Source organism: Bacteroidota bacterium, assembly GCA_026391695.1.
Taxonomy (GTDB): Bacteria; Bacteroidota; Bacteroidia; order Bacteroidales; family JAGONC01; genus JAPLDP01.
In genome coordinates, this window is sequence record JAPLDP010000037.1 from 1 (window position 1) to 57,671 (window position 57,671).

Below are 57,671 nucleotides of genomic sequence, written 5' to 3' on the forward strand. Positions count from 1 at the left end.
AGTGGATCTGGGAACAACAAGCACATCTGACAACTGCGGTGTGGCAACTGTTTCAAACAACGCCCCTGCCACTTTCCCTGTTGGAACAACTATTGTCATATGGACTGTTACTGATATATATGGCAACACTGCTCAGTGCACTCAACAGGTCGTGGTTGCCGATGAGGAAGATCCTTCCATTACCTGTCCGGCAAACATCAGCACCACTGCTGATGACGGTGAGTGCTTTGCAACAGTGTATCTGGGAACAACAAGCACATCTGACAACTGCGGTGTGGCAACTATTTCAAACAACGCCCCTGCCACTTTCCCTGTTGGAACAACCATTGTCATATGGACTGTTACCGATATATATGGGAACACTGCCCAGTGTACACAACAGATCGTGGTTGCCGATGAGGAAGATCCTTCCATTACCTGTCCGGCAAATATCAACACCACTACTGATAACGGTGAGTGCTTTGCAACAGTGGATCTGGGAACAACAAGCACATCTGACAACTGCGGTGTGGCAACTGTTTCAAACAACGCCCCTGCCACTTTCCCTGTTGGAACAACCATTGTCATATGGACTGTTACCGATATATATGGCAATACAGCCCAGTGCGAACAACAGGTCGTGATTGCCGATGAGGAATATCCTTCCATAACCTGTCCGGCAAATATCAACACTACTACTGATGACGGTGAGTGCTTAGCAACTGTAGATCTGGGAACGCCAAGCACATCTGACAACTGCGGTGTGGCAATTGTTTCAAACAACGCCCCTGCCACTTTCCCTGTTGGAACAACCATTGTCATATGGACTGTTACCGATATATATGGCAATACAGCCCAGTGCGAACAACAGGTCGTGGTTGCCGATGAGGAAGATCCTTCCATTACCTGTCCGGCAAACATCAGCATCACTAATGATGACGGAGAGTGCTTTGCAACAGTGGATCTGGGAACACCAGGCACATCCGACAACTGCGGTGTGGCAACTGTTTCAAACAACGCCCCTCCCACTTTCCCTGTTGGAATAACCATTGTCATATGGACTGTTACCGATATATATGGGAACAGTAACACATGTGAAATGACTGTGACCGTGACCGATGCAACTGAGCCATCAATTATCTGTCCTGAAAATATCCTTTTCATCACTGAAAAAGGAATATGTGAAGCAGATATCATTATTGATGAACCTGAAGTGAGCGACAACTGTGGAATTCTCACTTATGTTAACAGTTATAATGGCACCTCCAATGCATCCGGCACTTATCCTGTCGGTATAACAAATGTTATTTGGACTGTTACAGATATTAACTCCAATGCCAGTACATGCATAACTAACATATCCGTGATATCACCACCATTAGCCAATGATGATGTTGCAAGCACTCCGCAAAACACAGCATCTGATAATATTAATATCATAGATAATGATTTCGATTGCCTGAATTCATTAAATACGTCAACGCTCATTATTACCCGTCAGCCTTTAAATGGAAGTGTAATTGTGAATAATGCCACCGGAGCGATAACCTACACACCATTTATTGACTTTACCGGAGATGATGATTTTGATTACAAAGTATGTAATTTTAGTGGGCTCTGCGATACGGCGACGGTTTATATAAATATAACCCTAATAAACCATCCACCTGTGGCTGAAAATCTAATAGACTCAACGCTGGTTAATGTACCAAAGATAATTGATCTCAATGGTCATGTTTCAGACCCTGACGGCAATTCTCTTACCCTGAGTATTTGTAGTGAGCCGGCAAACGGTATCGTCACTATAAATGATGGTCTATTAGTCACCTACACGCCCTACCTGGATTATGAAGGATGGGATTCTATTTGCTATACCGTATGCGACAATGGCATTCCACAATTATGTGATGATGCATATATCTATATATATGTCCCTACAGGTCGAGAAGACTCAATCATAATTTATAATACCATAACACCAAATGGTGATGGATACAATGACTTCTTTTATATTGAAGGAATCGACCAGTATCCTGCAAATGAACTGTTGATCTTCAACCAATGGGGTGATCAGATCAGATCATTTAGGAATTATAACAATTCTGATGTACGTTGGGATGGAACAAATAAAAATGGAGGATTTTTGCCTGCCGGTACCTATTATTATATCCTCAAGTTGGAAAAAATTCAGCAGGTTTACAATGGCTGGGTCTATATACATCATTAATTATTGACTGAAAAACATAAAAAATAGTAACATAGAAAAAAATCATATGAGAAAGTTATTGATCTTCATTCTGTTGCTCTTAGGCTGTCAAGCTTTGGCACAGCATGATCCTCTTTACAGCCAGTATATGTTCAATCCTATTGTCATTAATCCTGGTTATTCGGGTAGCAGAGAAGTATTGACTGCAACGGTGGATAACCGCTATCAATGGGTGGGTATGGCCGGCGCTCCACGTACACTGACATTAAGCGTCCATTCGCCACTTCGAAATGAAAGCATCGCTGTCGGTGGTTATATTTATAGCTACAAATTGGGACCAAGCCAGGAATTTGGAGTTGTTGGTAACTATGTCTACAGGCTTACAGTTGGAAAGGCCAAATTATCATTGGGACTTCAGGTTGGGCTGACTCAACTCAATATTGACTGGGATAAAATATCCGTCAATGATGTAAATGACCCAATTTACCTGAACCGTCCCAACAGCAGACCCAGACCTGATGCAAACTTTGGCATTTATTACTACACCTCTAATTTCTATGTCGGACTATCATCGCGACACTTATTTGAGAATATAATCTCCCCTGTTTCATCTGATGAGATTGTTTATGCTAACCTGACCAGACATTTTTACCTGACAAGTGGCTATGCACTTGAAATCAATGATAATCTGGTCTTTAAACCCTCAACACTCATCAAGTACGCCCCTAATGCTCCGGTAAATGTTGACCTTAATGTGAGTTTATTGATGAAGAAGACTATTGAATTGGGTATTTCATACCGAAATCTGGTCAATGCCATAGTATTTATGGCACAATTGCACCTGGCACAGGGGCTTCGGATTGGGTATTCTTATGATGCGACATTAAGTGAGTTGAAAAACTATTCCAATGGTTCGCATGAGATAATGATCAGCTATGATTTCAGATTATTTAAATCAATAGAACTGACACCCAGATATTTCTGAGTCACCTTTTATCAAAAAGCGAGGAGTGAAGAGCGAAATATTTCGTTCGTCATTCGCTCTTCGCTATTCGTTTTTTATTTATGTAACTTTTCTCAATTATCAGATTTACCGTATATTTGTACAATATGCACAGCATATGAATGATAAACTCAGCTATTGGACCGATATTTCTGAATATGACCTTGAAACCGCAAAGGCCATGCTCGTTAGTAAGCGGTTCCTTTATGTCGGCTTTATGTGTCACCAGGCTATTGAAAAACTATTAAAAGCTTATTATGTTTCGGTGAAAGATGAAATGCCCCCATATTCGCATAACCTGACTTATCTCACCGAGAAATCTTCTTTATTATCACAGCTATCCGAAGATCAAAAATCATTTATCGATGAACTCGAGCCTTTGAATATAGAAGCCAGGTATCCTGAATATAAAGAACGCCTGTTACAGCATCTATCACATAAAAAGTGCAAAGAAATCATCAGTAAAACTGAATTGCTGAATACATGGATCAGACAGAAGTTATTGAAAAAGTAAAGCGATATGCCGAATTGGTAAGCGGTCATTTTGCCATCGAAAAGGTGGTTCTATACGGCTCACATGCCAGAGGGATGGCAGGGATCGACAGCGATATTGACGTGGCTATCGTCGTCAGGAAAATGGAAAAAGGTTTTTTTGAAGTCGAGCCTCTGTTATGGCGGTTGCGCCGCGAAATAGATTCCCTGATCGAGCCTGTTCTGGTTGAAGAAGATAATGATCCGGCAGGTTTCCTTAACGAAATACTAAAAACAGGTATCATTATTTATAATTCTGCAGTCTAAGGAGTATATATTACAAATCCCAAATTTCAAATATATCTCTTGTCCCCACGGCACCGACGTGAAGAGCGAAAAGCGAAGAGCGAAATATACCGTTCGCCATTCGCTCCTCGCTAATCGCTCCTCCAATCCGTTCGCCATTCGCTCCTCGCTAATCGCTCCTCATATTGGTAATTCAGAATTTAAGGATTCTGACAATCTGCACATTCTCTTTACTTCTGACTTTCAAGTAATAAAAGCCTCTTTTCAAAGCACTAAGGTTATTAATAGATTCAATATTCAGACCTGAATGAGCAACAAGAGATTTTTTAAATAACTGTCGGCCTGATACTTCAAATATTTCGATGATAATCTGGTCAGGTAATGTCAGATAAAACCTGATGAAGAAATCCTGCGTAAAAGGATTAGGTGTTACACTGATATTAAATAAATCTTCAAGTTTAAATTTGTCAGATATATTAAGAAAATTATTTGCGTCAGCATAATCCGGTATACCATATCCAATATAATAATCAGGATTTGAATATCTACTGCTGTTCGTTCGGATAGCATGAATGATATCCATGTTACCCGATGCAGGGTGTGCCTGCCAGAGACATGCCGTGATGCCGGCTATGATTGGCGAAGAAAACGACGTTCCGTTTCCCTGCCATGTTCCACCAAGGGGTGAGGCAATGACAGTGCCGGAGCCAACAGCAACAATATCAGGCTTTATTCTGTCATCATAAGTAGGGCCAATTGAACTGAATGATGCCCAGTTTCCGCTGCCATCGACCGCACCTATACTCAGCACACTGTCACCATCCGCCGGTGCTCCGACATATAACCATGATCCATTTGCATAATTACCCGCACTATTGCATACAATTAATCCTTTGCTGACAGCCAGGTCTGCTCCGAGTGTCACGGGACATGTCTGACCATCCATGTCCTCATAGGTATGATTTGCTATAGGATTATCAAATGTTGTATAACCTAATGACGAATTAAGAATATCTGCACCAACGCTATCGGCAAATTCGGCTCCTTCAATCCAGTAATATTCTTCAAGAAGATATTCTGCTGTAGCATCTTCAGTTCTAATCAGGTAATAACTTGCACCAGGAGCTGTGCCGACTATTTCACCTGGCAGATTACCACCCATCACCGACAGGACCATCATACCATGCTGGCTGATAGTTGTATCGTACACATTACCACCATGTTCCACAAAATTCCGGACACCAAGTATGCAATCGTGTGCCCAGAGTGTGTCAAATACCGGTAACATGTCGACACGCCAAAAACCAGCATCAAGTACGGCGATGATCTTTCCTGCTCCTGTAAATCCCATATTATGCAAAGGAATTCCATTGATCATGTTTATCTGGTTCCATGATGCGCCATAGTCAAATGAATCAGCAACATTATTTAACTCCAATATTTTTTTACCTGGTTGCTGTAAAAAAGACTCACCTGAAAAAAATGGCTTTATATTAAGATCAGGTTCTCCTGAAACAAAAACATTGATTCCCTTTCGCATATATCCTGCATCAACCACCTCTCTTACACAAGCTAACTGACTGATGTCATCAATGGATACATTTTCACTGATTTCAATAATGACCAGGTTTAACCAGTGTGAGGTAACCAGAATCTCAGCTCCAAGACTTTGCAGTGTATTAAGATACTTAGGATTAACAGGTAAATCATCCTCTCTGATGGTAATGCCTTGCCTTTGTCTTCTTTCAATAGCACGGGGAGATAAAAAAGCTTCAGGAAACTGTATACTAAAAGGTGAATTGTTCTTATCAGTGAATTTTATCAAAAAAGTCGATTTCCCATTTTGGGAATATAAATTGGGTACCGATACGATCAGTAAAAGGAACAGCAGGATATATTTCCGGGTCATCATAATTATGCCTATTTTAGGTTAGAATTCGTGATCTGAATTACCCCGTGCTTTAGCTCGGGGTCAAAAAACAACACAAAACCGGGCTTTAGCACAAAACCTTGTATATGATATGGTATATTTGATGCCTTTGTTACGGGCTAAAGCCCAGGTTTTTTTAGCTGCCTGAAACCCTGGCCTGAAGTCCGGGGTAATTCAAATCAGGAATTCTAACCTTAGGTACGCATTTTTGCGATGACCCAAAATTATATTATTTTAGTAAAATAATGCTAAAAATAAATCTATGCGGATAGACCTGCTGACAATTTTTCCGGAAATGTTCGAGAGTCCTTTCAATTATTCAATAATTAAGAGAGCTCAGGAGAAAGGGATTTCCGAGATACAGATCACCGACATCAGGGATTATGCTACCGGTAAGCACAAAAATGTAGATGATTATCCATATGGCGGCGGTTCGGGAATGGTCATGATGATTGAACCCATTGCCAGGTGTATTGAGGAATTAAAATCAAAACGAAATTATGACGACATAATTTATCTGACGCCTGACGGGGAGTTGTTAAATCAAAGGATAGCTAATCATCTTTCGACATTTAACAACATTATCATACTCTGTGGACATTATAAAGGTATTGATCAGCGCATCAGGGACTACTATATAACGAAAGAAATATCAATTGGAAACTATGTTTTATCTGGTGGCGAAATAGCCGCTTTTGTATTATGCGATGCCATTATCAGATTGATTCCCGGTGTTCTTGGCGATGAAACCTCTGCCCTTTCCGATTCCTTTCAGGATGATATTCTTTCTCCTCCGGTCTATACCCGACCTTATGACTATAAGGGACTCAGAGTACCTGATGTATTGCTATCAGGGAATGACAAGGAAATTGCCAATTGGAGATATGAAAAGGCACTTGAACGGACCAAACAACACCGACCTGATATGCTTAACGACGAAAATCTACAATAAAATCAACTTTTATTTGATAACAAGTTGATGTTTATAAATCATCACTTAAAAATCTTTCATCATAATTGCATAAATTAAAAATAATCATCTATATTTGCACTCCTTTTTGGAGAAAGCACATTTAAAATAGCCGCAGCAATGGGAAAGCACGAGTTGTTAAAATATATTGAAAGTCAGATTCCGGTTAAACAATTTCCGGATTTTAAGGCCGGGGATACCATAACCGTTCAGTATAAGATCATTGAGGGAAATAAGGAACGTTTTCAAAGTTTCCAGGGTGTTGTCCTGCAAAGATCTGGAAGTGGACCCACGGAAACTTTCACAGTCAGGAAAATTTCAGGTAATGTTGGTGTGGAAAGAATTTTTCCGGTCTCTTCACCCTTTCTTGAAGAGATCGTTGTTAATAAAAAAGGTGTGGTGCGCCGTGCCCGCATTTTTTATCTCCGTGAACGCAGGGGAAAGAGTTCCAGAATACGTGAACAACGGCAATAGCTTTTAATCACCAAGTGTGGCAACCATGACGGCTTTTATAGTATGTAACCGATTTTCAGCCTGATCAAAAACAACAGAAGCAGGCGATTCAAATACATCGTCTGTCACCTCCATTGCTGAAATGCCATATTGCTTCTCGATTTCCTTTCCAATTTTAGTATCCGTATTGTGGAATGCAGGAAGACAATGCATGAATTTTACATTTGGATTACCCGATTTATCCAGAACGGATTTATTGATCTGATAAGGTAACATTTCTTTAATTCTTTGAGCCCATAACTCCTTTGCTTCACCCATTGAAAGCCAAACGTCGGTATAGAGAAAATCAACACCCTTTACTGCTTTGGAAACATCCTCGGTAATCGTGATTTTTGCACCGGTATCTTTTGCTATTTCTTTGCTTTTCTTAACCAGTTCCTGATGTGGGTGACATGACCGGGGTGCGGCAGCACGAAAATCCATGCCCATTTTTGCTGCAGCTACCATCAACGAATTGCCCATATTATTCCTGGCATCACCAAGATAGGCAAAAGCAATTTTATTTAATGGTTTGCTACAATGCTCCATCATAGTCATCATATCAGCAAGTGCCTGTGTTGGATGAAATTCATCAGTAAGCCCATTCCACACAGGCACACCCGAATATTTTGCCAGTTCTTCGACAATAGCCTGCCCAAAGCCACGGTATTCAATGCCATCATATAATCGCCCAAGAACACGGGCAGTATCTTTCATGGTCTCTTTATGGCCTATCTGGGTTCCTGCCGGATCGAGATAAGTTACATGAGCACCTTGATCGTATGCGGCGACTTCAAATGCACAACGAGTCCGCGTAGATGTCTTTTCAAAGATCAACGCAATGTTTTTACCTTTTAGCTTTTGTTGTTCCGTACCGGCATATTTTGCCTGTTTAAGATCAATAGCGAGATTTAGTAAAAACATAATCTCCTGCGATGTGAAATCCAATTCCTTTAAAAAGCTGCGATTTTTTAAATTAAATGGCATAAATTTTTTATTTAATAATTAAGAATCATATATCGACTCATTAATATTCCCTAATCAGTCCCCTCTCTTTTCAAAATCACCTCGTTCCTCGCTCCTCGTTTTTCGTTCCTCGCTCTTCGCTCCTTGCTCTTCGCTCTTCGTTTTTCGCTTCTCGCTTCTCGCTCTTCGCTCCTCGCTCCTCCTAAACCATGCTAATCCTCGTCCCACCATCATCCACCCCCAGCAGTGTCGATTTTGTAATGATGGTATCCTGACCGCTATGTTCAACGAAATAAATAGCAGCCCGGATTTTAGGCGCCATACTTCCTTCAGGGAAATGACCTTCATCCAGATATCGTTTAGCTTCAGCAATCGACATACGATCAATGGTCTTTTCCTGTGGGGTATTAAAATTCAAACATACCTTGGGTACATCGGTAAGGATAAAAAAACGGTAGGCGCGTATCTGTGCCGCCAGCAATGCTGATGCAAGATCTTTATCAATTACCGAATCGATACCCTGAAGCCGATTTTCCGATATATAAAATGCCGGTATTCCACCACCGCCAACAGCGATTACAATCTGTCCCTCCCGGGCTATACGTTCGATGGTTTTGGTATTCCATATAACAAGCGGCTTTGGTGAAGCGACCACCCGTCTGTAACCTCTTCCCTGCGGATCTTTTGAAAAATGGGCACCAGTCAGCTCGGTAATTTTCTCCGATTCAACCTTAGAATAAAACGGACCTATAGGCTTGGTCGGATTTGTAAATGCCAGATCATCCTTATTAACAAGTACTTGTGTCACAATTGTTATGACATCTCTGTCAATATCATGAATTTTAAGGACATTCCTTAACTGCTGCTCAATTACATATCCGATAAATCCCTGCGAATAGGCCACGCATATATCAAGTGGCATTTCAGGTATACTGTACATTTTAAATCCTGCGGCGTTGGCCTCCATAATATTACCAACCTGTGGCCCATTCCCATGTGTGATCACAAGGTCATATCCCCTCTCTATCAGCTTCATTAAACGTTCGCACGTTTCGAATGCATTTGCCTCCTGCTCGTTAATGGTGCCTTTCTGATTTCCCGTAATCAGGGCATTACCTCCGAATGCCACAACCCCAAGCTTCTTCATGTCTAATTAATTTGGCCTCACCCCCTTCACCCCCTCTCCTCCAGGAGAGGGGGTGAAGGGGGTGAGGTGGCTAGTTCATACCAATTTATTTATTTAGCAGACAAAACTATAAATATTTACGCTAAACCTTTCGATGATTGTCCATTTTTTTTAACTTACGTACTTTTGGGGTGCGGAAGGTAATATGAATTACCCCGGACTGAAGTCCGGGGTAATTTAAATCACGAATTCAAACCCCAGGTGCGCGTTATTGTGATGAAACTTTAATATCTTATATTTCAGCCATTGAACAACCAGCGGAAAGCATACATTTACGCCTTGACCGCAGTTTTATTCTGGTCAACGATCGGATCTGCTTTTAAGATTACATTAGGTTATATTGATTTCATTCAACTGGTTCTTTACTCATCCCTGATATCCGTTTTCATCCTGCTCGTTCTGGTCATAATCCAAAAAAAAATAATGTTATTAAAGCAATTATCTGTAAAGGATTTTTGGCGGTCGGCGGGCATGGGATTTTTAAATCCTTTTCTATTCTATTTAGTACTTATCAAAGCTTATGATATTCTGCTTGCACAGGAGGCGGTCGTATTGAACTATGTCTGGCCAATGACACTTGTACTTCTTTCAATACCTGTACTGAAACAAAAAATCACTCTTTCAAGTATTCTTGCCATCTTCATAAGTTTTTTCGGTGTCGTCATCATTACATTACAGGGAGATTTCACACATCTGCGGTTTACGAACCTGCTCGGTGTTATCCTTGCTTTAGGAAGCACGGTTATATGGGCATTCTTCTGGCTATTCAATATGAAAGATAAGAGAGAGGAAGTTACAAAGCTCCTCCTCAACTTTACGTTTGGATTTTTATATGTCCTGATTTTCGCTCTATTTTCAAAGGCAACTACTATGTCGGATATACGCGGATTACCTGGTGTGATATATATCGGCATATTTGAGATGGGAATAACCTACGTGATCTGGCTTAAAGCACTGCAATTGTCAAAAACCACTGCCAAAGTTTCAAACCTGATATTTATCTCACCCTTTTTATCGTTATTCTTTGTATCTGTTTTTGTTGGGGAAAAGATTATGTGGTATACCATAATAGGGCTTGGGTTTATTATCGGCGGCATTATTCTTCAGCGATTCGTAAAATAATAAATCAGTAACTTTCATTGCGTTGTCATTGTATTGAGGATAAGAAAGTTTATCATCCTGGTACCGCAACTATTCCTAACTTTGCATCTAATGGATAAAATGAGGATAGCTTTTCATACCTTCGGTTGCAAGCTGAATTTCTCCGAAACATCAACTATTGCCAGGGATTTACCACAAGATCAGTTTGAAATAGTTGACTTTCACGCCAATGCTGATATCTACATTATTCATTCCTGCGCAGTAACAGCCGCAGCAGAAAAAAAATGCAGACAAACTATCCGCCACATTAAAAGGATTCATCCCGCGGCATCGGTAATTGTTATTGGATGTTTTGCTCAACTAAGACCTGATGAATTAGCAGACATGGACGAAGTAGACCTCTTACTCGGTAGTGACAATAAATTCAAACTGAAGGAATTCCTTACTTCTGCACCGACTCTCAAGCATGGAGAAGTGCATATCAACGATATCATGCAAGTCAAAACTTTCACTCCTTCATATTCTCTGTCAGACAGGACCCGTTCGTTCCTGAAAATACAGGATGGATGTGACTATTTTTGCAGCTATTGTGCTATTCCTCTGGCCCGGGGACGCAGCAGAAGCGCGACAATTTCTGATACAGTCAAGATCACTGGACTAATTGCTGCTAATGATATAAAAGAGATCGTACTGACAGGGGTGAATATCGGTGATTTTGGCAAAAATCAGAACGAGACCTTTTACGGACTGCTCAAGGAACTTGATAAAACCGATGGAATTGAACGCATCAGAATATCCTCAATTGAACCTGATCTTCTTTCAAGCGAAATCATAAATTTCGTCGCCGGATCAGAAAAAATCATGCCCCATTTTCATATCCCATTACAATCAGGTTCAAACAGGATACTTAAAGCCATGCATCGAAAATATTCAAAGGAATTGTTTGCTGACAAGGTTAATGAAATAAAAAGTATCATGCCGGATTGCTGCATTGCAGCCGATGTGATCGTGGGTTTCCCGGGTGAAAGTGAAGAATATTACAGGGAAACATACAGTTTCATTGATTCGCTTGATATATCGTATGTACATGTATTTTCCTATTCAGAAAGACCCAATACATACTCCTCTAAGGTTGAGGGGAAAGTCCATCCATCAGTCATCAAAGACCGGAGTAAAAGACTCCATGAGCTATCTCAAAAGAAAAAAATGACCTTCTATGAAAATAACAGAAACCGGATATCCAAAGTTCTTTTTGAATCTGATCCAAATAAAAACCATCTTTTTGGTTTTACTGAAAATTATATCCACGTAAAAGCACCGTTCAAAACTGAATTAATCAATCAGATAATTACTTTAATATTAAATAAAATGGATGACGAAGGAAATTATCTGTTTAATTTTGAAAAATCATTATAGGAATCAAACATGTTTCCAAAACTAAGCGACCTCATTCAGTATCTGACAGGAGTCAATATAAAATTACCAATACAAACATATGGCTTTTTTGTTGCTTTAGGGTTTCTTACCGCAGCAACTATTATATGGAAGGAACTTAAAAGAAAAGAAAATGAAGGTATCCTTAAATCACAAAACAAGAAAGTTTGGAAAGGTAAACCGGCAACAACGCAGGAACTTCTGACATCGGCCTTGCTAGGATTTGTTGTGGGATGGAAGATAATTGGAATGATTACCAATTATTCATTCTTTGCCGATAATCCGCAGGAATTTATCCTGTCAGGTAAGGGTAGCATTATCGGGGGTATTGTAATAGCTGCTTTATCTGTTTATCTTAATTACCGTAAAAAACAAAAACAACGGCTTGAGAAACCTATTCAGGAAGAGGTTACTACTCATCCATACCAGTTGACCGGCAATATAGTCCTTGTAGCGGCCATCTTTGGGGTTCTTGGCTCAAAAATATTCGACATCTTTGAACATTTTGATGATTTGATAACGGATCCTATTGGGACTATATTTTCATTCAGCGGATTGACATTTTATGGGGGTCTTATCATAGCCGCATTTGCAGTTTCCATATATGCTGAAAGGAATGCCATTCGCTGGCCACATATTGCTGATGTAGTGGCTCCCGGTCTGATAATTGCCTATGCCATTGGTCGCATTGGTTGTCAGCTCTCCGGGGATGGATGCTGGGGAATTCCCAATCCCGATCCGCCGCCTTCCTGGCTGAGTTTCCTCCCCCACTGGATGTGGGCTTCCGGCTTTCCACATAATGTTGTTAACGAAGGCATCAGGATTCCCGATTGTAATGGAGCCCATTGTTATGTATTAAGCACTCCGGTATTTCCGACTTCATTTTACGAAACGGTCTTTTGTACCATTCTATTTTTGATTTTATGGTTCATGCGCAAAAGATTGAGAGTACCTGGCTTCTTATTCAGCATGTACCTCATCTTAAACGGCATAGAGCGATTATTCATCGAACAGATCAGAGTGAATATCAAGCATAGGTTTCTTGGAATAGAAGTTACACAGGCTGAAGTCATCGCAGTATGCCTGATATTATTAGGTATTATTGGATTAAAGTATTTCCAGTGGAAACAAAAAAGAAGCGTGACCTAGATGGACCTTGAAATAATTTGTAAGAAAGTCTGTGATATCTCACTTGATGTGGGAATTTTCATTCAGTCGGAACTCAATAAATTGAGGCAAGGTGATATTCAAACCAAAAGCTTCAATAATTTTGTCACATATGTGGATATGGCTTCTGAAAAAAAACTGACTGGAGAGCTCTTAAAAATTCTTCCTGAGGCAGGCTTTATTGTTGAAGAGAACACTATCAGCAAAAGAGGAAAACGTTTGCAATGGGTGATCGATCCTCTTGACGGAACGACGAACTATATCCATTCTCTGCCAATTTTTTCCATTAGCATTGCCCTGTTGGATGACAATGACACAATCCTTGGCGTGGTATATGAAATAAATTCCAGGGAATGTTTTTATGCTTGGAAAGGAAGTCAGGCTTTTATGAATAAAAAAACCATTCACGTCTCTCCTGCCCTCTCCCTTAAGGAATCTTTACTGGCAACTGGATTTCCATATTATGATTACGGAAAAATGGAAGCATACCTTCATCTTCTGAAATATTTGATGAAAAATTCTCATGGAATACGCCGTCTTGGTTCCGCTGCTGTCGATCTGTCATACGTTGCCTGTGGACGCTTTGAGGGTTTTTATGAATATGGTCTGAATCCATGGGATGTGGCTGCAGGCGCCTTTATTGTTCAAAGGGCAGGAGGACAAATATGTGATTTTAAAGGTGGCATGGATTATCTTTACGGTAAAGAGATCATTGCAACAAATGGTTTGATCCATAATGAAATGCTTAAAGCCATCGGTAATTATTTTAAATGAAAGAGCCCCAATCTAGTCAGGGGCTCGCAGATGAGCGGAAAACGGGGTTCGAACCCGCGACCCTCAGCTTGGGAAGCTGATGCTCTGCCAACTGAGCTACTTCCGCCTAATTTATATTTGACAATTGAAGATAATTTATTAATCTGTTACATACAGGTACAAAAATATAGAATTTTTAAAAATCAACCTGCGAAATAATTAATTGTTAATTATTCATCTTTAGTTCATTGATCAAATGGTCTTTAGAGCATCAACGTACAATTTCACGAATTCTCCCCTCCTTTTCTGTCTATACTGCATAATCCATCGTGGATGAGGCAGAGAATAAATATTGTTGAAAAGCGATAGATCTTCATTCAGGGTCTTCAGCACCTCAAGATTTCTTCCAGCTCCAAGGCAAAAGCAAATGTCAGTTGTTATGCCAAAATCCATCTGTTCCATAAAACACTTTCCGATAAAATCGTGCAGTTTTATAAGGAGTTCCTTACTATCATAATAATTATAATTCTTGCCATCTTTCAGAAAACCAAGAGGGCTTATAGCGCTTATATAAAATATGGAATAAAATTGCTCCGGGCCGCCAAATGCACTGATGACATCATAAATGAATACAGATGAGAGTTCCGGTTTTTTATTGAAGGTATTTGCGATACCGCATTGCTTTTCAAGCCGGATGGGATCAGTAAATGGAATACCGGTCACCCCTCCTCCAAATCTGCCCGGATTAATTCCAAGTATCATTATCCTTTTATTGTTATCATTAAAAAATCGTGAATAAAAGGAGTTAATGATCCGTTTGACTTCCATAGTTTTAAAAGGATTCATCACCTCAATGCCTTCAGGCAAGGAGAATTGTATATCCAGAGCAGAGTAAAAATTAACAATTTGTTCAGAAATTGTTGGCATATTCTTATTTATAGAGCAAATAGATGATAATTATCCGGCTTCTAAGTTATACTTTTTACTCATATCATGAAAATGCAATACCTTCGCTTTAACATTCCGCATCGAGTTGCGGGGAATTTAACCAAACCACCTCACCCCCTTCACCCCCTCTCCTGGAGGAGAGGGGGACGGGGGGTGAGGTCAATTGAACAGCCATGATACTAATTGCTGACAGCGGTGCCACTAAAACCGACTGGGCCATCATACATAATATAGATGAAATACGAACAGCTCAAACTATTGGATTCAATCCATATTTTATCAAATCAGAAGGTATTCTGGAAGAACTCGAAAAGAACCTGTATCCGTTTCTTGATAATAGTAAAGTAAACGCTGTTCATTTTTACGGTGCTGGATGTTCTACACCAAAAAATTGCGATATCGTTTCATCGGCACTTGAAGATTTTTTCAGGAACGCTGATATCCAGGTTGAGCATGATTTACTGGGCTCGGCAAGAGCATTATGCGGGCATAAGGAAGGTATTGCATGTATCCTTGGGACTGGATCCAATTCGTGTTATTATGATGGTAAAGAAATTAAGGAAAATGTCTCCTCCATGGGTTTTGTCTTAGCAGATGAAGGCAGCGGAGCTTATATGGGGAAACAATTAGTGAGGGATTATTTCCTTGAGGAAATGCCTGCAAATATTCGTGATAAATTTGAAAACAAATATCACCTGACCCTTGAGACAACATTGGATGCAGTATATAACAAGCCAAGGCCTAACAGGTTTCTTGCTTCTTTCGCATATTTCCTTTCGGAGAATATTCATGAACCATATATAACTGAACTCATTAAAAATGCTTTCAATAACTTTCTCAGATTCCAGGTTATGAAATATTCGCGTTATAAAGATCTCTCCTTAAATGCTGTCGGATCGATTGCCATTCAATTTAAAAAATTACTGAAGGAAGTAGCAGAAGAAAAGGGCATCAAGACAGGTAAAATCCTTCAAACGCCAATGGATGGTCTTGTTTGTTACCATTTATACCCCATGGATCCGTAACCTATTCTTAATATAGGTCACTATGGCATGGCATTCATGAGGACTGAACCACATGATGTCCTGATCTTTTTTAAACCAGGTCAGTTGTCGCTTGGCATAATGCCTTGAATCGGTTTTGATTTTCCCGATTGCCTTATCAAGTGCAATTCGTCCATCGAGATATTCAAATAACTCTTTATATCCGACTGTATTTAATGCATTCAAGTGCCTGTATGGCCATAACGAGCGGGCTTCATCAATCAGGCCATCTTCAATCATTTGATCTACACGCTGGTTGATGCGGGCGAAGAGCTCCTCACGCGGAAGATCAAGTCCGATTTTTACAGTAATATAATTCCGTGCTTTAGGTTTGCTTAAGCGTAACTCAGAAAATTTTTTACCTGTTGTCATGCAAACCTCCAAAGCTCGCATAAGACGTTTTGGATTATGTTTATCTACCACCGTAAAGTATTCAGGATCAAGAGTACTCAAATCCTTCTGTAAAGATGCAATGCCTTCCTTTTTCCATTTCTCTTGCAGATATTTTCTTAAATCGGGATCGGGATCAGGAAGTACATCAATCCCTTTACAGACAGCATCAATGTACAGCCCTGATCCACCAACAAGGACTACATACTTTTTGCTCGAATAAAGGGTTGTCAATAAATTAAGGACGTCGGTCTCGAATTTATAGACGTTGTAAGGATCCGTGACATTTAAATGTCCGATAAAATGATGTCTTACCTGTGCCAGCTGATCAAGTGATGGTGATGCAGTGCCTATTTTCAGCTCTTTATAAAACTGTCGGGAATCAGCAGAGATTATCTCGGTGTGGAATAAATTAGCCAGTTCGATAGATATTGTTGTTTTACCAATAGCCGTAGGTCCAATAATAACAATAAGGAATTTGAAAGGCTGTTGAGTAACCAGGTTTACCATTTAGTGGTTACACCTCCGGATCATAATAAGGTTGTTCGGTATCTTCACTCTCCATATCACCATTAAGCATATCTTCAAATTCCTTCAGGAGTTCACGTTCGTCAACATCCTCAGGAATGAAATCTTCCCGATTTATTTTAGGCGCAGTGAGAGATCCTTTACTTTTGACACAAACCGGATATTTAGTCTTGGCTTCAGCAGGGGAGATATGGATAAGTTCAATAAACAATGCACTCTGGTTGAGTATATCATACTCATACAGCAAACGCTGGTGAGGGTCATCAATATAATCCTTGAGGATTGCTTTATCCATCACTGATAATGGCACTCTGTATTCCTTTTCTTGTTCATCATCTACATTATCTCCAACATCAGTATCTCCTTCTTCCATATCTATCAGTGTGATCTCTTTTAATTTATTCCATTTGCGGTCACAGATAAAGAAAGAAGCAAGTTCAAGGCTGTTTATGCTGGCACTTTTCTTTATGGCAGTATGGAAATCCTTAAAAGTCTGGGTCGATTTAATCTCAATATCCCTGAGAAATTCATCGTTTTCATCACTTAGGAGCCTGAACCTGTAAGCATGCATAGGTCGTGTCAATTTATCCTCTTTTATATCAGCACAATAATAACAATCCTTTAATTAATAAGTGACCGGCAAATATATTAACTTTCATTAATCAAAGGAGGTGAATTTTTGTACTTCAAAAATAATTCTTTTCAAAAAGTCAAAATACCTGAAAGAAAAAAAAATTATCACAAATAGCTGATAGCGAAAGAGTGATGTCATTTTATATTGATTACAATCCAGATCTGTATATAAAGATAGTAAAAATTTTAATTATTTCATCTGTTTAAGGCCGATTTTTTGTCCTACCTCGAGCATCAGTCTGTAGGCATCTTCAAAAGTATTGCTTATAATGCCGTCCAGAATAGCTTCACGAATGGCGCTTTTAATGATACCTACTTCCTTTGAGGGATTCAAATTAAATGTTTCCATGATGATCTCTCCGCTGACCGGCGGCTGCCAATTTCTTATACGATCCTTTTCTTCCACTTCAACAAGTTTCTGCCTTACGAAGGCGAAATTATCAAGATATCGTGCTACTTTCTGCTGATTTTTAGAGGTTATGTCAGCTTCACAGAGCAACATCAGGTCATCGATCGCATCACCTGTATCAAACAACAGTCTTCTGACAGCCGAATCCGTCACACCCTCATCAGTAAGTACCTGAGGTCTCAGATGAAGGAGTACAAGTTTTTCGACATATTTCATCTTTTCATTCTGAGGTAATCTGAGCATTTTAAAGATTTGTTCCACCATCCTGGATCCGATGAAATCATGTCCATAAAATGTCCAACCGATCTCAGGATCGTACTTTTTAGTAAGTGGCTTTCCAATGTCATGCAACAGTGCGGCCCAGCGTAACCAGAGATTTTCAGTTTTAGGGGCCAATTTATCCAGCACTTCGAGCGAATGAAAAAAATTATCTTTATGTCCTTTCCCATCAATGAACTCAGTGCCTTTAAGAGCCACAAACTGAGGGAAGATAATGTCCAGAAGTCCGGTTTTAAATAATAAATTAAACCCTATAGAAGGTTGTACAGCAAGAATAATCTTGTTCAATTCATCTGTAATCCTTTCCATTGATACAATAGATATCCGTCTGTGGTTACGCTTAATGGCGTATAGTGTTTTATCCTCAATGTGGAAATTAAGTTGTGTGGAAAACCTTATGGCGCGCATCATTCGTAAAGGATCATCTGAAAAAGTGATGTCTGGGTCAAGAGGTGTGCGTATTATCCTGTTTTCTATGTCTTTCAGCCCATTAAAAGGATCGATAAGGGTGCCAATATTATTCCATTGCAGACTGATAGCCAAGGCATTAATCGAGAAATCACGGCGGTTCTGATCATCCTCAAGAGTGCCGGTTTCAACAACAGGTTTCCTGGATGACCAATTATAAGATTCTTTTCTGGCACCTACAAATTCTATGATCCACTCATCCTTCCTATCATGATATTTGATCATTGCAGTCCCGAAGTTACGATATACTGTCACACCTATGCTTTTTCCAAGTCGCGCTGCGACATGCTGAGCTAATTCAATACCACTGCCGACTGCCACAATATCAATGTCTTTTGAAGGACGATGCATAATCATATCACGGACATAACCACCGACAATGTATGCTGGAATATTCAATTCCTCAGCTGATTCAGCAATAATTTTAAAAATCCGGTTATTTAACAAATCATTCAAATATTCAATTTTATAGCAAAATTATTAAAAATCGACACTTTTTGCAGTTATAAAAAAATATGTAAATTTGAACTCAACTTCACAAAGGACTATCAAATCAACAAGTCAAATCTAATTTATTATGGCTAAAAGGACAATAGTTGCCCTCCCGGGTGATGGTATCGGAAAAACCGCACTGAATGAAGCTATCAGGGTGCTGGAAGCATCAGGATTTGATGCTGATTATGTTTACGGTGATATTGGATGGGAATTCTGGCGTAAAGAAGGAAATGCCCTACCAGACAGAACAATTGATTTACTTAGGAAACATAAAATCGGATTATTTGGAGCCATCACATCCAAACCGAAAGACGATGCCGCCGCAGAACTGGACACTTCCTTACAGGGAAAAGGCTTTATTTACTCCAGTCCAATTGTCGGATTGCGTCAACTTTTCGATCTGGACATCTGCATTCGTCCATGCAAATCATATATAGGTAATCCGTTAAATTTTGTCCGCCGGGGACAAGGAGGAGCCATTGAAGAGCCACAAGTCGATGTGGTGATCTTCAGGCAGAACACGGAATGCCTCTATAGTGGTGTCGAATGGACTAATCCCCCTGATCAGGTCTACGAAGCATTTAAGACACATAAAAGTTTTCTAAAAAATTTCGGACATGTTCCAAAAGAGGAAATAGCCATATCGGCACGCATTTTTACAAAAAAATACACCACCCGCATCGTGAAAGCGGCTTTTGAATATGCAAAAAAATATGGTTATAAATCAGTCACAGTTTGCGAAAAACCGAACGTCATACGCGAAACATCAGGTATGATGCTTAAGATTGCCAAAGAAATGCAGAAAAAGGACTACCCTGGTATTGCGCTTTGGAACACCAATATCGATGCACAGATGATGTGGCTGACCAAAAATCCTGAGGATTATGGTGTGATCGTCGCTGGAAACATGTTCGGAGATATTGTTTCCGACGGTTTTGCCGGACTTATAGGTGGCCTTGGATTTGCTGCCAGCGCCAACCTGGGTGAAAATATTGCAGTCTTCGAACCCACACATGGTTCAGCACCAAAATATGCAGACTACCAGGTTCCCATAGTCAATCCAATTGCCATGATTGAAGCAGCATGCATGATGCTTGACTTCATTAATGAAAAAGTTATCGCTGCGAATATCCGCAAAGCCATTGCATCTGTCGTTGTTGAAGGTAAAGTCAGAACTTATGATATGCTGAAATTGACAGGAAAACCTGATGTATTGCAGAAAGGCGCTGCATCAACACGGCAAATGACCGATGCAATTATTGCCAAACTTGTATGACCACTATCTATGTTATAATTACCTGTAACTTGTAACTTGGAACAAGACTAACGTCGATAGTTGCAGGTTACAGGTTTCAGGTTGGTAAAAGAATTAATGTAATAAAATACAAATATCATGATAAACATTAAAGAATTATGGCCTGAACTGGATTGGATAAAAGATCAAGATCTCCGTGAAAAGACATCTCATACGTGGGAGCTTGCTTTTGAGAAAAGTGTTCTCACTCCTGATGACCTAAACAGAATACCATTCACATTATTGGCCGGCCCTGGTCTGAAAGTTACATTTATGGAGCATAAACGAGCTGTTGTTCACTTGGCAAAGGCCAGTGGAGAACTCATCAACGATTTCTTCAAGAATGAACTTCCCGTAAACATGGATGTGCTTATTGCAGGTGCCATACTGGCTGATGTCGGTAAACTGCTGGAATACACCAAAGACGAGAATGGCAAATCAGCACAGGGAGTATACGGACAATATCTGAGGCATCCTTTCTCAGGTGTATCACTTGCCGAACAATGCGGTGTTCCTGCTGAGGTGTGCCATATTATTGCCACGCATGCAGGTGAAGGTGATATGGTGAAACGCACAACGGAAGCTTATATCGTCCACCATGCCGATTTCATGACTTTTGAACCATTTAAAGACAGATTGAAAGTAAAAAAATAAACTAATGAATTTAGTTGAAAAAATTATAGCCAGTCATTCAAAATATCCGGTGGTAAAACCCGGAGATATTGTTGACATTGACCTTGACGTTCGTGCTGCGCGTGATTTCGGAGGTGCCAACGTGGTAAAAAGCATGGTGGATAATCATCTTTCCATTGATGATCCGGGGAAAACTTTCTTCACATTTGACTGTAATCCCACTGGTTCTGATCAAAAATATGCCATTAACCAGCAGGTATGCCGCCTGTTTGCCAGGGAACACGGTATAAAGGTGTTTGATATCGACACCGGAATCGGAACTCACCTCCTTATTCGTGAAGGTCTTGCCTTTCCGGGTTGTACGGCAGTGACGACTGATTCCCATGCAAATATACTCGGAGCTATCGGAGCATTCGGTCAGGGTATGGGTGACCAGGATATTGCTGCAGCATGGAGTAAAGGTAAAGTGTGGTTTAAGGTACCACCATCTGTTAAAATCACCCTTCATGGTAAACGACCCGCCAATCTTACAGCAAAAGACATTGTTCTTAATCTTCTTGCCCTTTATGGCGCCAATCAATTGCTGGGCTACTCCGTTGAAATTTATGGTGAAGAGGTCGATAAGCTGACTCTTGATGAGAGAATTACCATCGCTTCAATGGGCACAGAGATGGGAGTCATAATTTTGCTATTTACTCCGAATCAATCCGTCATCGATTATTGTGAAGCCATTAGCGGTAAAAAAATCCAGCCTGTAAAAGCTGATCCAGATGCACAATATGAAATGGTTTTCGACCTGGATATCTCCTCCTTTGTTCAGAGGGTGTCACGTCCGGGAAAACCTCATGATGCTGTTCCTGCCGAGGAGGTGAAAAAGATTAAAATCGATTCGGCATTTATCGGTAGTTGTACAAATGGCCGCATTGAAGATATGCGTGTTACAGCCAGAATATTGAAAGGAAGTAAATTAGCACCGGGTGTAGTTCTGAAAATTGTACCCGCAACAAATGAGATATGGATGCAATGCCTTGAAGAGGGCATCATATCCATCTTTAAAGAAGCAGGTGCATTAGTATCTAATGCAGGTTGTGCAGGTTGTGCTGCCGGACAAGTAGGACAAAACGGACCGGGAGAAGTAACCATCAGCACCGGAAATCGTAATTTTCCCGGCAAACAAGGTAAAGGTGAAGTATATCTCGCTTCCCCTGATATTGTCGCAGCTTCAGCAATCGCTGGGTATATTACAACCCCTGACGATATTCCTTCACATCCGGCATTATTTGCAGTAAAGGAAAGAGCTGAGAAATCAAGCGATTCAGCTTTACGGGAGAAAACATCCGAGACTAAACCGTTAACGGTCGAAGGCCGTGTATGGCTTGTAAAAGAGGATAATATCGACACCGACATGATCTTTCATAATCGTTACCTGACCATTACGGATATTAAGGAAATGGGACAATATACATTTGACAATCTTAAAGGTTATAATGATTTCGCCAAAAGGGCCAAATCTGGTGATATCGTGATTACTCAAAAGAATTTTGGCAGTGGCAGTTCACGTCAACAAGCCGTCGATTGCTTTAAATCTCTCGGTATCAGCGTTATTCTTGCTGAGTCATTTGGTGCTATTTATGAGCGGAATGCCATAAATGCTGCATTTCCTATTATGACCTACAAATCACTTGAGGATCTTGATTTAGCAGAAGCTGATACCATCAGGATTAATTTTGAAACCGGTGAAATCAAGAATTTAAAAAATAATAAAACGATCTGGGCTGATAAGATGTCAGAAGTGCAGATGGAGATTTACCAGAACGGTGGGCTGTTTTAATCAATGAGACTCAATTTTTTCGAACGCAGTGAAGAAAAAATTGCAAGTCGAATTGATCCCGATGAACGAAGTGAAATCGGGATCCCTGTCAAATTCCCGGTCCCTTGGGGCGGAAATAGGGTCCAGGGCTTGCCCTGGAGTTCATACCTTTTATTAGATAGGTTGATGACGATTATGAACTGAATTCCGGAGTAATAGTAATATAACCCGGATATGTAAGAGGATGATTACCAATCATGATCGTCGGCTTTGCTTTAATTTTTATTCTTGTGGGTCCATTTCCATTTCCAGCCAAATCAAATCCAAAGTTTTTTATTACCTGTAATGATACACCGGTCAAAACTTGCATCAGATCCATATTGATTTTTAATGGCATGATGGCTATTCCGCCATTGGCAGGTATCTCAACTCTTTGGTAGGAAAATCCCCTGAGTAACTCCTGGTCATCGATTAAAAGAATCCACTCCATTTTATTCATAGCAGCAGGAGATGTGTTTGGATTTCTCACCTCAATATTTAATATAAACTCTAAGGGGAGCGTTTTATTAGCGATGGCATTAGTTATAGTCACCACATCAGAAAAACTCAGTTCAGCGAAGGATTGCATATGCTGGATATAAATGCCTGCCAAAAGGGTCTGTTCGATGCTCTTCAACCGGAAATCACAATTGGCAAGATTTGCCATTTGATTGACCTGTTTAATTATTTCACAGGCACTGAATAAGATAAAAATCAAAACGACAGAAATTATTTTTTTCATATTCTAAAATCCTTACGACATTTAATGCAAGTTTAATTTTTTATTTCGATATTTGAGCATAAAAGTACCGGAAATAAATTATGAGAAGGATTATTCAATTCCTCACACCTCCTTTGAGATGGAGAATTCCTGCTATAGTGCTTTCAGGATTTTTCACGGGCTTCTTTCTGTATATTATCTTTATATCAAAGGCTGTATCTTATATATCGGATGATCCAAAAGCCTGTGTCAACTGTCATATAATGTCTCCAGAGTATGCCACATGGAATCACAGTTCCCACCGGAAAGTTTGCACTTGTAATGATTGTCATGTACCTCAGGATAATTTTCTTGTCAAGTACTTATATAAAGCAAAGGATGGTATGAAGCATGCCACTTATTTTACTCTCAGGTTAGAACCACAGGTTATCCTGATCGAAGAGGGAGGACAGGATGTGGTGCAGAAAAATTGTTTACGATGCCATAAAAAGCTCTTCATAAATAATCCAGTTTTTACAATAACTCAAGCTCAACCAAGAATTTTCGTTAACAGGCGTTGCTGGGATTGTCATGCCGAAGTCCCCCATGGTAAAGTACACAGCCTATCAAGTGTTCCGTATGCAAGGGTACCCTTCCCCTCTTCACCTATACCTGAATGGCTTAATTGTTTATTAAAATAAGCTTAAATAAAATATTGAATTATAATTATTTAACTATGAAATCATTAAGTCAAAGTATCAAAGACAAACCATGGATGGGATGGTTTATATTCTTCATTTCTCTCATCATTGTTTTTCTTCTTGGACTCTTAGCTTCATCCATCATAGAACGACGCACCGAAGCTACTTATACAAATAAACCTGTAGTCAAATATTCGCAATGGGAACCGCGCAGTGCGCGGTGGGGTCAAAACTTCCCTCAGGAATATCAGTCCTTTTTAAAAACCAGCGACACATCATTCAGAAGTATGTTTGGAGGCAGCGCGACAATTGATATGCTCAGTATCGAGCCAAAACTGGTCATTTTATGGGCAGGCTATAGCTTTTCAAAAGATTATAAGCAGGGACGGGGGCATTTCTATTCGATAACGGATATTCATAATACTCTGCGCACGGGGGCACCAATGACTCCAGACGCTGGACCACAGCCAAATACATGCTGGACATGTAAAAGCCCTGATGTTCCAAGAGTCATGAATGAAATTGGAATTTCAGAATTTTATAAAGGGAAATGGGCTTCGCGTGGAGCAGAAATAGTAAATCCTATTGGCTGTGCCGATTGTCATGATGCTACAACACAAAACCTTAAGATCACCCGGCCATCTCTTATTGAAGCTTTTGAACGTACCGGACGTGACATTACCACGGTCGAATACCAGGAGTTACGTTCCCTGGTGTGTGCACAATGCCATGTAGAGTATTATTTCCAAAAGGAAACTAATTATCTGACTTTTCCTTGGGATAAAGGTGTGACTGTTGAGTCAGTAGAAGAATATTATGACACAAATAATTTTGTTGACTGGATACATCAGCTAAGCCGTACACCGATGATTAAGGCGCAACATCCTGATTATGAATTATTCACGACTGGAATTCATTATGAACGAGGTGTTTCATGCCCCGATTGTCATATGCCTTATTATAATGAGGGAGGACAAAAATTTACGGATCACCACATACAGAGTCCGTTAAACAATATCACCAATTCATGTCAGGTATGCCATCGTGAAAGTGAAGAAACACTGAGAGAAAATGTGTATGAGCGACAGGAGAAAGTGTTTCAGATTAAAACTGTTGCCGAAGAGTTGCTCTGCAGGGCTCATATCGAAGCCAAAGCTGCCTGGGATGCTGGTGCCACCGAAAATGAAATGCGACCTGCTCTTAAATTTATCCGACAGGCACAGTGGCGCTGGGACTTTGTTGCAGCAAGTCATGGTGCTTCATTCCATTCTCCAGTTGAATCCCTCAGAATCCTGGCAGCTTCTATTGGCAAAGCTCAGGATGCCAGGTTATTGCTTACCAGAATATTAAATGCTCGCGGTATTTATTCACCTATTGAATTACCAGAATTATCAACAAAAGAACAAGCACAGATATATATTGGCCTTAACCTGGAAAAAGCCAGAGAGGAAAAGAAACAATTCCTTGATATAATTACCCCCTACTGGTTAAAGCAAGCAGTAGAACGTGAGGCGAAATACACTTTAAAACAATTATAGAGTTTTGCTGATTGGAGAAAAGACTACTAATGTTAATTATTGACAGACAAGAGACTAATCCCTATTTTAATATTGCCGCTGAAGAGTATTTTTTCAAATCTTTCACAGAGGATATTTTCATGCTGTGGCAAAATGAATCTTCAGTAATCATTGGCAAGCATCAAAATCCTGAGGTAGAAGTCAATCAGGACTATATTTTAAAGTATAATATCCCTGTTATTCGCAGAATTTCCGGTGGAGGTGCTGTTTATAATGACCTTGGAAATATCAATTATACGTATATTATCACAGGTGAAATAGGCAAATTAGTTGACTATTTCCGATTTACATCTCCTATTATAGAGTTTCTTCAGACATTTGGTATTCATGCGAAACTTGAAAACAAAAGTAATTTAACAATTAATGGGGAAAAATTTTCAGGTAATGCTGAACATATTCATAAAACAAGGGTATTGCATCATGGAACAATTTTGTTTTCCACCTCTCTTAATGACTTGAAAGCAGCTTTAAATGTGCAAAATATGACCCTCTCCGGCTATTCAGTTCGATCAAAAAAAAGCAACGTCACCAATATTATAAAATTTTTAAATTATAAATATGATTTACAACAATTTAAAGCGTCTCTTTTAAAATTTATATTTAATAAAAATCTAAATAATAATGTATATATCTTGAGTGAAAAAGACAAAAAAATAATCAATGAATTGGTTGTCACAAAATACAGTACAAAAAAGTGGAATTATGACTATAGCAATAGATGATTAAAATTATGCATTTTTAAAACGATAGTAAAATATATAAGGAGAAGAATCGATTGATATGACCAGCCGCAAGATACTATATAACAACATAATAGATTTAAAATATTCTATCGATGGAGATATCCTGATTGATGAAACTTCCCGGTTGATATATGCTACCGATGCTTCAGTATTCAGGGAAATACCTTTGGCGATTGTCAGACCAAAGAACAAAGAAGATATTAAAAAGCTGATTGCATTTGCCCATCAGGAACAGTTATCTTTAATACCGCGTGGTGCCGGAACATCTCTTGCCGGACAAGTTGTTGGAAATGGTATCGTAGTGGATATATCAAGATACATGACTCAGATTCTTGAAGTCAATAAAACTGAATTCTGGGTGCGTGTTGAGCCTGGGGTCGTATTGGATGAATTAAATAAATATTTGCAGCCTTATGGACTATTCTTCGGACCGGAAACATCTACTTCGAACCGTTGCACAATTGGAGGTATGGTCGGAAATAATGCATGTGGAGCACATTCTTTAATTTATGGCAGTACACGTGATCATACGCTTTCAATGAAAGTTATTTTAAGCGATGGTTCTGAAGCTGAGTTTGGTCGTATGACAAATGATGAATTCCAAAAAAAATGCTCTAGCGATAATCTGGAGAACGTCATATACAAAAACATTCGTGAAATTCTTACTGAGCCTTCAAATCAGCAGGAAATCAGGTCGCAATACCCCGACCGGACTTTACGTAGACGAAATACTGGATATGCTATTGACGAATTGCTCGAAACTTTACCATTCACTCAAAGCACAGAGCCTTTCAATTTTTGTAAAATCCTGGCTGGATCAGAGGGTACATTAGCTTTTGCATATGATATTAAACTTAACCTCGTTCCACTTCCTTTCAAGGAAAAAGTGTTACAGTGTGTTCATTTCCACAGACTCAGGGATGCCTTTTATGGAAACCTCATTGCCTTAAAGTATTATCCCGGTGCAATTGAACTGATTGATCGGATAATCATTGAGCAGACGAAGCATAACATTGAACAACTGAAAAATCGTTTTTTTATTATTGGAGATCCGGCTGCCATTTTAATTATAGAATTTACAGGCAGCTCGCGCGAAGAGTTACTTGAAAAAACCTCCATACTTGAGGCTGAAATGCGACAACAGGACCTTGGTTATCATTTCTCTTACGTTTTCGGCAATGATATTAATAAAGTATGGAATCTGCGAAAAGCCGGCCTTGGACTATTGTCAAATATACCAGGTGATGCAAAACCTGTAGCGGTGATTGAAGATACCGCAGTAAATCCTAAAGTATTACCGGATTACATCGAAGAATTACAGAAATTGCTGAATAAATATAAGCTCAGTTGCACATATCATGCTCATATTGCCACAGGTGAACTCCATGTGCGACCTGTATTGAATATGAAAGATGAAAAACAGATACGCTTATTTCATGACATAGCTCTTGAAACAGCCAAACTTGTCAAGAAGTACAAAGGTTCATTCAGTGGGGAACATGGGGATGGACGTCTGAGAGGAGAATTTATACCTCTTATGATTGGGGAGAAAAATTACCATTTGCTTAAACGAATTAAGGCTGCATGGGATCCGGATAACATCTTTAATCCCGGTAAAATCACCGACACACCCCCCATCACAACCAACCTGAGGTATAAGCCAGGACAATTTACAAGGGATATACCTGTTTTTTTCGATTATACTACCACAATGGGTTTTCAAAGAGCAGTAGAACAATGCAATGGGTCGGGTGACTGCCGGAAGTCTGCTCTCATTGGCGGTACGATGTGTCCAAGTTATATGGCTACCATGGATGAAAATTTAACCACTCGTGCCAGAGCAAATATCCTTAGAGAGTTCATCTCAAACTCTACGAAAAAGAATCCTTTTAATCATAGGGAAATTTATGATATCCTCGATTTATGCCTCTCATGTAAAGGGTGTAAAGCCGAGTGTCCCTCCAGCGTTGACATCACAAAATATAAGGCAGAGTTTTTACAACATTATTATGATAAACATATTATTCCCTTCAGAACCAGAGCTATTGCGAATGTTGCCATACTGAACAAAGTATGTGCCCGGTTTCCTGCTTTCGTCAACTTCCTTATGAGTAAAAAAATCAGTTCCAAGTTAATAAAATGGATTCTGGGCTTTGCTGCACCACGTACTATGCCTTTGCTATTTGATACAACAATGACGCATTGGGCCGGAAAGAACCATCATCTGTTCTTTCCGTCAGGTAAGTACATTGGTAAGGTCTACTTTTTTGCCGATGAATTCACTGAGTATTATGATACTTCAATAGGCATTAAAGCTGTGCAACTACTCACCCACCTCGGCTATGAAGTGCAAATACCACATCATAAAGAAAGCGGAAGGTCTTTTCTGTCGAAAGGGCTGGTGAGGAAAGCCAAAAAACTGGCTAATCGAAATGTAGAACTTCTTCATCCTCTGATTTCCAAAGAAACACCATTAGTCGGGATCGAACCATCCACAATTTTAACTTTCAGGGATGAATATCCGGAACTCGTTAGGGCTGATCTAAGGATTGAAGCGAAGAATCTTTCAGCGCATGTATTTATGTTGGACGAATTTATAGCAAACGAAATAAAGGAAAATAGGATTATAAAGGAACAATTTACGAGAGAATCAAGACATATCATGCTTCATGGGCATTGTCACCAGAAAGCCCTATCTTCAACAACCTCATCAAAAGAAATACTTTCTTTACCTGAAAACTATACTGTTGAGGAAATACCCTCAGGATGTTGTGGCATGGCGGGTTCTTTTGGATTCGAAAAGGAGCATTATGAAATGTCAATGAAAGTGGGGGAACTGATATTGTTTCCTGCAGTAAGAAAGGCCACTTCAGATGTGCTAATAGCCGCAACAGGCACTAGTTGCCGGCATCATATAAAAGATGGCACCGGGAGGATTGCATATCATCCTGTCGAAATTCTTTATGATGCTTTATTGCGATAATCGGCAGCGATTTTGAACACCTCCCCATCCAGCGCCAGAAAGGATTCCGGAAATACGGTTCTGGCTTCCTGAAGAAGCGGCTGCAAATCATCATAACGGTTTGAAAAATGTCCAAGTAGCAATCTTTTTACTTTTGCTTTCACGGCCACTGTCGCAGCTTCCACGCTTGTCGAGTGATATTTTTCGGAAGCTGTGGCCGCCTTATCCTGCATAAAAGTAGACTCGTGATAAAGCAGATCGGCACCCGAAATTTGTTCAATAATAGATTCAAAATAAGATGTATCACTTATATAAGCATAACATCTTGGCTTGGGTGGTGAAAAAGTAATGGCACTATTTTTATAAAGTGTTCCCTCTTTTGATAAATAATCTTCACCGGATTTGATTTTTCTGATATCATCAAATGAAACTTTCTCTTCATCCAGAAATCCTTTTTTAATATTCCTTGGGCGGATTTTTTCCTGGAAAATAAATCCGCAAGTAGGTATGCGATGATTGAGAGGAACAGTCATAATGCTTAACTCATTATCCTCAAAAATCACCGTTTTATTATCCGGTTTTAACGGATGAAAATGAAGTGAGTATATTAATTGAGTCGCTGACGCCTCAAGCTGAACAGCAATGATTTGTTCAAGTTCAGGTGGTCCGTAAATATGAAGGTCTGATTTACGTTCAAGGAGATTATATGTAGATATCAGACCAATAAGACCAAAAAAATGATCACCATGGATGTGGCTGATAAACACATGGTTTATTCGTTGTGCAGGGACACCATATTTTCGCATTTGCATCTGGGTACCCTCGGCACAATCGATCAAATAATACTTTTCATTAAAATTGACGACCTGTGCACTCGGATTACGCCCGGGAAAAGGAATCGCTGAATTACAGCCAAGAATGGTCACTGAAAATGTCATTCATTACTCTTCTTTCTCTCTTTTGGGAGATTTCCTGGTTTCCTTATCTTTACGTTCAGTTTTTTCCATGTCCGACTTCAGGTTAGCCAAGGCTTCAAAATCACCAAGTGTTGTCTTCTCAAGGTTATCCTTAATCTTTTTTACAGCACGTCGTGTCGATTTTGCCTCACTCTTAACTAATTCCATTTGCTTTGATTTCTCGACGACAGCTAATTCCTGGAAAATTTTGGAATGAGAGAGAATGATCTTTTTATTTTCTTTGGAGAATTCTATTACTTTGAAATCCAGGGTATCATCGACCTTGATTGTAGTTCCATCTTCTTTGGAAGCATGGCGCATCGGACAGAAACCCTCAACACCATATGGAAGTGTGACTATATGTCCTTTCTCAGAGGAACTGGCCACAGTTCCTTTGTGAACAGAGCCCAAAGTAAACACAGTTTCAAAGACATCCCAGGGATTTTCTTCAAGTTGCTTATGTCCTAAACTCAGGCGTCTATTTTCGACATCCACATCCAGAACCACAACATCTATCTCCTCCCCAATCTTGGTAAATTCAGCAGGATGCTTGATTTTTTTCGACCACGATAAATCAGAAATATGGATTAATCCATCAACACCTTCTTCAAGTTCGACAAAAATACCAAAGTTCGTAAAGTTTCTGACAATCGCCTTATTCCGGGAATTGACCGGATATTTCTCCATAATATTTGACCAGGGATCCGGGATAAGTTGTTTGATGCCGAGTGACATTTTTCGTTCATCCCTGTCAAGAGTCAGGATTACAGCTTCAATTTCATCGCCGACCTTAAGAAAATCCTGAGCTGTTCTCAGGTGCTGTGACCATGACATCTCAGAAACATGAATAAGTCCTTCGACCCCATTGGCAATTTCCACAAATGCACCATAATCCGCTATCACTACGACCCTGCCTTTTACCTTATCTCCAATTTTCATATTCTTGTCCAGAGCATCCCATGGATGTGGTGTCAGTTGTTTCAGACCAAGAGCGATGCGCTTTTTATTATCATCAAAGTCAAGAATAACAACCTTTATTTTCTGATCCAATTCAACGATCTCATTTGGATGATTTATTCTGCCCCATGAGAGATCAGTAATATGGATAAGTCCATCAACTCCGCCAAGGTCCACGAATACTCCATAAGAAGTAATATTTTTAACTGTACCTTCAAGTATCTGTCCCTTTTCGAGCTTGGAGATGATCTCTATCTTTTGAAGTTCTATCTCATCTTCAATAAGTGCCTTGTGGGATACGACGACATTTTTATATTCATGGTTAATCTTAACCACTTTAAATTCCATGGTTTTGTCCACAAAGGCATCATAATCCCTGATGGGTTTCACATCAATCTGTGAACCGGGCAGGAATGCTTCTATACCAAAGACATCCACAATAAGTCCACCTTTCGTACGGCATTTGACATAACCTGTGATGATTTCATCATTTTCGAATGCCTGGTTTATGCGCTCCCACGAACGGAGTATTCTTGCTTTCTTATGTGAAAGAAGTAACTGCCCCGTGAGATCTTCCTGGCTTTCAACATAAACTTCTATCTTATCGCCAATTTTCAGGTCGGGATTGTATCTCAGTTCTGATAAAGGAATGACACCATCTGATTTAAAACCAATATTGACAACGACTTCCCTGTTATTTTTGGCCACGACAGTTCCCTCAATAACTTCATGTTCAGCAATCTGGCTGAGGGTTTTATCATAAATTTTTTCAAGTTTTTCGCGTTCTTCAGGTGTGTACAACTCTTGTTTCTTACCTAATGATTCCCAGTCAAAACTCTTTGAGTCGATAAGGAATTTTGTTAAGTCCACTTTTGCGGTATGAACTGAAGTTTTTGTTGCACTTTCATCTTCTGAATTCTTATCCTCAGGCATTGCCGTCTGAATGGTCTCTTCTGGGATTTCAACTGTAATTGTTTCTTCAGCTTTCAAAGCCTCTTCTGGGACTTCACTGGAATCTTCCTCCGAAGAGATTTCATTTACATGGATTTCCTCATTTTCATCGTTTAAGTCAACTACATACTTTTCATTTTCCGGTTCCTTCACTTCTGTCATATCATCCTGAATTTCTTCCTGGATAATTTCACTCATTTCACCGGACTCATTGGGGTTTTGAATTTCATCATTTACATTCTGATATTTCTTCACCATTTATTTTTTTTGTGTCCCGACATACCACAGGACGGATTAGACTTAGGTTAATTATCATTATCAAAAATGGAAATTTAGAAATGATGGTACGTCAATCATTTAAATTTCGGGCTGCAAAAGTATGAAATTATTTTTAATTTTTACAGGAATAATATTAAAAGGCTTCCTCAACGATCAAAATTTCACTACCTTTTTAAATCCCGCAAAATCGGTCCCTGTCAATTTAACCACATATACACCTTTTCTTAATCCTGTCAGATCAAGCTGAAAAGTCTTATGTAAAGTAGTATAAGAAATATGATCATCCATAACTAATTGTCCATGATCGTTATATATCTTAATATCTACCTCACCCAGCAGACAATGATTTGTTAAGTATATAATACCCCCAGTCGGATTAGGATAAATGGTCAGGCAATCCTCAATACCGCTTAGATCTGATGATGTCGGTACGAGATTTATCCCGGCTATTTTTGAAAGCCCGTTTGTTGTAAAGAATTCCTTATCCGGCAATAGTTGATCATAGGTGACAAAAACCTGGAATTCTTCTAAAGTCCCGGGACGATATAGCTTGAAACTCATGATTTCATCTTCAACGAAACCATCTGTAATACCCGTCGTGTTATCATCACCAAATGCTGTAATAGCAGTATTCGACTGCAGATCCCCAAGCGAAATCATTCCACAGCATAAACCGGAATTGTTGAATACCCCAATAACGTCTCCAGGCTTACATTGACGTAATAAGCTTTTATCAATAGCTATGGTATGCGAGTTTGGAGTGGACCATACATCATTCCATGGTGTTATGTCGTCAAATTGTTCATCCGGCACGACACCTGACCTTGTTTGTGAATATTCAGGATATTCAATGGAACAGGGATAAGATACATGAATACAATAGGCTTTACCAGGGATCAGATACTGTAACGTAAATATCTGTTGTGCCGGCCAATATACTTCACCTCCTCCAATTTCTTTGACAATTGTCAGTGTGTCGGCTAATGGGCCGAATATGTCATCAGCCAGAACCTGATCGTTATTTAACACTGGAGTAATGGACCACCCTGTTGGTAATTCCACAACTCTGTCATTTACAAGGACGCCGCTGAATGTCAACTGTACCTCGTTATCGACTTTGATCTTATAGCCCTGATGAGTATCCCATGTTCCGATTGTATTAATGCCCTGGCCGGGCCAATATACCTGCGACATACCCATGAGTATGGTCAGGTCGCTGAGGATGGGCTCGAACAGTACCGTGACCGAATCATTCACCGCATCAACATAACTTGATATGCCGCTCCAGCCTGATTGGATATTAATAACCTGCTCGAATGGTAATATGCAAGTGTCTTTGAGGCAGCGCAGAGAAAAGCCGAATGCCTTATGGTTGTTAACAATGTAGCTGCCTCCACTTTGGAAGACCAGGCACTCGCCGTAGTTGTCATAGCCTTGAGCACTGCTCCAGTAGAAACCGTTCCAGCCGCGGCCAGCCGGCGAACCATCGATGTAGTGCAAGGCCCCGGCAGCATGGAGCTTTAAACCTGAGTTCCATGGGTCGTTCCAGTCGGCCCAGTTTCCACTTGCATCCACATTGGTCCATTCGGTTGAGGTTGGAATACGCCATTCACTGCCAAGCTCAAGTGTACAAGGGTCGTTGGCAGCCTGCCAGTCAAGGTTTTCATTTATAGGGGTTATCCAGACGTTATTAGGTGTTCTGTTTGTGCCATCATGCTTGTACCCCTGCTTTCGGTTAAACTGCCAGTACCAGCCTGCCGAGGCTTCGGTTGCATCGTTAACAGCAGTTGCCTGCTGGTTGGCGCCCAGGTTGCTGGTAATCCAACATTTTGAAGGCTCTCCGGCTATATTTGCTACGGTGCCGTAAGTAACCGTTTTAGTAACCGGAGCTACGGTATCTGCCACATGGTTAATTGTGATGAAACCGCAAGAAGACAATGTTAAAAAGTTCACCTCATTCCCATACGCTGTTCCAACACTATTTGTAGCATACGCCCTGACATAATATAGGGTACTCAGTGTGAGGTCGGTGAGATTGCTCACAAACACACCGGATCCGTTACCGTCTATGGTGTGGCTGCCCTCAACTGTAGGATTTTGTAAGGTACTCCAACAGACCCCTCTGGCCGTTATAATAGCACAACCATCATTTATGATATAGCCACCCGAGGTTACTGTGGTTTGCCCGATATTAGAAACCGCTGTTGTAGTAACTGTGGGGATTGTAATTGCTATGCAATTAGAAGTTGAAAAACTTATCTCGTTCCCATACGCTGTTCCTACACTGTTTGTTGCATAAGCCCTGACATAATATAGGGTATCCGGTGTTAGGCCGGTGAGATTGCTTACAAACACACCGGTTCCATTACCGTCTGTGGTGTGGTTGCCCTCAACTGTAGGGTTTTGTGAGGTGCTCCAACAAACCCCTCTGGCTGTTACAGTAGCACAGCCATCATTTATGACATCGCCACCTGAGGTCGCTGTGGTTTGTCCGATATCAGAAACCGCAGTTGTAGTAACTGTGGGGGTAGTAATTGCTACGAAACTTATCTCGTTCCCATACGCTGTTCCAACACTGTTTGTTGCATAAGCCCTAACATAATATAGTGTACTCAGTGTGAGGCCGGTGAGATTGCTCACAAACACACCGGTTCCATTACCATCTGTGGTGTGGTTGCCATCAACTGTAGGATTTTCTAAGGTACTCCAACAGATGCCTCTGGCCGTTACGGTAGCGCAGCCATCATCTATGACATCGCCACCCGAGGTTGCCGTGGTTTGTCCGATATCAGAAACCGCTGTTGTAGTAACTGTGGGGGTTGTAATTGCTATGCAACTGTATTCATAAGCCCCGATATCTATTATCCCTCCATAAATCCGGGGATTACCAGCTAAATCGAATGAAGTTTCCAAATCAATTACTCCTATGTCCTGCTTACCAGCATTAACGCAGGGGGATGATGAAGATATGTAATAATCATGTGAGCCAAACTTCATGAATTTGGGATTAGCATCTAAATTGTCCTGATAAACGCCATATAGAGTATACCCTCCTTCTACAAAAATACTATCAAGCCCCCCCTGAATGTTGTTATTGTAGAAATCAGGGTCGGCATTAGTGCGCAAATAAATTTGGATATAGTTCTTTATTGTATTGATCCAAGGGTCGATTAGAACCTTGTTTCCATAAATAACATTATTTATTAAGGATGGATCGGAAGTATTGGCTATTCGAAATCCACCTCCATCAAGTGCCGTATTATTTACAATTGTATTGTTGAAAAGCAATGGATCAGACTCTGCCCAAATATGAAAACCGCCCCCCCAAGCTCCATGATTATCACTAATTAAATTATTGGTTATCAATGGACTTGATCCATAATTAATATCTATACCACCACCATCGTTAGCCTGATTGCTGGTAATATGATTACCAATAATTTTAGGACTTGAAGTCTTGATATATATGGCTCCGCCATCCTGAGCGATATTATTCATTATCTTACAATTCCTGATCAAAATATTCGCTCCATTCGTTAACATTACTCCGCCACCAGAATAACCAGAGGCGTTATTGTTTTGGATCAGACAATTTGAAAGTATCAGCTTGGAGAAACCCGAGACGTAGAGTGCACCACCATTTCCTTCCAGATTTATACCACTGTTCACTCCGTTTTCTAACGTACAATATTGAATTATTGACGTATCGTTTGTTGAACTTGTTCCATCGAATCGAATACCTTTCCATCCGATCGGTTTGTTGGCCGGAGTAAATGTTATCAATTCACTACTATCGCCAACTGCCAATAATCTGCCTTTTACATCAACCTTAAAATGACCAAGAAATTCGACTTTTGTTCCCGGATATATTTGTAGAGTTTCCCCATTGGGAATAATAATATCACCTTTTACTTTAACCAAGGTTGTATCCCATATTCCTGAGACTTCACCGGAACCCACTGTGCCAACCCATGCTGTAATAGGAATTTGTTTTGGTCCAACCGTAGAAAAAACGATCAACGTGTCATTAAATTCACCGACAACCGGGCTATAAATTGTTATTTTAATTAAAGAACTATCATTACTTAAGGTGCTTCCAAAAGGCGGTGAAAGACCACCCAAACTATCGATTTCAGCATTATTGATATAGATTACTCTCACCATAACAGAATCGATTTCCGAAACATTTGAAATGAAATCAATCTTTGAAGGTGCTAAAAACAGGTCGTCAGCAGCAACCAGGTTCTGATTTTCATAAGCGCCCATATCAATTCTTCCTCCGAAAATCCTTGGATTACCCGACAAATCATTATCTGGAATTAATAAACCATACAGGTCAGGTGTCCCTTGATTCACACATGAAGAAGAATCGCTTAGTTGAAAATTGTTTTCACCTATAAAACCAGGATCTGTCGAAATATTATTTTCATAGGTAATAATTGAAGCATCGGGATCAACAATGTAAATTCCTTCATGACCACCTTGAATATCACAAAATGTTATATTTAGATTAGATCCAGCATCCCTAACCATAATTGAGGCGTCAGTATTTCCCCATATTATATTATTAATTATTGTTAAGTCTACCCTCCCTTGTGATACCACCCCGGTCCCTTCATTATTTAAGATGGTATTATTAATAATCATTGAAGATGAGCTGGCACAATAAATTGCTCCGAACTCGGGATTTGGAAAAGGACCAAAGGTAAAAAAATTGTTTGCGATTAAATTATTAACAATTGTCGGAGATGAGTCATAATAAATATAAAACGCTGAACTTAAATATCCAGAGGAGTTAAAGATTATTTTATTGTTTTTTATGATTGGGTTTGCATAGGTTTCACATACGATGGCACCCATGTGACTATCACTTGAATTATAACTTATAATATTATTTTCAATAATTGGAGTTGCTCCTGAAATAAGAATTGCTGAACCCCAAATTGATTTATTCCGGGTAATTAATGAATTGGAGATTCTTGAAGAGGAATAAAATAAATCTATACCTCCGCCACGGTAGGCCCCCTCACTTTTGAATATTTGACATGAATCTATCAGAAGTTTTGAATAACTGGTAATTCTTAAGGCGGGTGTAACCCAATAATAGACCCCACACATTGAAGTTGTCGATGTGTAAGAAGCTTTAGCATATTTTATCTCGCAATTAACAAATCGCGATGAATCTTGATTCGCCGCAGTTGCTATGGCATTATTGAGTTCAATGCCATTCCAGCCAACTGTAGTATCCTGAGCAGTAAAAACGATAGGATTTTCATTGGCGCCAATAGCCTGAATGTTACCATAAACAATCAGCCCGCCATATTTTCCGAATTCAAGTGTTGTTCCTGGTTCTATTGTAAGTGTTGCATCACTTCGAACTCCAATTCTACGATTAACTGTTAAAGAACCGTTCCAGGTCGTATCTGCCCGAACATTTAATCCGTCATCAGGTTGGATATTAATAATTGCTTCATAGTTATCTGTGAAAATCAATGTCGGGGAAACGCCATTTAAATAGAAATATCCATCAGCATTGCCTCCCCATCCGAAATTAAAATGGAAAAAGTCTTCTCCCTGATAACCATCACAAACTAAAGCATGGCGCAAGCCATTAATAGTACTCCCGGCCGCATAGTAAACCGGCCGATTCTCCTCAAGTTCCTGTATGAAGATAGCAGGAAGACTATCCAACGGATACATTTGTTGATTGATGAGAATTGGGTGTGAATAATTGAAATTCTGAAATAGACTGAATGGCAGAGAGCCCAACTGGGCACCCGAGCCATCAGTTCCATAATCCATCTGAACGACAACTCCACAATGATAAATTAATTGAGCTACCGCATTTTGTTGGATTTCGGATGCCGTACTATCCAGAACATCAGGCATATTACTCCAATCATACGTTGTCGAACCAAAATCGGCAAATTGATATCCGTATATTGAGTGATAATAGCCATAACTTCCAAAACCGGTTGTCGGATAATTATAAAATTTCATTATTTGGGCCAGCGCTGTAGCCACGCAGCCTGTTACTGTACGGCCTCCCGGTCCGGCAGGATCGGCAGGACACATTTTATTATACGGCCACACTTGATCCCATGTGGTACTTAACAATGGCAGGACTTCACTGGTATCGGTACGTGAATCAACCTGGGACTCAATTTTAAATATTTCATGAGGTTCAAGTAATTTATTCCACATGTCCTGAGATTTTTGATCCACACGTAACCCTTGCTTTCTTGCCTCAAGTATTTGTTCTTTGAAGGAAGTTAATATTGTTTCTAATGCAGGTGGAAAATTTTCAGGATTAATATTGCTTTTCAGGGAATAACCAAGGATTGGGGTTGAAAGATCATCCCCTGCAACAATTACATATCCCCGGGGTTCCATGGAAAAAATATACAAAATCGTTTCTTCGTTTTCTTTTATCTCAAAACAATTTTGTATGAGAATGGTTTTCGTTTTCTTTAATTGAGTTGACTGGATTTTAAAAAACCAATTAATCGCGACTCTTTCAGCATCTGATTTTTTAACGTGTTCGGCAAAACAGATTGTTGCTGCTGAAAGAAATAATATAATCGTAATAAAAAAGAATCTTTTTATCATGATGACTCCCAATTTTTAGAACTCATTTAGCCTAAATTATTTCTAAAAAAACGGAAAGGTTTGTTATGTCATTGATATTCACTATCTTTAATATGTCCGAATTTTCAAATAATCTTTTCTATGAGTAAAAATACAAGAATCCTTAATATTTGCCTCATTTCTGATACAAATCACTGGCATATCCTCCCAGGAATAACAATTTTCTGTTCTCCCAATACCCCCGGCATCATTTGTTTATCAAATTTTGAGGTTGTGAATAATGAAGGTTAGAAAGGCTTCCTCAACGATCAATATTTCACTACCTTTTTAAATCCTACAAAATCGATCCCTGTCAATTTAACCACATATACACCTTTTCTTAATCCTGTCAGATCAATCTGATAAGTCTTATGTAAAGTAGTATAGGAAATATGATCATCCATAACTAATTGTCCATGATCGTTATATATCTTAATATCTACCTCACCCAGCAGACAATGATTTGTTAAGTATATAATACCCCCAGTTGGATTTGGATAAATAGTCAGGCAATCCTCAATACCGCTTAAATCTGATGATGTCGGTACGAGATTTATCCCGGCTATTTTTGACAGCCCGTTTGTTGTAAAAAATTCCTTATCCGGCAATAGTTGATCATAGGTGACAAAAACATGGAATTCCTCTGGTATCCCGGGACGATAAAGCCTGAAACTCATGATTTCATCTTCAACGAAACCATCTGTAATACCTGTCGTGTTATCATCACCAAAAGCTGTAATAGCAGTATTCGACTGCAAATCGCCAAGGGATATCATCCCACAGCATAAACCGGAATTGTTGAATACCCCAATAACGTCGCCGGGCTTACATTGGCTTAACAAGCTTTTATCAATAGCTATTGTATGTGAGTTTGGTGATGGTAATGCATCATTCCATGGTGTGACGTTGACAAAAACTTCTCCGGCACTAACCGTCTTATAAGGATTGCTGACATAAGCCGGGAAAGTAACTGAACATGCAGCATTTGTAGCTACCATATATGCCTTGCCGGGCTCCAGGTTAACCAATGTATATATCGACTGCCCCGGCCAGTACAGCTTAATACCGGCAATCTCTTTTACAATGATCAGGGTATCACCCAGCGGATCGAATAATTGTGAAGCGTCAACCAGATCATTATTCAGGACAGGTATGATACTCCAGCCGCTGTTTAAGTCAAGGGTCTTGTTAGCATCAGGCTCGCCGCTGAAAGTAACCTGCACTGTATTGTTGACCTTTATCTTGTAACCCTGGTGAGTGTTCCATGTTCCGATGGTATTAATGCCCTGGCCGGGCCAATATAACTGCGACATACTCATAAGTATGGTCAGGTCGCTGATGATGGGCTCGAATAGTACCGTGACCGAATCATTCACCGCATCGACATAACTTGATATGCCGCCCCAGCCTGATTGGATATTAATAACCTGCTCGGATGGCAATGCGCAAGTGTCTTTGAGGCAGCGCAGAGAACAGCCGTACGCCTTATCTTGGTTGTTGACAATGTAGCTGTCTCCACTCCAGAAGAACAGGTACCCGCCGTGGTTGGCACTGCCCTGCACACTACTCCAGTAAAAACCGGTCCCGCCGCGCTCGACCAGCCAACCATTTCCATCTACCAGGATACCGGCAGCATGTAGCTTTAAACCAGAGTTCCATGGGTCGTTCCAGTCGGTCCAGTTTCCAATTGCATCCACATTGGTCCATTCGGTTGAAGTTGGAATACGCCAGCCACTGCCAAGCTCAAGGGTACACGGGTCATTGGCAGCCTGCCAGTCAAGATTTTCATTTATAGAGGTTATCCAGACGCTATTGGGCGTTCTGTTTGTGCCATCATGCTTGTACCCCTGTTTTCGGTTAAACTGCCAGTACCAGCCTGCCGAGGCTTCGGTAGCATCGTCAACGGAGGTTGCCTGATGGTCGGCGCCAAGGTTACTGGTAATCCAGCATTTTGATGGTTCGCCGGGTATATTTGTAACAGTGCCGTAAGTTACTGTTTTGTCAACCGGGGCTATGGTATCAGCGACATGGATAATGGTGAAGTACCCGCAAGTACCAAAAAAAGATGTTGAAAAACTCATTTCGTTCCCATACGCTGTTCCAACACTGTCTGTTGAATAAGCCCTGACATAATATAGGGTATTCAGTGTGAGGCCGGTGAGATTGCTCACAAATACACCGGTTCCGTTACCGTCAGCGGTATGGTCGTCTTCAACTGTAGGGTTTTGCAAGGTACTCCAACAGACTCCTCTGGCCATAACGGCAACACAGCCATCATTCATGACTTCTCCCCCGGATGTTGCTGTGGTTTGTCCGATATAAGAAACCACCGTTGTAGTAAGTGTGGAGGAGGTAGTAATTGCTATGGAATTGTATTCATTGGATGTCGCCGGATTGCCTGTGATACACAAAGTATCACTGGAAGTCAGCACACAGGTGATCACGTCATTGGCGGCTGGAGTATAGGTATAGATCGGGTTGTCAGTTCCAACGTATGTTCCGTTGACCTTCCATTGATAAGATGGCGTTGTCCCTCCATTGGTCGGGGTGGCCGTAAAGGTAACCGAAGTGCCTTCACAAACCGGATTTGCTGAAGCGACAATGGAAATACCCACATAGTCACAACTATCCTTAAGACACCGAACGGAAAAACCATAAGACTTAACCCAAAAGTTACTCCAGGAGATACGATTGCTATTGTATTGCAAGTACCAGCCCTTTGCATTTGCAGTATCGTATTCAGATGATGACCAGAAATGTGCGTATGTGGTTAGATAAGTGAATAACGAATATTGTTTTTCGTATAGGCCGCCAGGGATTGCATTGAACCCGCTGGAATTTGTTGCGCCAGTGTTGGGAGTTAGCCAATGCTCAAATCCTGTCTCCTTCAATAAGCCACCAACAACAAAAAAACTTCCAAGATAATTTGAGAGATTCCACCATTCAGTATTACTGGGAATATGCCATCCCGTAGGGCAGATTCCCTGTATCTCCTCGGTAGTAGCATACTGCATCATCTCATTCCACTGATATAAGCCCCCATAAACAGTGCAATTCGTTTCAAGATTGTTATAACAATATTTTTCGATAATTCCATTATTCGTCTGATTTATTTTAGTGTCAATCTGTGTTCCAATATTGAGATTCTCTTTAAACCAGCACTGTATGCCGATCTGAATGGTATTGTATGTTTTCCCTTCATAAGTAATAGTATTTCCGCATTCGTCCGGAGATAAAAGTGATGCAAATTTCACTTTATTCCCGTAGGCAGTACCCACGCTGTTTGTTGCATATGCCCTTAAAAAATAGATTGTTCCCTTGGTCAAACCCGAAATATTGCTAAGAAACTCGCCTGTTTGCGCTTCATCAATTGTATGATTATCATATATTGTCGGATTCGAGCTTGTGCTCCAACACACTCCCCTTTCGGTAACAATAAAGCCGCCATCTTCGATTACATTTCCACCTGATACCGCATTGGTTTGGCTGATATTCATAACGTTATTTGTAGTAACTGTTGGATAATTCGGTGCATTCATCACGCAGCGTACCGATAAAGCTCTGGTTTTTTCCCAATAATCGTATATTAAAGCATTATTATTCCCATAATTTAAATATAAAGACCATGCATTTGTCGTTACGTTTTCCGAGGAGGGCCAAAAGCAGGCTTGGAAAGTAGGAGGAACAAACAAGCCAGGATCACTAAGAAAACCACCAGCAATCGCAGTAAAACCGCTACTATTTGTCGCACCTATGTTTGGCCATGCCCAATGATTCAATCCCATTTCTTTCATCTTTCCTCCAGCATCAGACAAACCGCCAAGATTGTCCGTGAGTAAGGTAAAATCTTCATAACTTGGAATATGCCAGCCTATTGGACATATACCCTGCACTCCTTGAGTTGTCACATATTGCATCAGCTCATCCCATTGGTATAACCCTCCATAAACATCACAGTTTGATTCTAAATTGCCATTACAGTACTTTTCGATGGTATCATTGTCGGATTGAGCTTGACTTTCGGGAATCATTTCTCCAATATTCAGATTCTCTATTAACCAACATTGCTGTCCAATTTGAACTGTGTTATAGGTGTTTTCTTCATAAGTCACAGTTGGCACTCCAGGGCAAGGCCGAGGAAGCGTTGTGAATATTACATCATTTCCATAAGATGTCCCTACAATATTGGTTGCATAAGCCCTAAAATAATAAATAGTGTTTGTATCAAGGCCCGTGATGGTACTAGTAAAGGTTCCAATACCACTCCCATCGATGGTTTTACTATTTGAAATTGTTGGATATGGTGAAGTATTCCAGCATACACCCCGTACCGTCACCGTGACTCCGCCATCATAAATGACAGATCCTTCACTGATAGCAGAAGTATGAGTGATACTGCAAACCAAGTTGGTGGTGACCCATGGGATTGTAAAAGACGTGTCGTAGTCATCAAGACAGCGTATCGTATTGCCAAATCTTTTGTCGTTTCTGAACGTGTTGCAAGATTCACTAGTGAAGATCAGGTGATCACCAGTACTTTCACTGTACTGCATTCCGCTCCAATAGACGCCGTATACACCGAGGTCGCGCAGAAGAACCGGACAGATGTTTATGTACCCGGCAGCATGAAGCTTTAAACCAGAATTCCACGGTCCGTTCCAATTTGTCCAACTTCCATCTACATCAACATTATACCATTCAGTAAAAGTAGGAATACGCCAACCACTACGAATGCCAAGCTCAAGGACACATGGGTCGTTTTGAGCCTGCCAGTCAAAGGGTTCATTTATTGGGATTATCCAGAAAATATTGGGTGTTAAGGTTGTCCCATCATGCATATACCCCTGTTTGCGGTTAAACTGCCAGTACCAGCCTGCTGAGGCTTCGGTAGCATCGTCAACGGACGTTGCCTCATGGTCAGCGCCAAGGTTACTGGTTATCCAGCATTTTAATGGTTCGCCGGATATATTGGTAACAGTATAATATGTAACTGTTTTTGTAACTGGTGCAACGGTTCCTGCTATATGGTTAATTGTGATGGACCCGCAACTAAAAGTTCCAAAGCTCAGCACATTGCCATACGCTGTACCCAAACTATTAATGGCATAAGCCCTTACATAATAAATGGTGTTTGTGTCTAATCCTGAAATAGAACTGATAAAAGTTCCCGTGCCACTGCTATCGGTAGTATGGTTATCTGAAATTGTTGGATTAATTATAGTACTCCAGCAAACGCCTCTTGCAGTTACTGTTGAATCTCCGGCACTAGTTACATTTCCCCCACCAGTTGCAGAAGTATAAGTGATGTTGGAAACTGGGGAGGTGGTGACCGTAGGGATTGACGAAAAGGTAGTCGCATTTGCAGTCACCCCTGTCGAATAGGTGGTATCGGTTATCACCGACCAGGCCATGTAATAATAGGTTGTAATGGGACTCAAGACAGTATGATTTAAAAACGTATTGGATCCATTATACAGAACATTTCCCCCACCGGGTATAGTGTCTCCCGACGCATAGGTGTTTCCGGTTACCGGTATTCCAAAGGCTGAGGTAAGACTAAAGGCCACCATGACAGAGTCATTGGAGGGATTTTTTATCCAGCTTAAATTAATTTGACTTGAACTAACCGCAGTGGCGGTGAAATTGACCGGATGAACGGTATCGCAAGCAATAAAACAAACAGTGATCTCATTCGTGCTCATATTTTCTGTAATGCCGAGTAAGGGTTTATCTGTATTCGCTCCTGCCCATGATTTTGAATTTGGCATAGTACCATCCGAAAAGGTCGTTTTACTTTCTGTTCCGGGCCAGGGGCAGCCCCCTGTGTTAATATTGGATGAGAAGCTAGGCATGACACCATTAGCTGTATTTGCTATGGCCGACATCGGAAACATGCCCTGATGGGAATTGGCATTTATATCATTCGTATTCGTATGGGCGGCAATATAATTGCCATCTATATGATAGATCATCAAACCATGCCCGGGTAATCCTGCGTCAAAGCCGGTCTGCTGGCGATTCTCACAAAGGAAATATTCATTGGTTGTGGTGGTATTATATCTGAAAACATCCGGATAAAGCCGTGCGTCACGAAGCAAACTGATCTGTTCGGTTGTTAATATGGTCGGATTTGTCCATGTAAAAAAATCCTTTATCCAGGCGTTGGGATGGGCAGGTTGGCTTCCGCTGGCGCCATTCCAGCTACCATGTGCCATCACATCCCAGTTTCCGGTTCCGTCGTATTGTCCAAAGTTTCCATAATCCGTATCATAAAAATCGGGAGAACCAAGATTATGACCGAACTCATGACAAATAACTCCAATAGTCGTCATGTTGGTGGGACCATTCTTTTCGGGCATGGTGGTATAATCCAGCACCTGCACCCCATCAAAAGTACGTTGTGCGACAGTATATCCCGCTGATGATAAATCCCAGCTGTGCGACCAGATATCATTAATATTTCCCGATTCTTCCTGCCCCCGGCCCTGGTGAATAATGGCCACCCCGTCGACGATGCCATCGCTGTTGTTATCAAATTCGGCAAAATTCACAGCAGCCTGAACGTCAGCAGCTACTACTGCATCATAAGCGAATTCGCCCCATTTGGCCTGAGGGCCATAGTAATCGTGTGTTTGTGGCAGGTTCACCCAGATCGTGACGGTGGTGTTAACCGTTAATTGACCATAGGATACTTCAAGATAGTAATCGCGGAAACTACCCGTTCCGTTGTAATTAACCTGGTTCATTAAACTGTCGAAATCGGCTTGTGAATAAGTTGTGGTGGTATTTGAGAAATTTGCCAGGATCTGTAGTAGTTTTCGCGTACCCGTTGTTGGAAAACCTCCAACCATTGGAGCCATTGGTGACATTATATTCTTATTTACCTGCCACTGCTTCATTTCGTTTACTTGAGTCTCACTAAAAAATAAACCTTTTCTTATTCCCCTTAAAAATTTTTGCTCTGATTGACTTCGTTGGCCATCATTATGAGCCTGAATACCTGAAAATCCCAGATTGCCGGTACTATCCGGGGAAGCATATTCATAAAACCCTTGTTTATTGCTCAATATCGTGTACCCGTCAAGAGTGGTTGCCCAGTGAATGCATTCATCCCCTTTTAACAGTAGAATAAGTGAAGTGCCATCGGGTTGGGTGTATTCAACCCTGGCAGGATTTGCGGTTACTGCGTCACCATGTTTCGGTAGTAAAGTAAAACATATTAGAACAATTGTGATTGTTAATATGTTTAGCTTATAACCTTCCATCAATCTTTGATATTTAGCCTGAATCATTTCTAAAAAAACGGAAAGGTTTGTTATGTCATTGATATTCACTATCTTTGATATATTAAAACTTTCAGACTAACTTTTCTATGAGTAAAGATACAAAAAACTTTAATATTTGCCTCGCTTTATTTTATGGCAGTCATTAATTCATTCAGGGTATTTGGCATTGCAATAATATCCTTAGTTTTTGTATCAAGTACAATCATAACCGGAGTTGCAAGAATAAAATAATTATTGGCTACTTTGCTGCGAACACCTTCTGCTGCCCGTAAGTGTTTCCAGCCGTCTAATCTCCCGATTTTTTGCTCCCAAACCTTAATTTCTGTCTCCGTTTCATCAAGGCTTATAGCTACAACCGATATTTTCTGTGTATTACCTGATTGCTGTTGCCAGGGGAATATAGCATCTGCTGTTTCTACACAATGACTGCAATCGGCTGACCAAAACAATATCAGTATATAGGGTGAGGATGGGTTAAAATCATTCAGCTTGAAAAGGTTCCCGGATGTGTCCTTTAGTTCAATGTTTGGAGCCTTGCTTCCTTTCACCAGTGTTTCCATTCCTTTCAGCCTACGCTCTATCTCCATTCTTTTGGAAGTACGACAATTGGGATCGTTCAGATACGGTTCCAATGCTTTCATTCCTGCCGGTATGCTGTTGGTTTCGTAGCCCCTGTAGAAATAATCCACCATCCAGCCATAAACCAGCGGATGTCCTTGTCTGGCTTTCTGAATAGCAGCTCTGCCTGCTTCAGGAAATAAGGAATCACGCAAAGCAGCGGTAGTGGATAACTGGCCATACAGGTTGACATAATTGTCCATCCATTTGTTCAGATCGGACGTTTTAATTATTAATGAGTCATTAAAATCCACGCCGTCAAAATAGTGGTTTATCAGGCTTTTGATCCGGTCGGTTTCGGTGCCTTTCCATGGTATTTGCGGCACATATTGAAAACCATACAGATTGCTTACAAAGAGCGCTTTATCCTGTTGGGCGCGGGTTGTCAGCCATTGGTTGTAAGTTTGCCGCCTCTGTTCATATTCATTGATACCTTGCTGGTAAAACTTTGATTCTGTATCATCATAGTTCATTAAAAAATTCTGCAACAAGGCTAATTTTTCTTTTTGCCTGCCATTTTCTTTTGAGAATTGGATAAATGTTGCGTTTTCTCTTTCGTCTCGTTGAAACCAGGTGCTATCGGCGTTATTGCAATATACTGGACTTACCCATAGTTCCAAATCCTGATCATTGATAAAAATATACTTCTCTGAAGGATAAGGAGTACTTGCATCTGTTTCTTTGTAATCGAACCGCAAAACAAACTCTCCGGGCAGGTATTCTTTAGAAACAGAAAGTTTGGTTGTTTCGCCATTTTTTATGCCCTGCACCTCTGCAATGGGCTTAAAGGTTTGAGAAACCGACAGGGCCAAAAGGCTTATTTTGCTATCGTATACACCACGAAGATGAATGGTAATAGCGACATCCCGGACTTGCGCGTACAGATTAAACGGTAAAGACAGCCCTAATAAAACGGTAATGACAGGTAAAAATCCTACTCCTGTAAAATGCTTATTCATATTTGCTGTTTCCCGGATGTAAATATAACTATTTCAATTGACAGTCTTTCAGGCAGGCTAAATAATATTTTGATGTGCTGGTGATTGAGTAGTGTAGTTCTGAAATTAATGATTGGGCCCACTCCGAAAAGTATGCATTTTGGACTAAAGTCCGGTAACTAGCTGGTTATCAATTACCACGGCCTTAAGGCCGTGGTAATGCAAAGTGGTAGTATATAGGGCTTTAGCCCCATATTGGTTTTTGATAACCACATTTCGGAGGGGACTCAAGATTTGTTTCATAGATGCAAACATACCCAGCAGATGCTTATGTTTAATATCTTTAAGTTCGAAGGTTATTTCACCTTCTACTTCGAATGTTCGATATTGGATATTCAAGGAGTGGGTGCCCCGCCTGCAAACCCTAAGGCCTTTAAAAAAGAAATATGCTGAAAAAGTCGCTTATGCGATGGTTGAAATTCTTTGTAATGATGCTTCCGCCACCTTCGTTAGAAGAAATGATTAATTAACCGGGGAAAGGTTAAAAAATATTTATTTACCAGTTATGGTGGAGCAACCTAGGGAAGCGGACTGAGGAGCGCAGCGACGAGGGAGCTTCCCAGTTGCGAAACCATAACGAGGCCTTGCGGCCCGAGCATAAAAAAAACTGACGTCATCAGATGACATCGAGTAAGAACGATATCAACAACTACTTACGTCTTCCAGGATTATACCCGCGGCTTTTAGCCATATCTTCAAGCCTCTTCTGAAAACTGGACTTTTTTACAGGTTTCTTTTTGTTTTCCTGTATTTTGGCATGTATCTTTTCTTCATTGACGAAGTTTCGGAAGAGATACATTTGTACGAAAGTAAAGATATTAGCCAACAGATAATAATAACTCAGTGCGGAAGCATAGCTATTAAAGAAACCCAGAAACATGACAGGCATCATATACATCATTACTTTCATTCCTGGTATTTGTTGCTGGCCTGATGACATCATCTTATCATTTAAGCGTGTATATATAATGGTAGATATTGTCATCAGAAGACAGAAAAGGCTGACATGATCTCCATAAAAAGGAATGGTAAAAGGAAGATTCAGAATTGAGTCATAAGATGAAAGATCTTTAGCCCAAAGGAATGGTTGCTGTCTCAGTTCAATAGAAGCCGGAAAGAACCGGAACATAGCCACCAGGATGGGAAATTGTAAAAGCATAGGTATGCAGCCTGCCATGGGATTGACACCCGCTTGTTTATAGAACGCCATGGTAGCCTGCTGCTTCTTCATGGCATCCTCTTTCTTGGGAAATTTCTTACTAATTTCTTCTATCTCGGGTTTCAGAACCCTCATTTTAGCGGTGGAAATATATGTTTTAAACGCGATTGGTAAGAGGACTATCTTTAACAATATGGTCAGAATCAGGATAATTATCCCATAATTCCAGCCGAATTGGCTAAGGAAGTCGAAAACGGGAATCACAGCGTAGCGGTTTATCCATGCCAGAAAGAAAAAACTCCATCCTAAAGGAATTTGACGTTCAAGATCCAGATTAGTTTTCCTCAAAATATTATATTTCAAAGGGCCAAAATATAATAACATTGGTACGCTTATCCTTGCTGATTTGCTGTAAGGAACTCCAATCTCAGCCACACCTGAGCGGTCATAACGTCCTCCTTTACTTTTATCAACAAGTACTTTTATATCAGCATTGTTAAAATAATCATCAGCAACCAATGTTGAACAGAAAAATCTTTGCTTAAAGGATATCCATTTGACTCTTGTTGTTAATGACTTTTCATCATCCTTGGATTCTGAAAGATATTTAACCTCATCGTTGTAAAACTTGTAATATATGGTAGACCCATTAAATCTATCCACTGATTTTTCCTGACGAAGCATCTGGGTATGCCACGAAAAGTTAAGAGAGTTAGTATTTGATGCGATCACATCTTCAAGTCCAATAAAATTGACTTTGAATCCAACAATGTATTTGTCGCCTGTGAAGGTATAAACGTATTCAATATATTGGTTTGGGTTAAAAGAATTATCAGCCAGGTTAGTGAAAAGCCGTAAAGATATTTCCAGTGAATCTGCCCCTTTGATGATCATTGACGAATTATTCCCCTTGGTAACGCCTGGAAAAACAGGCTGGAAATATAATTCATTCGTATTGATCAGACGGTTATTGGCAAAAAAAGTGAACCCAAACTTGAGAGAATCCCTGTCATAAAGAATCAATGGTAATGAATCGAAAGTCTTGTAGGCCTTCAATTCGACAGAAATGATTTTTCCACCCCTGGAGGCAATTTCAACCCGCAAGAGATCGGTTTCGATAAAATAACTCTCATCTTTTAACGCAAACGAATTGGAAAAGGGGCCTAGTGCATCCAGATCATAATTCGTCTTTGTATTGAGTAAAGCAGCAGGGTTTAATGTTTGGATAGAATCACGGATAGCTTTTTGTTTAGCAGTTACTGCCTCTTCCTTTGCCTTTGTTATCTGCATGGAATCCAAGGCCTTCTTCTGAACCTGAAAAAGAGAATCTTGTATTCTTCTCCTCTCTTCTACTTCCTTCTTTGATGGCGCCATCCAGATACTATAGGCAATCGTCATCCCGAAGATGATTACAAGGCCTATGATGGTATTTCTGTTCATTAATAAATAAGTGTAAGGGATTAATATGCCGGGCAAAGATAATTGAAAAGTCCTGAAGAAAAAACTTAAAATATAAGCTTATTCAATCAATCTCCCTGCAGTTTTCCTGTATTCCTTTGCAGCACGGATAAAACCGACAAACAAGGGATGAGGATTAGCGACAGTACTTTTATATTCAGGATGAAATTGCACACCAATAAACCACGGATGATCTTTCAGTTCAATAATTTCGACCAGGTCATCTTTTGTGTTTATTCCGGAAGGGATCATACCGGCATTCCTGAATTCTTTCAAATATTTATTATTGAACTCATAGCGGTGCCGATGACGTTCCATAATGTTATTGGTCCTATAAATAGAAAATATTTTCGAATTTTTTTCAATATTACAAGGATAAGCCCCAAGTCGCATTGTACCACCCATGCCGGAGATTTTTTTCTGAGTTTCCATCATGTCGATAACAGGATAATTAGTCCGGTTGTCCATTTCAGTGGAATGAGCGTCAGTCATTTTTAGAACATGACGTGCAAACTCAATGACTGCACATTGCATACCCAGGCATATACCAAAGAAGGGCATACGTTGTTCCCGTGCATACTGAATTGCCATAATTTTACCTTCGATACCTCGTGAACCAAAACCTGGGGCAACAAGGATTCCGTCAAGTCCAGAAAATATTTGACCAATTTTATCGCTGTCAATGTTTTCAGAATGTACTCTGATGATATTGACCTTGCAATTGTTTACTGTACCGGCATGGATTAACGATTCAACTATAGATTTATATGCATCTTTTAATTCGATGTACTTCCCGACAAGGGCCACATTGACTTCTCCTGACGGGTGTTTTAGCCGGTTAAGGAATTCCTGCCACTTCTTAAGATCTGGTTTCCTTTTTAGTGACATATTGGTTTTTCTCAGTACTTCAATGTCAAGTTTTTCATAGAGCATGAGAAGAGGAACCTCATAAATAGTTTCGGCATCGATGGATTCAATTACAGATGAAACTTCAACATTACAAAACAGGGCGATTTTTTCACGAAGTCCTTCCGTAAGATGGCGTTCAGTGCGGCAAACTATGATATCTGGTTGAACACCTGATTCAAGTAAGGTTTTAACAGAGTGTTGAGTAGGTTTGGTCTTTAGCTCTCCTGCTGCTGCCAGATATGGAACAAGAGTGAGAAGTATGACCAGGCAGCTGTTACCCATCTCCCATCGCATCTGTCTGACTGATTCAATATAAGGCAGCGATTCAATATCACCAACAGTTCCTCCAATCTCGGTAATGATAAAATCATATTTACCTGTATTACCTAATAATTTAATCCGGTATTTTATTTCATCAGTAATATGAGGGATAACCTGAACAGTTTGTCCCAGATAATCGCCACGACGTTCTTTTTCTATTACTGACTGATAAATTCTGCCGGTAGTAATATTGTTAGCCTGAGATGTTGGAACGTTCAGGAAACGTTCATAATGTCCAAGGTCAAGATCGGTTTCGGCGCCATCTTCTGTAACATAAACCTCTCCATGTTCATAGGGATTTAGTGTTCCGGGATCAACATTTATATAGGGGTCAAGTTTTTGAATAGTTACCGAATAACCTCTGGCCTGCAGTAATTTGGCTACGGATGCTGAAATAATCCCTTTGCCCAGCGAAGAGCTCACTCCACCGGTTACAAAAATATATTTCGCTTTTTTCATTAATAATATTTATATCCTTCGACTTTTGCCAAATATTTGGCCAATCTCATCACCTGGCACGTATATCCAAATTCGTTATCATACCAGATATAGAGAACAATCGTATGTCCGTCCTCAGATACTTTTGTTGAAGGGCTATCATATACACCTGCAACTGGATCGCCGATGACATCTGACGACACAACCTCTGTGGAGCTGGAGTAACGGATTTGCTCTACAAGTTCGCCATGAAGAGCGGCGTCTTTCATGATCAAATTAACTTCATCCAGAGATGTTTTATTTATTATATCAAGTATAAGAATAGCCAGAGAAACATTGGGTGTGGGGATACGGACTGCATTTGCGGTGAGTTTTCCTTTCAGACTTGGGATGACTTTGGCGGCTGCTGATGCTGCGCCTGTTGATGTGATCACCATATTTAAGGGTGCTGAACGGCCCCGTCGGGATTTTCTGTGGAAGTTATCCAGCAGGTTCTGGTCATTGGTATATGAATGAACAGTTTCGATATGGCCTTTGACAATGCCGAGCTTATCTTCAATAACCTTCAGTACAGGCACCACCGCGTTAGTAGTACAGGAAGCTGCTGAAAAGATTTTCTCTCCATCAATATCCACATTCAGGTGGTTCACTCCGTAAACGATGTTAGGTATATCACCCTTTGCCGGTGCGGTAAGGAGAACATTACTGATTCCTTTGGCTTTCAGATGACGTCCAAGCCCATCTCTGTCACTGTAAATGCCAGTATTGTCAATCATTAATGCATCATGAATACCGTAAGCGGTATAATCAATTTCTTCGGGTGAAGAGGATGAAAGCATCTTGATAATATGTCCATTCAGGTAAATGGTTTGTTCGTCTATATTTTCAAATGCGATACCTCTGAATGGTCCATGTATGGAATCATGCCGGACAAGAGCGATACGCTTGGAAATATCTTCAGGTTTCGTGCTTCTGGTCACAATAGCCCTGATCCTCAGCTGGGTACCATTTCCCTGGATAATGATTTCTCTGGCAAGCAAACGTCCAATGCGGCCAAAGCCAAATAAGACGACATCTTTTGGACGTGAATATGCAGGATGCTTCCCGATGATATCTTTTAATTTAAATGCAACAAATTCTTTTGCATCTTTAAAGTTTTGCCGTTCCAGTGTCCATTCATAATTCAGTCTGCCGATATCAATCCTGGCAGGCGGGATATCGAGCTGATAGATGGCTTTGGCTAGAATCAGGGAGTCATGAATGCTAAGAGGTTTACCAACGGTGTTGGCAGAATATTCGTGCTTAAACAAAATAACACTAGAACTCCTGTCGAAAAGCTGACTTCTAAAAATTATCAGTTCAATGGATTTTTCATAGAAAAGCTTGCCGACGATGTTTTCAAATTCAAAGCCGGCCATTTCATCGGTTATCCATTTACCAAGAATTTCATCGTATTGGAAATATTTATTGGACTGAGGGGTTTGACAAAAGTCATCCATAGTTCTCAAATTTAAACAAGATCACTATATTAGGATCAGGGCAAAAATAAAAAAAAATAGAATTACCCGCTATATTTTTAAAGGTAATCCCCTAATATTTCAAACATTTTATGAACAGTGTCTTATTGTCCCAGATAGGCTTTAAGGAGGCGGCTTCGGGATGCGTGTTTGAGACGGCGAATAGCTTTTTCTTTGATCTGTCTGACACGTTCACGAGTCAGATCAAATTTAGCACCGATTTCTTCGAGTGTCAGTCCGTGGTTCATTCCAATGCCATAGTACAGATTAATAACATCTCTTTCTTTTTCCGAAAGAGTCGACAATGAACGTTGAATTTCTTTAGCAAGAGACTCGCGCATGAGTCCACTATCCGTCACAGGTTGTTCTTCATTTATATACATATCCAGGAAATTCACATCCTCATCATGTGTTAATGGAGCATCTACCGAAATCGTTTTGGTGCTGATTTTCAGCGCTGCATCAATTTTATATGCAGGAATTTCCAGCGATTCAGCAATCTCATTAGCTGAAGGAATTCGTTCATATTTTTGTTCAAGCCGGGAAGATTCTTTTTTAATTCGGTTCAAAGACCCCACCTGGTTAAGCGGTAGTCGAACTATTCGTGACTGTTCAGCAATAGCCTGAAGAACAGATTGTCTGATCCACCATACAGCGTAAGAAATAAACTTAAATCCTCGTGTCTCATCAAATCGTTTGGCAGCCTTTATCAATCCCAGGTTGCCTTCATTTATAAGATCAGGAAGGCTCAAACCCTGGTTCTGATATTGCTTTGCAACAGAAACAACAAAACGCAGGTTCGCTTTGGCTAATTTTTCCAAGGCATTCTGATCACCCGTTTTAATCCGACGAGCTAATTCAACTTCCTCCTCAGCTGTAATCATCCCCTCTTTCCCAATATCCTGAAGATATTTATCAAGAGAAGCTGTTTCACGGTTGGTTATTGACTTTGAAATTTTTAACTGTCTCATTTACTCCCCTTCAAGGCTATTTTCATCTCAACCTTCAGATCATATAAAAATAATTTTTAAATATACAAAGTTTTTATAATAAAAACAATAATATCCTGAAACAAATTTATAAACCGACACCATAATATGCTCTCATTCCGTTGGGATAAATGCCTTCAATTAATATACCGTCCGACACATTACTTAATACTTCCCTCAGATCATCGACTGTCCTCATCGGTCTCCTGTCTATTCTGGTGATAATAAATCCATCCCCGATACCTGCATCACTAAGTTTACCTTTTTTAATATCAATAATCTTGAGTCCATACTCCAGGCTGAGTTTCTTTTTATCATTGGTTGTAACAGGTTCAAAGGTTGCCCCAAGCATAGAGATGATATTTACATCTTCCTTCTTGATTATGCCAGTATTACCCTGTATATTCCGTAGCACAAGACGGAAATTCTTTTCATTATTATTTCTGTTGACAGTGACTAATACTTCGTCTCCGGGATGCTTAGTACCAACAATAGCTAACAGTTCAGATGAGCTATTGACAGGAGTGTTGTCGATACTGGTAATAATGTCACCAGATTCGATACCCGCTTCTTTTGCCGAACCATTATTCGTAACTCCGTTAACATAAACGCCATTAAGCTTAGTGATACCAACCTGATTGGCAAGATCACTGTCAATATCTCTGATTTGCACTCCCATTAGTGCACGCTGCACTTCACCATATTCAAGTAGATCGGATACAACTTTTTTAACAATACTTGAAGGAATTGCGAAGGAATATCCAGCATAATATCCTGTTCCGGAAGCTATGGCAGAATTTATGCCCACAAGCTCGCCTTTTATATTGACGAGAGCTCCCCCACTATTTCCTCTATTGACAGCGGCATCTGTTTGAATATATGATTCAATTGCGGATGTACCATCAGGTGATTGAAGAATATTAATATTTCTGGCTTTAGCGCTGACTATACCGGCTGTAACCGTTGAAGTAAGGTTAAAAGGATTACCAACTGCCAGAACCCATTCACCAACTTTCAAATCGTCTGAGTTTCCATAAGTAATAAAAGGCAACCCTACGGCGTCAATTTTAATCAATGCCAGATCAGTGGACGGATCTTTTCCAATAAGTTGAGCTTTATAAGTTTTTTTATCGTTAAGAACAACCTGAATGGCATCAGCATTCTCAACGACATGATTATTAGTAACGATATATCCATCCTGTGAAATGATCACACCAGATCCGGCAGCATATGATGGCTCCTGGCCACTGCCATCATCTGGATATCCAAAGAAATCCCTCCAGTCGAAAAAATAATTATTAGTTCCACTTTGTCTTGAGTATTCTGTTTTTATATGCACAACAGTATTAATTGTTTTACCGGCTGCCTCAGTAAAATCAAGCAAGACCTGAGGGCTATAAGCTACAGGCTGGCTAGTCAGGTGTACTGGCAATTTCGATTCTCCAGCTTGCGCTGGAAAATTAACCTTAGCATCCTTATCAGATATTGCCTGAAAAATAAAAATTGCAACGACAGCTCCCAGAAAAGCAGAAACCACAAATCCAAGATACTTTTTCATAATTCTTCAATTTAAAAAACTGACCAACATTATAACAAAAATAAATGACAAATGTTTCAGACATCATCGTTTGACAACAATTGTACCTAAAAAATGCATAACCAGTTACTACTGAGCTTTTGCACTGAATTTTAAAACGTTTGCTCTGTTTCTTAAGTATAAAAAGATTGTTAAAATTTGTTAAGCAGTAAAGTAGAAACTACTACCGAAAAAACCGACATAATGAACCTGGCGTCTGGCTATCAGCAAAAATTTCGATATATTTGTACTTTAGTCAATACATAATTATATGTTTAATTATAATGTATGATCATTCCTTTTTACAAATTTCATGGCACAGGTAATGATTTTGTCATTATTGACAATAGGTCAGCCAAATTTGAGGACGACGGAAAAATTGTCAGTTATTTATGTGACAGGCGATTTGGTATTGGAGCGGATGGGCTGATTCTGCTGAACACATCCACCGGCTTTGATTTTGAAATGGTATATTATAATTCTGATGGTAACGTAGGCACTATGTGCGGTAATGGAGGCCGTTGCATAGTGGCCTTAGCTCATCGTCTGGGAATAATTGATACTCGTGCGAAATTTAAAGCGACAGATGGAGCACATATCGCTGTCATCAAAGACATTTCAAAACTTGATATCGTTGTCAATCTGAAGATGAAAGATGTCAGTCATTTTGAGGATCAGGGTGATCATTTCATTATCGATACGGGTTCACCCCATTATGTAAAATTTGTTCATAATCTGGCTCTCCTGGATGTGTATAATGAAGGGAAAACGATTCGTCACAGCTCAAAATTCATAACAAACGGAATCAATGTGAACTTTGTCGAGGTTCAGAACGAAAATATCTTTGTCAGAACCTTTGAAAGAGGTGTCGAGAATGAAACTTTATCATGCGGAACAGGTATAATAGCTTCAGTACTTGCACACAGTATAAAAAATAAGATAAAAAGATCGCCGTTTCCGGTCAGGACATTAGGAGGGAATTTAAATATTTACTTTAAACGAGGGCGCAGTAACTT

Annotated in this window: 37 protein-coding genes and 1 tRNA gene (1 of these 38 running past the window's edge); 19 read left to right on the forward strand and 19 right to left on the reverse strand. The window is 40.1% G+C overall.

Going from position 1 to position 57,671, the window contains the following annotated elements:
* The 4 genes from NT175_05240 to NT175_05255 form a co-directional block, all read left to right on the forward strand.
* The coding region (locus NT175_05240; protein ID MCX6234119.1) for an HYR domain-containing protein at nt 1-2,206 on the forward strand (2,206 nt) is incomplete at its 5' end.
* Nucleotides 2,207-2,252: 46 nt separating this feature from the next.
* Nucleotides 2,253-3,170, forward strand: a complete 918-nt coding sequence (locus tag NT175_05245; GenBank protein ID MCX6234120.1) for a type IX secretion system membrane protein PorP/SprF — start codon at nt 2,253-2,255, stop codon at nt 3,168-3,170.
* Nucleotides 3,171-3,306: 136 nt separating this feature from the next.
* Complete coding sequence (locus tag NT175_05250) at nt 3,307-3,702, forward strand: HEPN domain-containing protein (GenBank protein ID MCX6234121.1); 396 nt, start codon at nt 3,307-3,309, stop codon at nt 3,700-3,702.
* Nucleotides 3,672-3,986: a nucleotidyltransferase domain-containing protein gene (locus NT175_05255; GenBank protein ID MCX6234122.1), complete on the forward strand. Its 315-nt coding sequence runs from the start codon at nt 3,672-3,674 to the stop codon at nt 3,984-3,986. Before NT175_05250 ends, NT175_05255 begins: the two co-directional genes overlap by 31 nt.
* Before the next feature lie 172 nt (nt 3,987-4,158).
* Here the strand turns inward: NT175_05255 and NT175_05260 are convergent, their stop codons facing one another.
* Nucleotides 4,159-5,877, reverse strand: coding sequence for a S8 family serine peptidase (locus NT175_05260; GenBank protein ID MCX6234123.1), 1,719 nt, complete (start codon nt 5,875-5,877; stop codon nt 4,159-4,161).
* A 280-nt stretch (nt 5,878-6,157) separates the two neighbouring features.
* Between NT175_05260 and trmD the strand changes: the two genes are divergently transcribed.
* Together trmD and rplS are read left to right on the forward strand one after the other, a co-directional pair.
* A complete protein-coding gene (trmD, locus tag NT175_05265) occupies nt 6,158-6,847 on the forward strand; it encodes a tRNA (guanosine(37)-N1)-methyltransferase TrmD (GenBank protein MCX6234124.1) in 690 nt (229 codons plus the stop codon).
* 138 nt (nt 6,848-6,985) lie between these two features.
* The gene (gene rplS / locus NT175_05270) at nt 6,986-7,339 is read left to right on the forward strand and encodes a 50S ribosomal protein L19 (GenBank protein ID MCX6234125.1); all 354 of its coding nucleotides are present in this window, start codon (nt 6,986-6,988) and stop codon (nt 7,337-7,339) included.
* A gap of 3 nt (nt 7,340-7,342) precedes the next feature.
* Here rplS and NT175_05275 read toward each other — a convergent pair whose 3' ends face one another.
* Nucleotides 7,343-8,344: an ornithine carbamoyltransferase gene (locus NT175_05275; GenBank protein ID MCX6234126.1), complete on the reverse strand. Its 1,002-nt coding sequence runs from the start codon at nt 8,342-8,344 to the stop codon at nt 7,343-7,345.
* 181 nt (nt 8,345-8,525) lie between these two features.
* Complete coding sequence (locus tag NT175_05280; protein MCX6234127.1) at nt 8,526-9,470, reverse strand: carbamate kinase; 945 nt, start codon at nt 9,468-9,470, stop codon at nt 8,526-8,528.
* Nucleotides 9,471-9,755: 285 nt separating this feature from the next.
* Here NT175_05280 and NT175_05285 point away from each other — a divergent pair, with 285 nt between their 5' ends.
* The 4 genes from NT175_05285 to NT175_05300 all read left to right on the forward strand — a co-directional run bounded on the left by NT175_05285 (nt 9,756) and on the right by NT175_05300 (nt 13,985).
* On the forward strand, nt 9,756-10,631 hold the full coding sequence (locus NT175_05285; protein MCX6234128.1) for a DMT family transporter: 876 nt from the start codon (nt 9,756-9,758) through the stop codon (nt 10,629-10,631).
* 90 nt (nt 10,632-10,721) lie between these two features.
* On the forward strand, nt 10,722-12,026 hold the full coding sequence (mtaB, locus tag NT175_05290) for a tRNA (N(6)-L-threonylcarbamoyladenosine(37)-C(2))-methylthiotransferase MtaB (protein ID MCX6234129.1): 1,305 nt from the start codon (nt 10,722-10,724) through the stop codon (nt 12,024-12,026).
* Between the two features lie 9 nt (nt 12,027-12,035).
* A complete protein-coding gene (locus NT175_05295) occupies nt 12,036-13,193 on the forward strand; it encodes a prolipoprotein diacylglyceryl transferase (GenBank protein MCX6234130.1) in 1,158 nt (385 codons plus the stop codon).
* Nucleotides 13,194-13,985 carry an inositol monophosphatase family protein gene (locus NT175_05300; GenBank protein MCX6234131.1) on the forward strand — a complete coding sequence of 264 codons (792 nt, stop codon included), beginning with the start codon at nt 13,194-13,196 and terminating at the stop codon, nt 13,983-13,985.
* A 33-nt stretch (nt 13,986-14,018) separates the two neighbouring features.
* On the opposite strand, the gene NT175_05305 is transcribed toward NT175_05300, so the two are convergent.
* Nucleotides 14,019-14,091, reverse strand: a tRNA-Gly gene (locus tag NT175_05305).
* 125 nt (nt 14,092-14,216) lie between these two features.
* A complete protein-coding gene (locus NT175_05310) occupies nt 14,217-14,891 on the reverse strand; it encodes a DUF4918 family protein (protein ID MCX6234132.1) in 675 nt (224 codons plus the stop codon).
* A gap of 194 nt (nt 14,892-15,085) precedes the next feature.
* Between NT175_05310 and NT175_05315 the strand changes: the two genes are divergently transcribed.
* Complete coding sequence (locus tag NT175_05315; protein ID MCX6234133.1) at nt 15,086-15,937, forward strand: hypothetical protein; 852 nt, start codon at nt 15,086-15,088, stop codon at nt 15,935-15,937.
* Here the strand turns inward: NT175_05315 and miaA are convergent.
* From miaA to NT175_05330, 3 genes are all read right to left on the reverse strand, one after another.
* Nucleotides 15,917-16,855 (reverse strand): tRNA (adenosine(37)-N6)-dimethylallyltransferase MiaA, encoded by a 939-nt coding sequence (gene miaA, locus NT175_05320; protein MCX6234134.1) that lies wholly within the window; start codon nt 16,853-16,855, stop codon nt 15,917-15,919. The two genes, NT175_05315 and miaA, sit on opposite strands and share 21 nt — an antisense overlap.
* Nucleotides 16,856-16,862: 7 nt before the next feature.
* Entirely contained in the window at nt 16,863-17,456 is a 594-nt protein-coding gene (locus tag NT175_05325; protein MCX6234135.1) for a hypothetical protein, read from the reverse strand.
* A gap of 240 nt (nt 17,457-17,696) precedes the next feature.
* Entirely contained in the window at nt 17,697-19,127 is a 1,431-nt protein-coding gene (locus tag NT175_05330) for an HD domain-containing protein (GenBank protein ID MCX6234136.1), read from the reverse strand.
* Nucleotides 19,128-19,239: 112 nt separating this feature from the next.
* Between NT175_05330 and NT175_05335 the strand changes: the two genes are divergently transcribed.
* From NT175_05335 to NT175_05345, 3 genes are all read left to right on the forward strand, one after another.
* Nucleotides 19,240-20,433: an isocitrate/isopropylmalate family dehydrogenase gene (locus NT175_05335; protein MCX6234137.1), complete on the forward strand. Its 1,194-nt coding sequence runs from the start codon at nt 19,240-19,242 to the stop codon at nt 20,431-20,433.
* Between the two features lie 117 nt (nt 20,434-20,550).
* Nucleotides 20,551-21,105 (forward strand): HDIG domain-containing protein, encoded by a 555-nt coding sequence (locus tag NT175_05340; protein MCX6234138.1) that lies wholly within the window; start codon nt 20,551-20,553, stop codon nt 21,103-21,105.
* A 4-nt stretch (nt 21,106-21,109) separates the two neighbouring features.
* Complete coding sequence (locus tag NT175_05345; protein MCX6234139.1) at nt 21,110-22,915, forward strand: aconitase/3-isopropylmalate dehydratase large subunit family protein; 1,806 nt, start codon at nt 21,110-21,112, stop codon at nt 22,913-22,915.
* Between the two features lie 172 nt (nt 22,916-23,087).
* Here the strand turns inward: NT175_05345 and NT175_05350 are convergent, their stop codons facing one another.
* On the reverse strand, nt 23,088-23,675 hold the full coding sequence (locus NT175_05350; GenBank protein MCX6234140.1) for a hypothetical protein: 588 nt from the start codon (nt 23,673-23,675) through the stop codon (nt 23,088-23,090).
* Between the two features lie 80 nt (nt 23,676-23,755).
* Here NT175_05350 and nrfH point away from each other — a divergent pair, with 80 nt between their 5' ends.
* The 4 genes from nrfH to NT175_05370 are packed head-to-tail and all read left to right on the forward strand — an operon-like array spanning nt 23,756 to nt 29,637.
* Nucleotides 23,756-24,334 (forward strand): cytochrome c nitrite reductase small subunit, encoded by a 579-nt coding sequence (gene nrfH, locus NT175_05355; GenBank protein MCX6234141.1) that lies wholly within the window; start codon nt 23,756-23,758, stop codon nt 24,332-24,334.
* A gap of 35 nt (nt 24,335-24,369) precedes the next feature.
* The gene (gene nrfA / locus NT175_05360) at nt 24,370-25,872 is read left to right on the forward strand and encodes an ammonia-forming cytochrome c nitrite reductase (protein ID MCX6234142.1); all 1,503 of its coding nucleotides are present in this window, start codon (nt 24,370-24,372) and stop codon (nt 25,870-25,872) included.
* Nucleotides 25,873-25,901: 29 nt separating this feature from the next.
* A complete protein-coding gene (locus NT175_05365; GenBank protein MCX6234143.1) occupies nt 25,902-26,633 on the forward strand; it encodes a biotin/lipoate A/B protein ligase family protein in 732 nt (243 codons plus the stop codon).
* Between the two features lie 58 nt (nt 26,634-26,691).
* Nucleotides 26,692-29,637, forward strand: a complete 2,946-nt coding sequence (locus NT175_05370) for an FAD-binding protein (protein ID MCX6234144.1) — start codon at nt 26,692-26,694, stop codon at nt 29,635-29,637.
* On the opposite strand, the gene NT175_05375 is transcribed toward NT175_05370, so the two are convergent.
* From NT175_05375 to NT175_05420, 10 genes are all read right to left on the reverse strand, one after another.
* A complete protein-coding gene (locus NT175_05375) occupies nt 29,616-30,554 on the reverse strand; it encodes a ribonuclease Z (GenBank protein MCX6234145.1) in 939 nt (312 codons plus the stop codon). The genes NT175_05370 and NT175_05375 overlap by 22 nt on opposite strands.
* A gap of 3 nt (nt 30,555-30,557) precedes the next feature.
* Nucleotides 30,558-32,738, reverse strand: a complete 2,181-nt coding sequence (rpsA, locus tag NT175_05380; protein MCX6234146.1) for a 30S ribosomal protein S1 — start codon at nt 32,736-32,738, stop codon at nt 30,558-30,560.
* A gap of 174 nt (nt 32,739-32,912) precedes the next feature.
* Nucleotides 32,913-39,368 (reverse strand): C10 family peptidase, encoded by a 6,456-nt coding sequence (locus NT175_05385; protein ID MCX6234147.1) that lies wholly within the window; start codon nt 39,366-39,368, stop codon nt 32,913-32,915.
* A 287-nt stretch (nt 39,369-39,655) separates the two neighbouring features.
* Complete coding sequence (locus tag NT175_05390) at nt 39,656-46,651, reverse strand: M6 family metalloprotease domain-containing protein (protein ID MCX6234148.1); 6,996 nt, start codon at nt 46,649-46,651, stop codon at nt 39,656-39,658.
* Nucleotides 46,652-46,797: 146 nt separating this feature from the next.
* Nucleotides 46,798-48,249, reverse strand: coding sequence for a thioredoxin-like domain-containing protein (locus tag NT175_05395; protein ID MCX6234149.1), 1,452 nt, complete (start codon nt 48,247-48,249; stop codon nt 46,798-46,800).
* A gap of 688 nt (nt 48,250-48,937) precedes the next feature.
* Nucleotides 48,938-50,887: a membrane protein insertase YidC gene (yidC, locus tag NT175_05400; GenBank protein MCX6234150.1), complete on the reverse strand. Its 1,950-nt coding sequence runs from the start codon at nt 50,885-50,887 to the stop codon at nt 48,938-48,940.
* Nucleotides 50,888-50,965: 78 nt separating this feature from the next.
* Nucleotides 50,966-52,594: a CTP synthase gene (locus NT175_05405; GenBank protein ID MCX6234151.1), complete on the reverse strand. Its 1,629-nt coding sequence runs from the start codon at nt 52,592-52,594 to the stop codon at nt 50,966-50,968.
* Entirely contained in the window at nt 52,594-54,072 is a 1,479-nt protein-coding gene (locus NT175_05410) for a glyceraldehyde-3-phosphate dehydrogenase (GenBank protein MCX6234152.1), read from the reverse strand. Before NT175_05410 ends, NT175_05405 begins: the two co-directional genes overlap by 1 nt.
* A gap of 122 nt (nt 54,073-54,194) precedes the next feature.
* A complete protein-coding gene (locus tag NT175_05415; protein MCX6234153.1) occupies nt 54,195-55,061 on the reverse strand; it encodes an RNA polymerase sigma factor RpoD/SigA in 867 nt (288 codons plus the stop codon).
* A 106-nt stretch (nt 55,062-55,167) separates the two neighbouring features.
* Nucleotides 55,168-56,637 carry a trypsin-like peptidase domain-containing protein gene (locus tag NT175_05420; protein MCX6234154.1) on the reverse strand — a complete coding sequence of 490 codons (1,470 nt, stop codon included), beginning with the start codon at nt 56,635-56,637 and terminating at the stop codon, nt 55,168-55,170.
* A gap of 306 nt (nt 56,638-56,943) precedes the next feature.
* Here NT175_05420 and dapF point away from each other — a divergent pair, with 306 nt between their 5' ends.
* Nucleotides 56,944-57,671: the 5' portion of a diaminopimelate epimerase gene (dapF, locus tag NT175_05425; protein ID MCX6234155.1), read on the forward strand. It continues 61 nt past the right edge of the window; 728 of the gene's 789 nt are visible here — the first part of the coding sequence; it begins with the start codon at nt 56,944-56,946; its stop codon lies off the right edge, out of view.

Bases quoted from the DNA above. Each gene is read 5' to 3' on its own strand.
- NT175_05245 (MCX6234120.1), top strand. From the start codon at position 2,253: ATGAGAAAGTTATTGATCTTCATTCTGTTGCTCTTAGGCTGTCAAGCT.
- NT175_05250 (MCX6234121.1), top strand. From the start codon at position 3,307: ATGAATGATAAACTCAGCTATTGGACCGATATTTCTGAATATGACCTT.
- NT175_05255 (MCX6234122.1), top strand. From the start codon at position 3,672: ATGGATCAGACAGAAGTTATTGAAAAAGTAAAGCGATATGCCGAATTG.
- NT175_05260 (MCX6234123.1), bottom strand. From the start codon at position 5,877: ATGATGACCCGGAAATATATCCTGCTGTTCCTTTTACTGATCGTATCG.
- trmD (MCX6234124.1), top strand. From the start codon at position 6,158: ATGCGGATAGACCTGCTGACAATTTTTCCGGAAATGTTCGAGAGTCCT.
- rplS (MCX6234125.1), top strand. From the start codon at position 6,986: ATGGGAAAGCACGAGTTGTTAAAATATATTGAAAGTCAGATTCCGGTT.
- NT175_05275 (MCX6234126.1), bottom strand. From the start codon at position 8,344: ATGCCATTTAATTTAAAAAATCGCAGCTTTTTAAAGGAATTGGATTTC.
- NT175_05280 (MCX6234127.1), bottom strand. From the start codon at position 9,470: ATGAAGAAGCTTGGGGTTGTGGCATTCGGAGGTAATGCCCTGATTACG.
- mtaB (MCX6234129.1), top strand. From the start codon at position 10,722: ATGGATAAAATGAGGATAGCTTTTCATACCTTCGGTTGCAAGCTGAAT.
- NT175_05295 (MCX6234130.1), top strand. From the start codon at position 12,036: ATGTTTCCAAAACTAAGCGACCTCATTCAGTATCTGACAGGAGTCAAT.
- NT175_05300 (MCX6234131.1), top strand. From the start codon at position 13,194: ATGGACCTTGAAATAATTTGTAAGAAAGTCTGTGATATCTCACTTGAT.
- NT175_05310 (MCX6234132.1), bottom strand. From the start codon at position 14,891: ATGCCAACAATTTCTGAACAAATTGTTAATTTTTACTCTGCTCTGGAT.
- NT175_05315 (MCX6234133.1), top strand. From the start codon at position 15,086: ATGATACTAATTGCTGACAGCGGTGCCACTAAAACCGACTGGGCCATC.
- miaA (MCX6234134.1), bottom strand. From the start codon at position 16,855: ATGGTAAACCTGGTTACTCAACAGCCTTTCAAATTCCTTATTGTTATT.
- NT175_05335 (MCX6234137.1), top strand. From the start codon at position 19,240: ATGGCTAAAAGGACAATAGTTGCCCTCCCGGGTGATGGTATCGGAAAA.
- NT175_05340 (MCX6234138.1), top strand. From the start codon at position 20,551: ATGATAAACATTAAAGAATTATGGCCTGAACTGGATTGGATAAAAGAT.
- NT175_05345 (MCX6234139.1), top strand. From the start codon at position 21,110: ATGAATTTAGTTGAAAAAATTATAGCCAGTCATTCAAAATATCCGGTG.
- NT175_05350 (MCX6234140.1), bottom strand. From the start codon at position 23,675: ATGAAAAAAATAATTTCTGTCGTTTTGATTTTTATCTTATTCAGTGCC.
- nrfH (MCX6234141.1), top strand. From the start codon at position 23,756: ATGAGAAGGATTATTCAATTCCTCACACCTCCTTTGAGATGGAGAATT.
- nrfA (MCX6234142.1), top strand. From the start codon at position 24,370: ATGAAATCATTAAGTCAAAGTATCAAAGACAAACCATGGATGGGATGG.
- NT175_05365 (MCX6234143.1), top strand. From the start codon at position 25,902: ATGTTAATTATTGACAGACAAGAGACTAATCCCTATTTTAATATTGCC.
- NT175_05370 (MCX6234144.1), top strand. From the start codon at position 26,692: ATGACCAGCCGCAAGATACTATATAACAACATAATAGATTTAAAATAT.
- NT175_05375 (MCX6234145.1), bottom strand. From the start codon at position 30,554: ATGACATTTTCAGTGACCATTCTTGGCTGTAATTCAGCGATTCCTTTT.
- rpsA (MCX6234146.1), bottom strand. From the start codon at position 32,738: ATGGTGAAGAAATATCAGAATGTAAATGATGAAATTCAAAACCCCAAT.
- NT175_05385 (MCX6234147.1), bottom strand. From the start codon at position 39,368: ATGATAAAAAGATTCTTTTTTATTACGATTATATTATTTCTTTCAGCA.
- NT175_05390 (MCX6234148.1), bottom strand. From the start codon at position 46,651: ATGGAAGGTTATAAGCTAAACATATTAACAATCACAATTGTTCTAATA.
- NT175_05395 (MCX6234149.1), bottom strand. From the start codon at position 48,249: ATGAATAAGCATTTTACAGGAGTAGGATTTTTACCTGTCATTACCGTT.
- yidC (MCX6234150.1), bottom strand. From the start codon at position 50,887: ATGAACAGAAATACCATCATAGGCCTTGTAATCATCTTCGGGATGACG.
- NT175_05405 (MCX6234151.1), bottom strand. From the start codon at position 52,594: ATGAAAAAAGCGAAATATATTTTTGTAACCGGTGGAGTGAGCTCTTCG.
- NT175_05410 (MCX6234152.1), bottom strand. From the start codon at position 54,072: ATGGATGACTTTTGTCAAACCCCTCAGTCCAATAAATATTTCCAATAC.
- NT175_05415 (MCX6234153.1), bottom strand. From the start codon at position 55,061: ATGAGACAGTTAAAAATTTCAAAGTCAATAACCAACCGTGAAACAGCT.
- NT175_05420 (MCX6234154.1), bottom strand. From the start codon at position 56,637: ATGAAAAAGTATCTTGGATTTGTGGTTTCTGCTTTTCTGGGAGCTGTC.